Annotated in this window: 45 protein-coding genes and 2 tRNA genes (1 of these 47 running past the window's edge); 27 read left to right on the plus strand and 20 right to left on the minus strand. The window is 62.7% G+C overall.

Annotated elements, in window-relative coordinates; genetic code table 11:
* From AC1DOP_RS16535 to AC1DOP_RS16560, 6 genes are all read left to right on the plus strand, one after another.
* On the plus strand, window positions 1-420 hold a 420-nt coding region (locus tag AC1DOP_RS16535; RefSeq protein ID WP_477252267.1), incomplete at its 5' end, for an IS1595 family transposase.
* Between the two features lie 215 nt (window positions 421-635).
* Window positions 636-1,229 (plus strand): hypothetical protein, encoded by a 594-nt coding sequence (locus AC1DOP_RS16540; RefSeq protein WP_442122886.1) that lies wholly within the window; start codon window positions 636-638, stop codon window positions 1,227-1,229.
* 148 nt (window positions 1,230-1,377) lie between these two features.
* Window positions 1,378-3,648 (plus strand): TonB-dependent receptor plug domain-containing protein, encoded by a 2,271-nt coding sequence (locus tag AC1DOP_RS16545; protein WP_477252270.1) that lies wholly within the window; start codon window positions 1,378-1,380, stop codon window positions 3,646-3,648.
* A 111-nt stretch (window positions 3,649-3,759) separates the two neighbouring features.
* A complete protein-coding gene (locus AC1DOP_RS16550; protein WP_477252272.1) occupies window positions 3,760-5,808 on the plus strand; it encodes a M13 family metallopeptidase in 2,049 nt (682 codons plus the stop codon).
* 91 nt (window positions 5,809-5,899) lie between these two features.
* Complete coding sequence (locus AC1DOP_RS16555; RefSeq protein ID WP_442122889.1) at window positions 5,900-7,972, plus strand: M13 family metallopeptidase; 2,073 nt, start codon at window positions 5,900-5,902, stop codon at window positions 7,970-7,972.
* Window positions 7,973-8,047: 75 nt separating this feature from the next.
* Window positions 8,048-10,108, plus strand: a complete 2,061-nt coding sequence (locus AC1DOP_RS16560; RefSeq protein ID WP_477252275.1) for a M13 family metallopeptidase — start codon at window positions 8,048-8,050, stop codon at window positions 10,106-10,108.
* Between the two features lie 91 nt (window positions 10,109-10,199).
* Here the strand turns inward: AC1DOP_RS16560 and AC1DOP_RS16565 are convergent, their stop codons facing one another.
* Together AC1DOP_RS16565 and AC1DOP_RS16570 are read right to left on the minus strand one after the other, a co-directional pair.
* Complete coding sequence (locus AC1DOP_RS16565; RefSeq protein ID WP_442122891.1) at window positions 10,200-11,384, minus strand: right-handed parallel beta-helix repeat-containing protein; 1,185 nt, start codon at window positions 11,382-11,384, stop codon at window positions 10,200-10,202.
* A gap of 317 nt (window positions 11,385-11,701) precedes the next feature.
* Window positions 11,702-12,613, minus strand: a complete 912-nt coding sequence (locus tag AC1DOP_RS16570; RefSeq protein ID WP_442122892.1) for a c-type cytochrome — start codon at window positions 12,611-12,613, stop codon at window positions 11,702-11,704.
* A 197-nt stretch (window positions 12,614-12,810) separates the two neighbouring features.
* On the opposite strand from AC1DOP_RS16570, the gene AC1DOP_RS16575 reads away from it, so the two are divergent.
* A tRNA-Arg gene (locus AC1DOP_RS16575) sits at window positions 12,811-12,886 on the plus strand.
* 139 nt (window positions 12,887-13,025) lie between these two features.
* Here the strand turns inward: AC1DOP_RS16575 and AC1DOP_RS16580 are convergent.
* Window positions 13,026-13,637 carry a hypothetical protein gene (locus tag AC1DOP_RS16580; RefSeq protein WP_477252278.1) on the minus strand — a complete coding sequence of 204 codons (612 nt, stop codon included), beginning with the start codon at window positions 13,635-13,637 and terminating at the stop codon, window positions 13,026-13,028.
* Between the two features lie 429 nt (window positions 13,638-14,066).
* Between AC1DOP_RS16580 and AC1DOP_RS16585 the strand changes: the two genes are divergently transcribed.
* The 3 genes from AC1DOP_RS16585 (at window position 14,067) to AC1DOP_RS16595 (ending at window position 16,584) form a co-directional block, all read left to right on the plus strand.
* Window positions 14,067-14,981 (plus strand): hypothetical protein, encoded by a 915-nt coding sequence (locus tag AC1DOP_RS16585; protein WP_477252280.1) that lies wholly within the window; start codon window positions 14,067-14,069, stop codon window positions 14,979-14,981.
* A 294-nt stretch (window positions 14,982-15,275) separates the two neighbouring features.
* The gene (locus AC1DOP_RS16590) at window positions 15,276-15,749 is read left to right on the plus strand and encodes a 3'-5' exonuclease family protein (RefSeq protein ID WP_477252282.1); all 474 of its coding nucleotides are present in this window, start codon (window positions 15,276-15,278) and stop codon (window positions 15,747-15,749) included.
* A 541-nt stretch (window positions 15,750-16,290) separates the two neighbouring features.
* On the plus strand, window positions 16,291-16,584 hold the full coding sequence (locus tag AC1DOP_RS16595) for a hypothetical protein (protein WP_477252284.1): 294 nt from the start codon (window positions 16,291-16,293) through the stop codon (window positions 16,582-16,584).
* A gap of 325 nt (window positions 16,585-16,909) precedes the next feature.
* Here the strand turns inward: AC1DOP_RS16595 and AC1DOP_RS16600 are convergent, their stop codons facing one another.
* A complete protein-coding gene (locus AC1DOP_RS16600; protein ID WP_477252286.1) occupies window positions 16,910-17,809 on the minus strand; it encodes a hypothetical protein in 900 nt (299 codons plus the stop codon).
* 119 nt (window positions 17,810-17,928) lie between these two features.
* Window positions 17,929-18,858, minus strand: coding sequence for an IS5 family transposase (locus AC1DOP_RS16605; protein ID WP_477252288.1), 930 nt, complete (start codon window positions 18,856-18,858; stop codon window positions 17,929-17,931).
* An 809-nt stretch (window positions 18,859-19,667) separates the two neighbouring features.
* Between AC1DOP_RS16605 and AC1DOP_RS16610 the strand changes: the two genes are divergently transcribed.
* From AC1DOP_RS16610 to AC1DOP_RS16620, 3 genes are read left to right on the plus strand one after another with little or no spacing between them, the layout of a single operon-like run.
* Window positions 19,668-20,462 (plus strand): TIGR04255 family protein, encoded by a 795-nt coding sequence (locus tag AC1DOP_RS16610; RefSeq protein ID WP_477252290.1) that lies wholly within the window; start codon window positions 19,668-19,670, stop codon window positions 20,460-20,462.
* On the plus strand, window positions 20,463-21,071 hold the full coding sequence (locus AC1DOP_RS16615) for a helix-turn-helix domain-containing protein (RefSeq protein ID WP_477252292.1): 609 nt from the start codon (window positions 20,463-20,465) through the stop codon (window positions 21,069-21,071).
* A gap of 2 nt (window positions 21,072-21,073) precedes the next feature.
* Window positions 21,074-21,922 carry a hypothetical protein gene (locus tag AC1DOP_RS16620; RefSeq protein ID WP_477252294.1) on the plus strand — a complete coding sequence of 283 codons (849 nt, stop codon included), beginning with the start codon at window positions 21,074-21,076 and terminating at the stop codon, window positions 21,920-21,922.
* A 16-nt stretch (window positions 21,923-21,938) separates the two neighbouring features.
* Here AC1DOP_RS16620 and AC1DOP_RS16625 read toward each other — a convergent pair whose 3' ends face one another.
* A complete protein-coding gene (locus AC1DOP_RS16625) occupies window positions 21,939-22,919 on the minus strand; it encodes a site-specific integrase (RefSeq protein WP_477252296.1) in 981 nt (326 codons plus the stop codon).
* Window positions 22,920-22,984: 65 nt separating this feature from the next.
* On the opposite strand from AC1DOP_RS16625, the gene AC1DOP_RS16630 reads away from it, so the two are divergent.
* A tRNA-Arg gene (locus AC1DOP_RS16630) sits at window positions 22,985-23,067 on the plus strand.
* 23 nt (window positions 23,068-23,090) lie between these two features.
* On the opposite strand, the gene AC1DOP_RS16635 is transcribed toward AC1DOP_RS16630, so the two are convergent.
* The 4 genes from AC1DOP_RS16635 to AC1DOP_RS16650 all read right to left on the minus strand — a co-directional run bounded on the left by AC1DOP_RS16635 (window position 23,091) and on the right by AC1DOP_RS16650 (window position 28,021).
* Window positions 23,091-24,158 carry an acyltransferase family protein gene (locus tag AC1DOP_RS16635; protein WP_442122893.1) on the minus strand — a complete coding sequence of 356 codons (1,068 nt, stop codon included), beginning with the start codon at window positions 24,156-24,158 and terminating at the stop codon, window positions 23,091-23,093.
* Window positions 24,155-25,507 carry a putative O-glycosylation ligase, exosortase A system-associated gene (locus AC1DOP_RS16640; RefSeq protein WP_442122894.1) on the minus strand — a complete coding sequence of 451 codons (1,353 nt, stop codon included), beginning with the start codon at window positions 25,505-25,507 and terminating at the stop codon, window positions 24,155-24,157. The genes AC1DOP_RS16635 and AC1DOP_RS16640 overlap by 4 nt, the downstream gene beginning before the upstream one ends.
* A 69-nt stretch (window positions 25,508-25,576) precedes the next feature.
* Window positions 25,577-25,720 carry a hypothetical protein gene (locus tag AC1DOP_RS16645; protein ID WP_442122895.1) on the minus strand — a complete coding sequence of 48 codons (144 nt, stop codon included), beginning with the start codon at window positions 25,718-25,720 and terminating at the stop codon, window positions 25,577-25,579.
* 156 nt (window positions 25,721-25,876) lie between these two features.
* Window positions 25,877-28,021, minus strand: coding sequence for an RIFT barrel domain-containing protein (locus tag AC1DOP_RS16650; protein ID WP_477252299.1), 2,145 nt, complete (start codon window positions 28,019-28,021; stop codon window positions 25,877-25,879).
* A gap of 420 nt (window positions 28,022-28,441) precedes the next feature.
* Here AC1DOP_RS16650 and AC1DOP_RS16655 point away from each other — a divergent pair, with 420 nt between their 5' ends.
* The 3 genes from AC1DOP_RS16655 (at window position 28,442) to AC1DOP_RS16665 (ending at window position 32,167) form a co-directional block, all read left to right on the plus strand.
* On the plus strand, window positions 28,442-29,896 hold the full coding sequence (locus AC1DOP_RS16655) for a right-handed parallel beta-helix repeat-containing protein (RefSeq protein ID WP_442122897.1): 1,455 nt from the start codon (window positions 28,442-28,444) through the stop codon (window positions 29,894-29,896).
* A 173-nt stretch (window positions 29,897-30,069) separates the two neighbouring features.
* Window positions 30,070-31,254 (plus strand): hypothetical protein, encoded by a 1,185-nt coding sequence (locus tag AC1DOP_RS16660; RefSeq protein ID WP_477252301.1) that lies wholly within the window; start codon window positions 30,070-30,072, stop codon window positions 31,252-31,254.
* Window positions 31,247-32,167, plus strand: coding sequence for an AAC(3) family N-acetyltransferase (locus tag AC1DOP_RS16665; protein ID WP_442122899.1), 921 nt, complete (start codon window positions 31,247-31,249; stop codon window positions 32,165-32,167). Before AC1DOP_RS16660 ends, AC1DOP_RS16665 begins: the two co-directional genes overlap by 8 nt.
* 21 nt (window positions 32,168-32,188) lie before the next feature.
* Here the strand turns inward: AC1DOP_RS16665 and AC1DOP_RS16670 are convergent, their stop codons facing one another.
* From AC1DOP_RS16670 to AC1DOP_RS16685, 4 genes are all read right to left on the minus strand, one after another.
* Window positions 32,189-33,511 carry a glycosyltransferase gene (locus AC1DOP_RS16670; RefSeq protein ID WP_442122900.1) on the minus strand — a complete coding sequence of 441 codons (1,323 nt, stop codon included), beginning with the start codon at window positions 33,509-33,511 and terminating at the stop codon, window positions 32,189-32,191.
* Between the two features lie 86 nt (window positions 33,512-33,597).
* Window positions 33,598-34,581 carry a polysaccharide deacetylase family protein gene (locus tag AC1DOP_RS16675; protein ID WP_477252304.1) on the minus strand — a complete coding sequence of 328 codons (984 nt, stop codon included), beginning with the start codon at window positions 34,579-34,581 and terminating at the stop codon, window positions 33,598-33,600.
* 37 nt (window positions 34,582-34,618) lie between these two features.
* Window positions 34,619-35,797 (minus strand): glycosyltransferase family 4 protein, encoded by a 1,179-nt coding sequence (locus AC1DOP_RS16680; protein WP_442122902.1) that lies wholly within the window; start codon window positions 35,795-35,797, stop codon window positions 34,619-34,621.
* Between the two features lie 106 nt (window positions 35,798-35,903).
* Window positions 35,904-36,965, minus strand: coding sequence for a GNAT family N-acetyltransferase (locus AC1DOP_RS16685; protein ID WP_442122903.1), 1,062 nt, complete (start codon window positions 36,963-36,965; stop codon window positions 35,904-35,906).
* 508 nt (window positions 36,966-37,473) lie between these two features.
* Here AC1DOP_RS16685 and AC1DOP_RS16690 point away from each other — a divergent pair.
* The 5 genes from AC1DOP_RS16690 (at window position 37,474) to prsR (ending at window position 44,852) form a co-directional block, all read left to right on the plus strand.
* Window positions 37,474-38,763, plus strand: coding sequence for a nucleotide sugar dehydrogenase (locus AC1DOP_RS16690; protein WP_442122904.1), 1,290 nt, complete (start codon window positions 37,474-37,476; stop codon window positions 38,761-38,763).
* A 63-nt stretch (window positions 38,764-38,826) separates the two neighbouring features.
* Window positions 38,827-39,855: an SDR family oxidoreductase gene (locus tag AC1DOP_RS16695; protein WP_477252307.1), complete on the plus strand. Its 1,029-nt coding sequence runs from the start codon at window positions 38,827-38,829 to the stop codon at window positions 39,853-39,855.
* A gap of 40 nt (window positions 39,856-39,895) precedes the next feature.
* Entirely contained in the window at window positions 39,896-41,308 is a 1,413-nt protein-coding gene (locus AC1DOP_RS16700) for a TIGR03013 family XrtA/PEP-CTERM system glycosyltransferase (RefSeq protein WP_442122906.1), read from the plus strand.
* 54 nt (window positions 41,309-41,362) lie between these two features.
* Window positions 41,363-43,468 carry an XrtA/PEP-CTERM system histidine kinase PrsK gene (gene prsK / locus AC1DOP_RS16705; protein ID WP_442122907.1) on the plus strand — a complete coding sequence of 702 codons (2,106 nt, stop codon included), beginning with the start codon at window positions 41,363-41,365 and terminating at the stop codon, window positions 43,466-43,468.
* 22 nt (window positions 43,469-43,490) lie between these two features.
* On the plus strand, window positions 43,491-44,852 hold the full coding sequence (gene prsR, locus AC1DOP_RS16710) for a PEP-CTERM-box response regulator transcription factor (RefSeq protein WP_442122908.1): 1,362 nt from the start codon (window positions 43,491-43,493) through the stop codon (window positions 44,850-44,852).
* 15 nt (window positions 44,853-44,867) lie between these two features.
* On the opposite strand, the gene AC1DOP_RS16715 is transcribed toward prsR, so the two are convergent.
* Genes AC1DOP_RS16715 through AC1DOP_RS16735 form a run of 5 tightly spaced genes read right to left on the minus strand, consistent with a single transcriptional unit; the run spans window position 44,868 to window position 49,060 of the window.
* Window positions 44,868-45,731: a hydrolase 1, exosortase A system-associated gene (locus AC1DOP_RS16715; protein ID WP_477252310.1), complete on the minus strand. Its 864-nt coding sequence runs from the start codon at window positions 45,729-45,731 to the stop codon at window positions 44,868-44,870.
* Window positions 45,721-46,563: a hydrolase 2, exosortase A system-associated gene (locus AC1DOP_RS16720; RefSeq protein ID WP_477252312.1), complete on the minus strand. Its 843-nt coding sequence runs from the start codon at window positions 46,561-46,563 to the stop codon at window positions 45,721-45,723. The genes AC1DOP_RS16715 and AC1DOP_RS16720 overlap by 11 nt, the downstream gene beginning before the upstream one ends.
* Window positions 46,564-46,566: 3 nt before the next feature.
* Window positions 46,567-46,812, minus strand: a complete 246-nt coding sequence (locus AC1DOP_RS16725; protein ID WP_442122911.1) for an acyl carrier protein — start codon at window positions 46,810-46,812, stop codon at window positions 46,567-46,569.
* Window positions 46,809-47,864 carry a GNAT family N-acetyltransferase gene (locus AC1DOP_RS16730; RefSeq protein ID WP_442122912.1) on the minus strand — a complete coding sequence of 352 codons (1,056 nt, stop codon included), beginning with the start codon at window positions 47,862-47,864 and terminating at the stop codon, window positions 46,809-46,811. Before AC1DOP_RS16730 ends, AC1DOP_RS16725 begins: the two co-directional genes overlap by 4 nt.
* Window positions 47,861-49,060: an aminotransferase class I/II-fold pyridoxal phosphate-dependent enzyme gene (locus AC1DOP_RS16735; RefSeq protein ID WP_477252315.1), complete on the minus strand. Its 1,200-nt coding sequence runs from the start codon at window positions 49,058-49,060 to the stop codon at window positions 47,861-47,863. Before AC1DOP_RS16735 ends, AC1DOP_RS16730 begins: the two co-directional genes overlap by 4 nt.
* An 85-nt stretch (window positions 49,061-49,145) precedes the next feature.
* Here AC1DOP_RS16735 and AC1DOP_RS16740 point away from each other — a divergent pair, with 85 nt between their 5' ends.
* The 5 genes from AC1DOP_RS16740 to AC1DOP_RS16760 all read left to right on the plus strand — a co-directional run bounded on the left by AC1DOP_RS16740 (window position 49,146) and on the right by AC1DOP_RS16760 (window position 56,468).
* The gene (locus tag AC1DOP_RS16740) at window positions 49,146-50,729 is read left to right on the plus strand and encodes an acyl-CoA ligase (AMP-forming), exosortase A system-associated (protein ID WP_477252317.1); all 1,584 of its coding nucleotides are present in this window, start codon (window positions 49,146-49,148) and stop codon (window positions 50,727-50,729) included.
* The gene (locus tag AC1DOP_RS16745; protein ID WP_477252319.1) at window positions 50,726-51,961 is read left to right on the plus strand and encodes a pyridoxal-dependent decarboxylase, exosortase A system-associated; all 1,236 of its coding nucleotides are present in this window, start codon (window positions 50,726-50,728) and stop codon (window positions 51,959-51,961) included. Before AC1DOP_RS16740 ends, AC1DOP_RS16745 begins: the two co-directional genes overlap by 4 nt.
* A 279-nt stretch (window positions 51,962-52,240) precedes the next feature.
* Window positions 52,241-53,731 (plus strand): lipopolysaccharide biosynthesis protein, encoded by a 1,491-nt coding sequence (locus AC1DOP_RS16750; RefSeq protein WP_442122916.1) that lies wholly within the window; start codon window positions 52,241-52,243, stop codon window positions 53,729-53,731.
* Window positions 53,728-55,509 carry a hypothetical protein gene (locus AC1DOP_RS16755; protein WP_477252321.1) on the plus strand — a complete coding sequence of 594 codons (1,782 nt, stop codon included), beginning with the start codon at window positions 53,728-53,730 and terminating at the stop codon, window positions 55,507-55,509. Before AC1DOP_RS16750 ends, AC1DOP_RS16755 begins: the two co-directional genes overlap by 4 nt.
* Entirely contained in the window at window positions 55,506-56,468 is a 963-nt protein-coding gene (locus AC1DOP_RS16760) for a N(5)-(carboxyethyl)ornithine synthase (RefSeq protein WP_442122918.1), read from the plus strand. The genes AC1DOP_RS16755 and AC1DOP_RS16760 overlap by 4 nt, the downstream gene beginning before the upstream one ends.
* Window positions 56,469-56,515: 47 nt before the next feature.
* Here AC1DOP_RS16760 and AC1DOP_RS16765 read toward each other — a convergent pair whose 3' ends face one another.
* On the minus strand, window positions 56,516-57,671 hold the 3' portion of the coding sequence (locus tag AC1DOP_RS16765) for a TIGR04063 family PEP-CTERM/XrtA system glycosyltransferase (RefSeq protein ID WP_477252324.1). 56 nt of this gene lie beyond the right edge of the window; 1,156 of the gene's 1,212 nt are visible here — the last part of the coding sequence; its start codon lies off the right edge, out of view; it ends in the stop codon at window positions 56,516-56,518.

Raw genomic sequence — 57,671 nt, forward strand, 5'->3', positions numbered from 1 at the left:
ATCTCGAATGAACAAGTGTGCATCCTGGTGGCACGCGATCGCAGCGGCCAGACCATCGACGCCGTGACCGGCAAGGGCAGCGTGAGCAAGCGGCAGCTGGTGCAACACCTGGGGCCGCGCCTGGCGCGCGACGTGCTGCTGGTGACCGATAGCCATGCRGCCTACCCGGCATTCGCGCGGGAGGTCGGGATTTCGCATGAGGCCATCAACGCGAGGGCCGGCGAAAGAAAGCGCGGTGCGCTGCACATCCAGAACGTGAACGCCTATCACAGCCGGATGCGCACCTGGCTGCTGCCGTTCCGCGGCATCGCCAGCCGATACCTGGGCCACTACTTCGGCTGGCGCTGGGCGCTGGATGGSCAGCGCATTGCCAGTCCAGACGCCTTTTTGAGAGCGGCGCTCGGCAGATTCAACACTTAATGCAAACAGCGCCTTTTTGTATGTACGACTTCATGGAACTTGTAAATCCTTGTATGCCTAAGCTTCCACCCGGTAAGTAATTGTAAGAGTCCAGGCGAGTGGGAGGGGCCGAGCCTATAGTTCTTATCAGTTTTTCTCTCTCTCTCTCCACTCTTGAAGTGGTCTTTACCCACGGTTTCCCCCGTGGGTTTTTTTATGCCCAGGAGCCTCATCAAATGACGATGCGTACGACCATCCGGATGCCCGCGCGACTTGCCCGCGCCTGCCTGTTTGCGCTTGCCCTCGGATCGGCGGGAGCCAGCCTTGCGGTTCCGCTGATGGACTTGCGCGCTGAAGACCTGGTGCCGATGACCTCCGAGTTCAAGAAGTCGCTGAACCTGAACGCCAACCAGCAGACCCTGTGGCAGCAGGTCGAGAGCCGTTCGCGCGCCGTGCTGCGCGAGCGCCAGCACCGCCGCGAGGCGCTGCAGGAACAGGCCAAGACCCTGCTCGCCAAACCAGACGTCGAACTGCGTCAACTGAACGCCCTGGTGGAAGCGGAGAGCGCGATCGCCGTCCAGGAAGACAGGCAGCTGCGTGAACTGTGGCTGGGCCTGAACGACGCCCTCGACGACGCCCAGCGGCGCCAGGTCGCGACCCTGGTGAACGAACAACTGATGCGGGTGGTGCCGGAAGGCCGCCCGGGTGGAGAACGCGGCGGCGAGCGCGGAGGAGAGCGCGGAGGCGAGCGTGGCGGCCGCGGGATGGGCGGTCATGGCCGCGGAGGCATGGGTGGGCCGGGCGGCGGCAGCATTAACATCGGCGGCTAGGAGCCCGTTGCTTTTTCGAGGGATTTGTGTGTTTGCTATGTATCGTAAAGTAACAACGGCTGCCTGATCGTAATTTTGGCTATGCTTAAAGGCTAGAATTGGTTTAACCGGATGGCAACAGTCCGGGCAACCGATAATAACGATAAGCATGAGCAAACTGATCCCGATGGCCTGCCTGGCCTTGCTGGGCACGGCGGGACACGCATGGGCCCTCCCCCAAAGCAGTGACCAGGCAACGGCCTCCGTCGCCGAACCGACTCCCACCCAGACCGACAAGGCCGTGACCGGCAAGCAGGGCGCCCGCAGCGGCGCCGTGCCGGCCGTACCGAAGATCCAACAAGTTACCGTCAGCGGCGCGCGCGCCGACGACCTTGATGCGCGCCGCATCTCGACCGCCGCCAAGATGGTGTTCGGCCGCGAGGAACTCGAGCGCAACGGCGACACCAGCGTCAGCGAAGTATTGAAACGCCTGCCCGGCGTGACCATCGGCGGCGCGCCGGGACGCGGCGGCGGCGGGGTGCGCATGCGCGGCATGGGCAATGGCTATACCCAGATGCTGGTCAACGGCGAGCGTCCGCCGCCGGGCTTTTCGCTGGAGTCGCTGTCGCCGGACCAGGTCGAACGCATCGAAGTGATCCGCGGCCCGGTGGCGGAGCACAGCACCCAGGCGATCGCCGGCACCATCAACATCATCCTGCGCGAAGGCTACCAGCAGAAGGACGTGCAGCTGCGCCTGGCCGACAATATCGAGCAGGGCCGGCATGGCGCCAACGTCTCGCTGGCGATGCCGGGCAAGTCCGGCGCGCTCACCTGGATGATGAGCGGTTCGCTGATGCAGAACCGTCCGCACAACGAGAGCGACACGCTCAACCTCAGCACCCGCAAGGACGGCACGGTCGAGCGCCGCCAGCAGATCCACGACGAGGGCGGCGGCGTCTTCGACGGCGTCTTCCTGTCGCCGCGCTTCTCGTACAAGTTCGCCAACAGCGACACGCTGACCTTCCAGCCCTTCTTCGTCGCCAACCGCAGCCGCAATGGCGCCGACAGCCTGCTGGACCAGCCGCTGGGCAGCGTCGCGCCCGAGTACGCCCGCCAGCGCTCGGATTCGCAGTCGCATTCGGCCTTCCTGCGCGGCTTCGGCAACTGGCTGCACCGTGGCGAGGCCGGCGCCCGCCTGGAGGTGAAGTTCGGCTTCACCGGCGGCCGCAACGACAGCGATACCGTCCGCAACACTTACGATGCCGGCGGCAGCGCGCTGCGCCGCTACCTCGACAGCGACGCTAGCCGCGACAGCGGCGTCAACACTGGCGGCAAGTTCAGCCGTCCTATGGGCCAGGGCCACCTGTTCGCGGCCGGCTGGGACCTGGAAGCCAGCAAGCGCCGCCAGCAACACGTGGCGGCCGGCGACTCCGCTGCCCTGTTCGACGACGGCGGCGCCTCGCTGTCGGCCGACTCGCGCCGCGTGGCCATGTTCGTGCAGGACGAGTGGGACGTCACGCCGCAGTTCTCGACCTATCTGGGCCTGCGCTGGGAGGGTATCCGCGTTACCAGCGAAGGTGGACAGAACGGCGCCGGCGCGGACGTGAAAAACACCTCGAAGGTCTGGAGCCCGGTGCTGCATGGCGTCTGGCGCATCCCCGGCCATGAGAAGGACCAGCTGCGCGGCAGCGTCACCCGCAGTTACAAGGCGCCGGCGCTGAACGACCTGATCGCGGTGCCGACTATCTCGACCTACAACGACGCCACCCGTCCGGACCGCACCGGCAATCCGAACCTGAAGCCGGAGCTGGCCACCGGCCTGGATCTCGCCTACGAGCACTACCTGGGCAAGAGCGGCCTGCTGTCGGCCAGCGGCTTTGTGCGCAACATCGACGACCTGATGCGCCGCCAGACGGTGCTGGCCACGAATGGGCGCTGGATCTCCACCCCGATCAACATCGGCAAGGCGCGGACCAGCGGTATCGAACTGGAAGCCAAGTTCCCGCTGACGGAACTGTGGCCGGCCGCGCCGCTGGTCGACATACGCTCGAACTACAGCCGCTTCTGGTCGCGCGTGGACGGCATTCCGGGGCCGAACAACCGTCTCGACCAGCAGCCGAAGCAGACCGCCAACCTGGGCCTGGACTATCGCGCGAAGGGCTTGCCGCTGACCCTGGGCGGCAGCCTGAACTGGACTCCGGAGACGCTGGTGCAGACCACGGTCAACGAGACGGCGACCACCGGCACCAAGCGCCAGTTCGACGTCTACGGCCTGTGGAAGCTGCCGGCCAACGCGCAGCTGCGCCTGTCGGCCAACAACCTCGACCCGCGCCTGTACGACACCGCGCGCAGCCTCGACACCGGTTCGCTGGTACAGAGCGCGGCGACGCGAGCACATACATATACCCAATTCGGCATTCGCTATGAAATGAAACTGTAGTAATGAAACTGTAGTAAATGCCAGACAAGCGCCCGGTTTTGGCAAGCCGGGCTGTGTTACATTTGCCGATGGCCACAAGCCGTTCTTTTCCCTGCAACCAAGGACACCTTCGTGAAACGTTACCTTCTGAGCACCCTGACCCTGTCGATGCTGGCCGCCTTCGCCAGCGCCGCCGACAATGTCCACTCCGCTGCCGCGGGCACGACCTCCGGCATCGAGACCCAGTACATCGACCAGGGCGTGCGCGTCCAGGACGATTTCTTCGGCCACCTGAACGGCAAGTGGCTGCAGGCCACCGAGATTCCGTCGGACCGTACGAGCTGGGGCACCTTTATCAAGCTGCGCGACGACACCCAGGGCCAGGTGCGCGGCATCATCGAAGCGGACCAGAAGAAGCCGGGCAAGAAGGCCGGCAGCGACGAGCAGAAGATCGGCGACCTGTACACCAGCTTCATGGACGAGAAGAGGCTCGACGCCCTCGGCACCAAGCCGCTGGCCGGCGAGCTGCAGCGCATCCGCGCGCTGAAGGACAAGAAGGGCATCCCGGCCCTGGTGGCCCACCTGTCGCAGATCGGCGTCGCCAATCCCTACGGCATCGGCGTGGCCCAGGATGCCAAGGAGTCGACCAAGTACGCGACCTATATCCGCCAGGGCGGCCTGGGTCTGCCGGACCGCGACTACTATCTGAAGATGGACGACAAGCGCATGGCCGGCATCAAGGCCAAGTACGAGCAGCACGTCGCCAACATCCTGAGCCTGGCCGGCGACAAGGATGCCGCCGCCAAGGCCAAGGCCATCGTCGCCTTCGAGACCGAACTGGCGAAGGTGCAGTGGACCCGCGTCGAGCTGCGCGATCCGAACAAGAGCTACAACAAGATGAGCGTGGACGAGCTGTCCAAGCTGGCCCCGGACTACGACTGGAAGGCCGCGCTGGGCGCCGCCGGCATCGGCAACAAGGTCGACTACGTGATCGTCGGCCAGCCGAGCTACATCACCGGCTTCAACGAGGTGCTGAACAAGACCGACCTCGCCACCCTGCAAGCCTACTTCCAGTGGCAGGTGCTGCGCGAGTTCTCGCCCTTCCTGTCGAAGGCCTTCGTCGACGAGCGCTTCGACTTCTACGGCAAGACCCTGTCGGGCGTGAAGGAGCAGGAACCGCGCTGGAAGCGTGGCGTCGGCACCGTCGAAGGCGCGCTGGGCGAAGCCGTGGGCCGCGAATACGTCGCCCAGTACTTCCCGCCGGAGCGCAAGGCCCGCATGGAAGAGCTGGTGAAGAACGTGCTGGCCGCCTACAAGGAATCGATCGATAAGCTTGACTGGATGGGCCCGGAAACCAAGAAGGAAGCCCAGGCCAAGCTGGCCAAGTTCAACCCGAAGATCGGCTACCCGAACAAGTGGCGCGACTACTCGAAGCTGACCATCAAGAAGGATGACCTGGTCGGCAACGTGATGCGCACCGCGACCTTCGCCTACAACCGCAACATCAACAAGCTGGGCAAGCCGATCGACCGCGAAGAATGGGGCATGACGCCGCAGACCATCAACGCCTACTACAACTCGCGCCTGAACGAGATCGTGTTCCCGGCCGCGATCCTGCAGCCGCCGTTCTTCAACATGGCGGCCGACGACGCCGTGAACTACGGCGCGATCGGCGCCGTGATCGGCCACGAGATCGGCCACGGCTTCGACGACAAGGGTTCGCAGTCGGACGGCGACGGCAACCTGCGCAACTGGTGGACCGCCGAAGACCAGGCCCGCTTCAAGGCCAAGACCGACATGCTGGTCAAGCAGTACAACGCCTTCGAGCCGGTGCCGGGCTACCACGTGAACGGCGAACTGACCCTGGGCGAGAACATCGGCGACAACTCCGGTCTCGCCATCGCCTACAAGGCCTACAAGATCTCGCTGCACGGCCAGCCGGCCCCGACCATCGACGGCCTGACCGGCGACCAGCGTTTCTTCATGGGCTTCGGCCAGGTGTGGCGCTCGAAGATGCGCGACGAGGCGCAGATCAACCAGGTCAAGACCGACCCGCACTCGCCGGGCCAGTTCCGCGCCAACGGCACCCTGCGCAACCAGGCCGCTTTCTATGAAGCCTTCGGCGTCAAGGAAGGCGACAAGATGTACCTGAAGCCGGAAGACCGCGTCACGATCTGGTAATACCAAGCACCACGCATTTAAGCTGATGTATGGGCCGGCGGCGATCCCGCCGTCCCCCAGTAACCCATAACAATCCAAGGGAGATGCAAGAATGAAGAAGCAGTATCTGTTGAGCGCCCTGACCCTGGCCCTGATCGCCAGCGTCAGCCATGCTGAAGGCAGTGGCGCCGCCGCCGCCGCGAAAGTGACCGCCACCAAGGGCCAGACCCTGAGCGCCGGCATCGCCACCCAATACATCGAATCGTCCGTGCGTCCGCAGGACGATTTCTTCGAATACCTGAACGGCAAGTGGCTGAAGACCGTCGAGATCCCGTCCGACAAGTCGAGCTGGGGCTCGTTCATGGAGCTGCGCGAGAACACCCTGCCGCAGCTGCGCGGCATCATCGAAAACGTCGCCTCCAAGAACGCCGCCAAGGGTACCGACGAACAGCGCATCGGCGACTACTACGCCAGCTTCATGGACGAGGCCAGGCTCGAACAGCTGGGCGCGACCCCGCTGAAGGGTGAGCTGGACAAGATCGCCGCGCTGAAGGACAAGTCCGAGCTGCCGGCCCTGCTGGCCCACCTGGGCAAGATCGGCGTGGGCGTGCCCTTCGACTTCGGCATCCACCAGGACAACAAGGATTCGACCAAGTACGTCGCCGACATCGGCCAGGGCGGCCTGGGCATGCCGGACCGCGACTACTACCTGAAGGCCGACGACAAGAAGCTGGCCGACACCAAGGCCAAATACCAGCAGCACGTCGAGAAGATGCTGGCCATGGCCGGCGACAAGAACGCCGCCGCCAACGCGAAAGCCATCGTCGACTTCGAGACCGAGATCGCCAAGGTACAGTGGACCAAGGTCGAGCTGCGCGACCCGATCAAGGCCTACAACAAGGTCAACCTGGCCGACCTGAACACGGTGGCCCCGGGCTTCGACTGGAAGACCTGGCTGGACGCCACCGGCCTGTCCGGCAAGGCGACTTACGTGATCGTCGGCCAGCCGACCTACCTGAAGGCCTTCATGGACGTGGCCAACAGGACGCCGGTCGACACCTGGAAGGCCTACCTGTCGCTGCACCTGATCGAATCCTACGGCAGCTTCCTGTCGAAGAACTTCGTCGACGAGCGCTTCGACTTCTACGGCAAGACTCTGTCGGGCGTGAAGGAAATGGAACCGCGCTGGAAGCGTGGCGTGGGCGCGGTCGAGCGTGCGCAGGGCGAGTCGCTGGGCAAGCTGTACGTGGCCCAGTACTTCTCGGCCGAGAAGAAAGCACGCATGGAAGCGCTGGTGAAGAACCTGCTGGCCGCCTATAAAGAGTCGATCAACAAGCTCGACTGGATGAGCCCGGCCACCAAGAAGGAAGCGCAAGCCAAGCTGGCCAAGTTCAACCCGAAGATCGGCTACCCGAACAAGTGGAAGGACTACTCGGCGCTGCAGGTCTCGCGTGACGACCTGGTCGGCAACGTGATGCGTTCGCGCGTGTGGGCCGCCGACTACGAGATCAACAAGCTGGGCAAGCCGATCGACCGCGACGAGTGGGGCATGACGCCGCAGACCATCAACGCGTACTACAACCCGGAGATGAACGAGATCGTGTTCCCGGCCGCGATCCTGCAGCCGCCGTTCTTCGACGCCAACGCGGATGACGCCGTCAACTACGGCGGCATCGGCGCCGTGATCGGCCACGAGATCAGCCACGGCTTCGACGACCAGGGCGCCCAGTACGACGGCGACGGCAACCTGCGCGACTGGTGGACCGCCTCGGACCACAAGAACTTCAAGGCCAAGACCACGGCGCTGGTCAAGCAGTACAACGCCTTCGAGCCGCTGCCGGGCTACCACGTGAACGGCGAGCTGACCCTGGGCGAGAACATCGCCGACAACTCGGGCCTGGCGATCGCCTACAAGGCCTACCACATCTCGCTGAAGGGCAAGAAGGCCCCGGTGATCGACGGCATGACCGGCGACCAGCGCCTGTACGCAGGCTGGGCCCAGGTATGGCGCTCGAAGATGCGCGAGCAGCAGCAGATCGTCCAGGTGAAGACCGACCCGCACTCGCCGGGCCAGTACCGCGCCAACGGCACGCTGCGCAACCAGCCGGGCTTCTACGAAGCCTACAAGGTCAAGCAGGGCGACAAGATGTACCTGGCGCCGCAGGATCGCGTGATCATCTGGTAATCGTTTCGTCATCGTGACGATGTAAAGGGCCGCGGCATGCCGCGGCCTTTTTTTCAATCGAAAGGGACTCCTGTCATGAAACGTCTCGCCCTGAGCGCCCTGAGCCTGGCACTGATCGCCGGCTTCGCGCATGCCGCCGAAGGTGCATCCACCAAGTCGGCGCCGGCTTCCCGCCCAACCCTGGCCAGCGGCATCGCCACCCAGTACATCGATCCGTCGGTGCGTCCGCAGAACGATTTCTACCAGTACCTGAACGGCAAGTGGCTGCAGACCGTGCAGATCCCGGCCGACCAGGCCAGTTGGGGTTCCTTCGACCAGCTTTATGAGAATTCGCTGGCCGAGCTGCGCGGCATCATCGAGAAAGTCTCGGCGGATGGCGCGCCCCGGAATGCCGATGCCAAACGTATCGGCGACTTCTACGCCAGCTTCATGGACGAGGCGCGCCTGGAGCAGCTGGGCTTCACGCCGCTGAAGGGTGAGCTCGACCGCATCGCCGCGCTGAAGGACAAGACGGAGCTGCCGGCCCTGCTGGCCCACCTCGGCAAGATCGGCGTCAACGTGCCTTTCGACTTCGGCATCCACCAGGACAACAAGGACTCGACCAAGTACGTCGCCGACATCGGCCAGGGCGGCCTGGCGATGCCGGACCGCGACTATTACCTGAAGGACGACGACGAGAAGCTGGCCGACGCCAAGGCGAAGTACGAGCAGCACGTCGAGCGCACCCTGGCGCTGATCGGCAACCCGCGCGCCGTGTTCGACGCCAAGTCCATCGTCGGCTTCGAGACCGAGATCGCGAAGCTGCAGTGGACCAAGGTCGAGCTGCGCGACCCGATCAAGGCCTATAACAAGGTCGGCCTGGCGGACCTGGACAAGCTCGCCCCCGGCTATGACTGGAAGACCTGGCTCGATGCCGCCGGCCTGTCCGGCAAGACGACCTATGTGATCGTCGGCCAGCCGAGCTATCTGAAATCCTTCGTCGAGCTGTCGAACAAGACCTCGCTGGATACCTGGAAGGCCTATCTGTCGATGCACGTGGCCGATGCCTATGCCGGCTATCTGTCGAAGGCCTTCGTCGACGAGCGCTTCGGCTTCTACGGCAAGACCCTGTCCGGCGTCGAAGAGATCGAGCCGCGCTGGAAGCGCGGGGTCGGTGCCATCGAACGCTCGCAGGGCGAGGCGCTGGGCAAGCTCTATGTGGCCCAGTACTTCCCGCCGGAGCGCAAGGCGCGCATGGAAGCGCTGGTGAAGAACCTGCTGGCCGCCTATAAACAGTCGATCGACACGCTCGACTGGATGAGCCCGAAAACCAGGAAGGAAGCCCAGGCCAAGCTGGCCAAGTTCACGCCGAAGATCGGCTACCCGAACAAGTGGAAGGATTACTCGGCCCTGGTGGTGAAGCGCGACGACCTGGTCGGCAACGTGATGCGCGCCCGCGTGTGGGCCGCCGACTACGAGATCAACAAGCTGGGCAAGCCGATCGACCGCGACGAATGGGGCATGACCCCGCAGACGGTGAACGCCTATTACAACCCGGAGATGAACGAGATCGTGTTCCCGGCCGCGATCCTGCAAGCGCCCTTCTTCGACGCGAATGCGGACGATGCCGTCAACTACGGCGGCATTGGCGCCGTGATCGGGCACGAGATCAGCCACGGCTTCGACGACCAGGGCGCGCAATACGATGGCGACGGCAACCTGCGCGACTGGTGGACCAAGGCCGACCACAAGAACTTCAAGGCCAAGACCGCGATGCTGGTCAAGCAGTACGACGCCTTCGAACCGCTGAAGGGCTACCGCGTAAACGGCGAACTGACCCTGGGCGAGAACATCGCCGACAACTCGGGCCTGGCGATCGCCGCCAAGGCCTACCGGATCTCGCTGAAGGGTAAGAAGGCGCCGGTGATCGACGGCTTGACCGGAGAACAGCGCCTGTACATGGGCTGGACCCAGGTGTGGCGCTCGAAGATGCGCGACCAGCAGACGATCGCGCAGATCAAGGCCGATCCGCACTCGCCGGACCAGTTCCGCGCCAACGGTTCGCTGCGCAACCAGCCGGGCTTTTACGAGGCCTTCAAGGTGAAGCAGGGCGACAGGATGTACCTGGCGCCGAAGGACCGCGTGATCATCTGGTGATGCGCATCCGGTGATGTGCATCCGGTAATGAAAAAAGGGCCGCAGCGATGCGGCCCTTTTCCTTGGCGGCGCTTGAGCGCCGCGGCAGGGATTACTGTGCCTCGTAGGCGCCGATGTCGATCGTGCCCAGCGCCGGACGCGCCACGCCGGAAGCGACGTGCTTGTACTGCGCCACCGGCTTGAGCGACACGCCCGAACTCGAGGTACCCGGCACCGAACCGGCATTGGTCACCAGCGCATTCGCCAGCGGACGCAGGTCGTAGGCGGCGCGGTTCACGAAGCCCGGCGCCGCTGCGCGGTAGTTGGTCTTCTGGACGGCGCTGGTCTGGGTGGACAGGGTGCCGGTGCCCGCGAAGATATTGTTCTGCAGCAGGGCAGGCGTGGTCACGCCGGAGCCGATGAAGAAGAAGGTGCCGTGCGAGCTGTCGTCGTTCAGGAAGGTGTTGTTGACGACGTACAGGTCCTTGCCCGGGTTGGTCGCGCCTTCTTCGCCGTAGGCCAGCAGGACCGAATTGCTGTTGCTTGCCGGCTGCTCGATCACGTTACCGATCACGTAGGACGTGCCGGCGTTCGGAATGTCGATCTCGTAGCTCGGCTTGCCGGACGCGGTGCTGCCGGTCTGGCCCGCCGGGGTGCTCGAGAAGCGGTTGTACACGATCGTGTTGACTTTGGCGCGCGACTTCAGGTTGTGGCCGACGTTGGCGTCGTGCGAGTAGTTGTAGCGGAAGGTCAGGCTGGCGCTGCTGCCGATGTACAGGTTGTGGCTCTGGCCGTCGCCGTAGCCGTTGTGGCCGAACTCGGTGTATTCGATGACGATGTTGCTGGCGGTGTTGGCGTTGCTCAGGATGCCGTCTTCGTTATCGTGGATGAAGGAGTTGCGCAGCGTGAAGTTGGTGCCTTCCAGGCGCAGTGCGGCGCCGTTGCGGTCGGGCACTTTAGCGCCGTACATTTCAACGTTGTCGACGACGATGTTGCTGCCCTCGACCACCCAGATACCCTTGCTCATGGCGTACTTGCCGCCGGCATTGATCTTCGGACGGCCGTTCACGCCGCGGATGGTCAGGTTGCTCGTATAGATGGCGCAGACGTCGCCGGTATAGGTCGTGTTGCCAGTGATTTCGACCACATCGCCGCTCTTGGCGACGGCAAAGGCCTTGCAGGGAGTTGCGTAAGTCTTGCCCGGACCAACCGACAAGGTTGCGGCCGAGGCGGGAACTGCGAAGGCCAGACCAAGCAGGGCGGCCGGAATGGACAAAGTGAATCGAGCGCGTTGCATGTGTTTCCCCGTAGTTTTCAGAATCGTGTGCGTTGCCGAAATAATACTTTTCGGAAACAACGAAACCTCAGCATATCGGGAAAATTGTCACGCGTTAAGTGCCTAAGCGTAACAGAATCGGGGTACAAATGTAGTTTTCTAGCGGCATTCTCCTATGGCAGAGTCCGCTTTTGGCCCTTGGAGATTGTTACAAATAATGTGTGCGTAAACGATACACTTGGTTAAAAAGACGAACGATTTTCGGTCGTCTGTTAATGACCAGAGGATCGGGACGTGCTAGTGGGAGCCGCGAATGCGGCTCCCGGAAGAGAGTCGGATTACTTCGCGGCAGCGACCATGTAGTCGACTGCGCTCTTGACATCGGCGTCCGGCGCGCTCGATCCGCCTTTCGGCGGCATCATGCCGTTCTTTCCCTGGAAGCCCTTGATGGCGTGCTCGTGGAGCACATTGGCGCCCTGGGCGATGCGCGGTGCCCAAGCGGCCTTGTCGCCGAATTTCGGCGCGCCGGCGATGCCCGCACCGTGGCAGGCGACGCAGGCCGCGCTGTACAGGGTCTTGCCGGCGCCGCTGGCGCTGGCCGTCGCTTCGGCTGCCGGGGCGGCCGGGGCCGCGGCAACAGCTGCAGACACCGGTGCGGGAGCAGCAGCGGGAGCGGCTGCGCCGGCTTCGGCCGGTGCGGCAGCCGGCGCCGCGTTTGCCGCAGTGGCCGCCGCCGGGGCGGCAGGCGCCTCCGGCTCCTTGAACTTGGCGCCCGACTGGTTCGCCATATAGACCATGGCGCGCGCGACTTCGACGTCGTCGAGGTCAGGATTGCCGCCCTTGGCCGGCATCGCGCGGATACCCTGGATGGCGTGCTGGAGGAGGGTGTCGTAACCCTGCTTGATGCGTGCGGCCCAGGCGCCGGCATCGCCGGCCTTCGGTGCGCCGGCTGCGCCGGTGCCGTGGCAGGCGGCGCAGGTCGAGGTATAGACGGCCTGGCCGTTCTGCAGGACCTTCGGTGCGTTGGCGTCCTTCAGGGTGAAGCCTTCGGCGGCGACCGGCTGGATGCGGGCGGCGACGGCTTCTGCGTTCTGGGTGGAGCCTGCTCCGGACAGGTGGGTGTTGGTGACGAAGGTTACCAGCAGGATGATGCCGATGACGATGACAAGAAAGAACCCGGCGACGGCCACAATGAGTTGTTTAGGGGTTCGGATAAAAGACTGATGTTCACTCTGATGTGCGTCGCTCATGATTTCCTTACTAACTTATATAGATAAAAAAACCTGCCAGCCTCTAAAGGTTCCTTGCATAACAGAAAGAACCTCAAGTGAGCGATTATAGAACAATCTAAGTTATAGGAAACGCAATTTATGCAGTCTGCTTCTGCTTATCCATAGACGGGACGCGTGGAACGCTGTATCCTTCGCATCACTTCCGATTTTCCAGGGCGGCTGTAGCTCAGTGGATAGAGTATTGGCCTCCGAAGCCAAGGGTCGTGGGTTCGATCCCCGCCAGCCGCGCCACCATTCTTCGTAAAATCAAGCAAGTACGAAGTGCACGAGCTTGCACAACAGTGCAAAGTTCAACATGACTTGGCACACTCACTGTGCCAAATTTGTGCCGTTCCCTACGTGTATTTTTTGAGACACTGGCACACACTTCTTACTGCTGCTTAGCGATCAGTTGAGCTAATTTTTCCCGCTCTGCTTTTCGCAGGTTCTTCCAGTGCTCCACAGACTCTTTGTCAGTAGGGTCGACGGAAGCTGACGACGTGTGGCCCAGTATTACCCACTCCGTGAACATTGGTCGGTCACTGCAGACGAGTGCCACCATCTCGAGCGTAGGCTCGGCTTTCCTTAAAATGACTTTTCGCCAGTCGTCGGCGGTTATTCCGCATCGGTAACGTCCGGCCAGGTACTTGAACAGTTCTTCGCCCCGCGGAGAAGCGAACTCATCGATTACCCAGTTCAGCCTGTCACCGATCGTTTGATTTTTCCGAATGACCGGCGGCTCGACACTGAAAGGAAATTCTTCTTTTCCTGGCAAGTGGACGCCTCGAACCAGCCATGCCTCGTCTTCTGGGTACGTTTCAACCCAGAATTTGACCTGGTCCTTCCCAGCCTCTTGACGTCGATAGAAGAAGTTCTTCCACTTCCACTCAGGGATACTGCTTGCTTCTTCAAGCAGTCGAAAGCGGCCTCTATGGCCAAACCGCCTCTCGACCAGTTCACGTAACCGCTCGCTAAGCTCAACGTCTTTTAGAGTTTTTGTCATCTGTGGGGTTCTGCAAACACAACGTAAACAGTGCGAAAAAATCGCACTATTATGATGTAGTGTGCTAGCATGTGCTCATTAGTGCGAAAAATTTACACGATATGATAACACCTCTTATCCAACCAGAGCTTCTCGACGTTAATCAACTTGCACAAATACTGCATAAATCGCCAGCCAGTATCAGGAGTGATGCGTCAAGAAATCCCGCAGCACTCCCACCTATCTGTCGACTTCCAGGTAACAAGCGACTGTTGTTCCGTTCGGCAGACGTTCACGAATGGATAGCTGGTCACGTCAGCGCTTGCGCAACGGCTTCCGCGCCGGCCGCCGTAGCTCAAAGCGCTGGGGGCAAGCGTGCTCGAGGTCGACCACGAAAGACAGCACTGGGTATGCCACCTATTCGAAACACCGTTTACGGCACGAACTCGAATGAGTGATGCAGTGATTATTCGCCGCAAGGTTGCGTCGAACTTCACGGTCTTGGACAACGCAATCATTCGTGATACGCGGCTGAGCTGGAAGGCTCTTGGCTTATTGGTTCGACTGCTATCTCTGCCGCCGAACTTCAAGCTGCGTCTTGTCACGTTATCGCGAGAGAGACCAAGTGGGCGTGATGCGACACGTTCCGGCCTGAAAGAGCTGGAGCAATCAGGATACCTAACGATCGTACGAGAGCGGGAAGCTTCCGGTAAGTTCACAACGACTACCTGGATCATTCAGGACAAGCCTGAGAGCCAGCCAGAGCCGGGAAATCCGAACGTGGTTAAACCGACGACGGTCAGCACGAAGCTGGAAAACCCGACGCAAGTAAGTACTGATTTAAAGCAAGAATTTTATATAACTACAACTACTACGCAGGAACAAACTGGAAAGCCAGATCAAGCAAGAGACGAGCAACTGACACTAGCGGTTCCTGCGGAGCTTAAAGCAATCCTTCCGGTTATCAGGCTGCTTCCTTTAAACCTCCAACAGGACATCATTGACGAAATCGAGGGGAAGCTTCGTAAGGGCACCCTACGTTCAAGTCCGGTTGGTTTAGCGAAATACTTCGCCGACAATCCTGGCTCATTTGTATTAAGCGACGGGACGGAGGTACGTCGTGCTCGTGCACGTATAGTTGAGGACAAACACAGAGAGCAGCAGGAAGTGGAGCAGCGAAAAGCATATAGCGAAAAGCTTAATGCTGAGCTGGCACAGATGACTGACGAAGAGTTTTCTTCTGTGTGCGCAAAGCTTCCACCGCGGATTAGAAGTCGGGTTGTTCAGCAGCGCCTGGAAGCTTTCGCAGGGCAGTCGACGTCATCTGCTGATCAACAACCGGTTTACGAACACGCGCTTAGGTAAGATCACTATGATCATCAACAAACTTTGGAAATGAGACGGCGGACTATGAGTTACGACACGAGGCCATTATGGGAGGCTGCTCTGAGGCGGGAACCGACAGCTGCGGTGATGCCCTGCAAGTGTGGATCTATGCCAGCGCCAGTCACTAACATATCGGGTGAGCAGCGCCGCCGCTGCTGGCCCTGCTATGAAACAGAGTTCCGAGCAGCCATGGATAACTGGAGTAGCTGACTTCAAAATAGCATGCAGTTGGGTTCACATACTACATGCGAGTGCGGAATAAAAAGGAACTATATGATGAGTGAACAGCTTGTCTTCATAGATACTGAGTTCACATGTTTTTCTGATCCTCAGTTGATCAGTATTGGCCTAGCGGCATCTACTGGAGAAGAGTTTTACGCAGAAGTGCCGTATGTTTTTGGCCGGTGTAGTGAGTTCGTGCGGGAAGTTGTGGTTCCTCTGCTCGGCAAGGATGTCGCATACCCATATGACGAACTACATACCCACCTGCGGAACTGGTTCGCTGTGGTGAAAGCAGCCGACGACATTACGATTTGTCATGATTCGGAGTTTGATCGGACACTTTTTCTTCAGATCTTCGATAACCGCCCGCCGCAATTTGTCCGCTTCAGGGACGTAAGCGAGCGACATATCAACGAGTTGCTCCGCTACGAATTCCACGTCAAGAACAACTTGCCGGAGCATCATGCTCTCCACGATGCGCTAGCATTGCGCTACGCCTTTCGCGAGTGGCCACCATCGAAATAACCTTTACTCTTGCTGGCCTACCGGTTCATTCTATTGAGAGAAGTGGACCTGAGAGCGTCTAACATACCCGTTTGTCTTAAGAGCAACAAGGGCGTACACTGAGCTGTTCCGAAGGTCTGCAATCGGCCTATTGTGTTGAAAAACTCGGCGCCTGTTCCAAGCGGCAAGGAAAAACCGGTAACTCGACTGTGCAAAACGCTCCATACGCTTCGATCGTCGGTCGGTAGGGTGTTGACACTCCTGAAAATTAGCCGAAAGTGTTGCCATCAGACTTTTTCAACACAATAGGCCATGAGCCGACCTTACGGCCGGTAGAAGTCGATGTCGAATTTGCTAAGCTCGCTGCTTACCTAATTTTTGAACAAGGGGCGTTTCCATGAGTAGACCAGTAATTCCAGGAATGAGGCTGTGGCCTAGAAATCTCAGCACTGCCCAAGGAGGAGGCCTATCAACGTCACAATACGGCGGAATGTCAACTTCTCAATATGGTGGAATGTCGACGTCGCAGTACGGTGGAATGTCAACGTCTCAGTATGGGGGGATGTCGACGTCGCAGTATGGAGGCTTATCATCTTCACAGTATGGAGGGCTGTCTACTGCACAGTACGGCGGCTTGTCTACAGCTCAGTATGGAGGCCTCTCAACCGCTCAGTACGGCGGCCTATCAAGTGCGGCTGGAGGTGGGATGTCTACCTCGTCCACGAATGTGTACATGAGCAACATTCCGCCATGGCCTGTGTTCCTGCGGGAGATAGAAGCACGTGGCCTACATGCACAAGCAGCACTGATCCGTCGCCACTTACCTTCGTTTTTATGGCCTGAGAACTTCTTTTAAAGCATGCAAATATGTCCGCTTTGGGTCTATTGTGTTGAAAAACTCGGCGCCTGTTCCAAGCGGCAAGGAAAAACCGGTAACTCGACTGTGCAAAACGCTCCATACGCTTCGATTGTCGGTCGGTAGGGTGTTGACACTCCTGAAAATTAGCCGAAAGTGTTGCCATCAGACTTTTTCAACACAATAGGTCGGTTGCGGGCGTTGCGGTAGGGCCGCAATCGGGCCAGAAGCTGACATTCGAAGACAGTCGGCGGTCCTACCTACAACACATCCGCAGATGAAGGGGATCTCGATGGTGCGCCCACGGAGATATCAACTGCCTAAATCACGGCTTCATTTCTGAAGGGGGGAGACTAGCTGTTTCGGTACTCACTGGCACGGCCTCTCTTGCAGACCTCAACTCACATGTTTTCCGGACACCTTCGAGCAATTTCATTACATCGTACGCTTGGTGCCAGTCTCCGGCCAACTGCAGTTCTAGTGCCCATATACAGAAGAACGGTATCATCTTCTCGTACGCAGCGTTCAAGATTTCGCCGGGCTGTTTCGTCGAGATGGTTTTCCACATAGCCCGAGGTGGCACTTCGTTGGTTTTCCAAGAGTAGTTCTCGACCCGACCGACGGATCGGTAGGCTAGATTGGCCTTTTGGACCAATACATGCCCCTTAACGACAGCGTGGAAATTCGCCCGAAGCGCTTTTCGATCCTTTGAACATTGGTTCATGTCCCACACCATGATCGGCGGTCCGAGATGAACTTCATCGTTTTTTGCATCGACGATGTCTAGACAATCGGGTTCGCCATCAAAGTAAACGAGTAATTTTTTGCGGTCATGGTTCGTGATGAAGGCTTCAGCCATCTGCTGCGCGCAGAACAAACTGATTCTGCAGTTTTCCATATCGAAGGAGGCATAGAAAAGCGGAAGGTCTAACTCGTACAACCACCTTACTTCCTGTTCAGCGTACTCCACACAGGAAACGCTTGCAGATTTTATCTGCACGAACAGCGAGTCCTCTGCAATAAGACGATGCTGATCAAATTCACGATGTAATGTGACTATCGCATCGATGCCAACGTCTTCGGTTCGGGGAACAGGGGCAACCAACGCAACTTGCTGCAGAAGCAACATGGCAGTAGCTTCAGCCAAATCACCTGATCTGAAATTCGTACCGCGGAATGTCGGCATTTCTTCTCCATGTCCAAAACTATCCAGGAACTGTAACATACCGAATTCATCTACTATGGCTAGCCAAACCTGTTGCCAGCAGAGCAATAGGCTCCTTACCTTGGACGGCTTTGTTGCGCAAATAAGGAAAAGGCGAGTTTGCTTTTCTGTCGACGCAGTTATGGCATAGGGACCGTAACGGGCGTGCCGAGGCGCGTGAAGCCGTTCAGCACGGCAGCGCGCACTTGCAGCTCGGCGACTTGACGATCGAAGTCACGCGCCATGATCCGCTCGCCGAGCAGTTTAAAACAGCGCATCTTGGTTTTGACAAGGCTACGTCGGTGGTAACCGCTCCACCTCTTCCATATCGCCCTTCCGAGTCGGCGCGTCGCTCGCAGGATCTCGTTTCGCGCCTCGGCACCGCGACGGTTCGTTTTCCAGGGCTTGGCGTTCTTCCTGGTCGGGATGACAGCCTGAGCCTGGCGTAGCGCGATGGCCTCATGGCAGGCTTTGGTGTCGTAAGCGCCGTCGCCGCTGACGTCGGCGATAGGCTCATCTACAGGAATCTGGCTCAATATATCAGGCAGCACAGGCGCGTCGCCAATACTGTTGTCGGTCACTTCCATAACCCGGATCTCGAGTGTCGTGGCATCGATGCCGGGGTGTACCTTGCGCCATTGGCGTCGACATTCGGCCCCATGCTTCTTCGTCTTCCATTCGCCTTCGCCCAACATCTTGATGCCCGTGCTGTCCACCAGCAGATGCAAGCCTGTCGTGGTCGGTGCGACTTCGATCGTCACCTGCAGCGTCTTTTGCCGCCGGCTTACCGTGCTGTAGTCCGGCACGGGCCAGTCCAGTCCCGCCAGCCGCAGCAGACTCTCGGTCATCCCCATGGCCTGGCGCAACGTCAAACTGAACAAACACTTGATGCTCAGACAGAACTGGATTGCCTGGTCACTGAAGGTTGGACTCCGCCCGCGCTTGCCGCTGGGCTGACCGTGCCAGTTCATCGTCGGGTCGAGCCAGATGAGCAGCGAGGCGTGTGACTTGAGCGCCGCGTTGTACGCCTTCCAGTTCGTTGTTCGGTACTTCTGCTGAGTCGGTTTCATGTACCAAGGCTACCTGAGCCTCCGACCTCATGCCGTCCAGGTGGATTTATGCAACAGAGCCCGTTTGGCAGGCCGTCCACTTCAAAATACACTCAACCCAACTCTTACGCCCACTCTCACACCCCCTCTAATGCCAACTCTAACGCTCACTCTAACGCCCACTCTTAGGGTAGGGAAGTTTAGGACAGGATGAGAAATGTACGGCCACAACAAGTCGCGGCCGTACAACCAGTAAAAACGCTTGGTCACCTACAGCACCCGCCGCTTTTCTTACTTTTTCTTGAACTCAGGGCTTTGCCCCGAGACCCCGTAGTTATCGCTAGCGGTAAGCCATGTGTCTGGTATCTCAATGAGCTCCAGCGTTGACTTACCCAACAATGCGACATTTCATGTAGGCAATGAGCCCCGCTGTGTCTGCTGTCGTTGAACATACTTTTACAGACAGTCAGCACGTTCCACTGCGTATGGATTGCGTCAGCACGCACAACTGGGCATGAGCCAAGACATGCTCACGCTGGGTGCGATGACCGCACCACAGCAGGGGGGAGGCTGGTATTGTGGGGCAGACACAGCGTGAGCTACGGAGCTCGGTGGCGTAACTAGGCGTATTAGGGGGGCAGGAGCGCGGTATGTGTTGTAACTTACTAAGGAGCGACAAGAACGATGGTGCTTGCCTCAGACCGGTCGAGTACGTGCTAAGGTTGAGGGGGAGCAGCGCACGTTTAACTGGCGTTTGCAAACAATTTGAGTGTATAGTAGAGTGTTTAGCAGGTGCTAAAATGACATCTCGTCGCTGCAAGGACAAATAAATGGCAAATTGGAAGCACGCTCCTCTGGTCTATACGCTAGGGATGTTTCAGTTTCCTCGGATTCCGGACATAGGCAGGTTTGCTGACAAGTTCCTTGACCAGATTAGATCGGGATATCCGCTTTCAGACTGCGTATCGATGCCAATCATAAGTGCTGAGATTGGTCCGCAGGGTCTTGTCTTTAACCAGCAAGAATCCAAGATGTGGCAGTACCTTTCGATTGATAGAAACTGGGGCTTCATATTAAATGAGCAGTCTCTCTGTCTTCATACCACCGTCTATCATGATTTCCCTGATTTCGTAGAGCGGTTTAAATTCGGCATCTCGGCTCTGCTGAGTGTTCCGGATATTGGTATCCAATGGGTCACTGCATTGGGTATTAGGTATGTGGATATGATTGTTCCAAAAGAAAAAACCCTTTCAGATTTCCTGGAACCATGGATCTTGCCAAGTGTCCCACATGACACAGGTATGTCAATACTTGATGGTACGTACGTTGCTCGTTATCGAACCGATCAGGGCGAAATGCGAGTTCAGGCGATGCGTAACCCACCGTTTACTCTTCCCCCGGAGTTGCAGAGTCCGGTGATCGCAAAAAATAATTGGGCAAAGTCACGCCCTGTGGATACAGAATTTGCACTTGTTGATACAGATCACGGCATAACATACAGCGAGCCAAAAGAAATTAATGTCGAGGAAATTGTTTCGACACTAGATGTTTTGCATTTGGCTTCCAAGAAAGTATTTGAAAGTATGGGAACGCCATTGGCTGTTAAGACGTGGAGAGGTGAATAAATGATGACTAATACTTCTATTTCATCTAAAAGCTATATTGCGGTGGCTTTCGGTATGGGGTTTGCTGGAATCTCTGCGGTACATGCCAACGAATCGTTCCTTGCGCAATCGTATGGATGGCTGTCGCCAATTACTTCTTATTCTAAAGGGAGCGTTTTACCGCCTAAGAGTACTCGCGCATCGCCTTCTTTGACGGCAAAGGAAATGGTCGTTCAACTAAAGGACGAAGGATTGCCTGTGGCGGCAATCGCAGAGATAACTGGGGTTGAGCGTAAGACAGTTTATGCTTGGCTTTCTGGCGGTGCGGTAAGACCCCACAACCATGATCGTATCGAAAGCGTCTTCAAGCTTCTACAGAGCGATAGGCAGGCTGATTTGCGTAGTCTATATCGATTCTGGAATAGAAAATTTGAGGATGGTAGTTCGCTGTCGACAGCATTTCAAGAGGCTCTACTAGATAAGGACGATATTCGCAGTAAATTGGCTGAGCTATGGCCTTTGGCAAAAAAGCAACAACTATCTGCCAGCAATTTCTCTATTGGTGACGGTCTTAAGAACAACCCCTTCCTTCGCGACTCTCGAGAAGTGGGACTGTCTTTGGATACTTGATTTTGCAGCTCAAAGAACAAGAAGCTGCAGACGCAGCCAAGATTTGTGACGCTGGATGGCGACAAGGAGCGGTCCTTGATCCAAGGACGGCAGGCATTGCTGTGCCTGAGCGAATCAAACTGAGCGAAGAAGAATATTTAATCATCTGCACCCAGTCGTGCTCTGTGGTTTCGTCTCGATTTTCTGTTGATCCAGAAATCGAGCTAATGGTTGTTAAGCCTCTCAAAAAGTTCAAAGATCGCGCTCCCGAGGCTACAGGGAAGAATGTTAGAAAATTACATGTGTCCCTGTTGCGACCAGAGACAATGGTTGCGCTTGAATGCGATTTAAACCGCAGATTTCAATATAAACGCACGGCTCTGCTTGAGTGTAAACCGTTGGAGCAGTTCGATGTCGGCGAAGAAGGTGCCGCTAAATTGGCAGCTTGGCTCGGACGTTCGTATACTCGGATAGCTTTACCGAACAAACTGGTCGACTGTATGCGTGTTGCTCTGCTAAAGCAGCTTGAGCATGCATTGGCAACCCCCTACGGAGAAGAGGCAGACCCAGTTCATTACCAAGTTCCTTACATTTATTTGAAGTGGGATCCTGCTACAGAGGACGCGGAATTCTATACGCTTAATTTTCTTTTTATTTGCAATGAATATGGGGCAGCGGGTGTTCTGGAGGAGGCGTTACAAATCGCTTTCAAAGATTTCACCGGCGACGTGACGAAGGACAGCATAGTTTTAGAGAACTTTGCATGCCAAGTTGCGAGTGAAACATTCCTGACGGATTTGGACGGATTTGATAGGTTCTCTGAATGGGATTATTTGAGTAATCTTGCTGATGCGGGCGATGCCCGTGAGTAAGCACGCAGAGCTTATCCTATCCAAGTTTTTTGGCTAAATCCTCAGCTTTAAGATGAGTGTAGCGTTTCAGCATATCGAGAGTTTTATGTCCTGTAATGGCAGCCACTTCCATTACGTTAAGGCCCTTTTCAAACAGACGACTAGTTGCCTCATGCCGCAGATCATGGAAACGAACATCGACAACGTTCGCCCTGTGCGGTTCACATGCCCGCTCAAAAGCCTGGCTCATTGATTCGCCCTGTAGTGCGAACACGCGCCCTTCATTCTTCGTTCCCAAACTCTTCAACGCTGCGACAGCCGATCTTGAGAGTGGGATATTGCGAGGTACATCGGTTTTCGTTTTCGGCAAATGCGCAGTCTGTTTGTTAAGGTCGATGTCTTCCCAGCGAAGTGACGCCAGCTCATTTCGGCGCATTCCGGTCTCGACGGCCAGTATGACAATGCTTCGCAGCTCAGCAGACTCCGTAGCTTCTAAGATCTTTGCGATCTCTTCTGCAGACACTCGACGATCACGGCCCCGTGGCTTAGGAGGCTTGCGCACTTGAGCGGTTGGCAAACCGGCAGGTAACGCGATTCCCCAGTCCAAAGTCGCGGCCTTGAGCACCCTGTTCAGAAGATTGATTTCGTGGATGACCGTTTGTGGGCCAACGACTTTCAAACGCTCGTCGCGGTACTTTGCTAACTGCGTGGACGTCAAGCTTGCCAACCGGTACTCACCAAATACCTCCTTCAGCATTTTGAGGCGTGACCTGTCTGGCATGCGGCCGCGTTTGGTTGGCAGCACTTCTACGTCGTATCGTTCTAACACCTCCTTAACAAGCGTCGCTTCGGCTTCGGTGCGTGACACGAATACTCCCCGCTCCATCTCCGACTCGATGATAGTAGCCCATCGTCGAGCGTCAGCCTCCTTGGTAAAAGTCTTCGTCTGTGATGGGAACCCACGTTTGCGAATTTGGACGTGCCACTGGCCCTCGCCCTTCTTACGGATGGTTGGCATGCTTGTCGATTGAAGGTCTAACTGAGCTTTAAGTGTGCCAAAATTGTGCCAATAAAGATAGAATCGCGAGGAGATAAAGTATCTATCGCTGGCTATTTTTGGCCTCCGAAGCCAAGGGTCGTGGGTTCGATCCCCGCCAGCCGCGCCACAGAATTCCTCTCTTCTTTTCCCTCACGCGGCCTTGTTCGCCGGACGGCGACGGCGGAAATATTTCTGCACCGGATCGTCGACCACGTGGTGCAGCAGCGCCGACAGCAGCAGGACCAGCGCGAACGACAGCCACACGTACAGAGGCTTGATCTCATTCGCGTTCGACATGAAGCCCGCCTTCAGCAGGTCGTAGACCAGGTAGTGCACCATATAGGTCGAATACGAGATCTCGCCGAGGTACACCAGCACCGGATTCGACAGCGCAGCGGTGATCGGCGACGTCGTCACGCTCAGGTAGGCGATCAGGAAGGCGAACGCCATCGGGATGGTGGCGTAATCCGGCAGCGGCGCACTGGCATACAGCACGCACAGGCCGGCGAAGCCGAGCAGCGCGGCGTTGCGGTATTTTTCCAGGAATTCGCGGTGATTGATGTACAGGGAACCGATGAACACGCCCATCAGGAATTCCAGCAGCGTACGGACCAGGGCCATGCGCGGAACGCCCGCGCCCAGCGACTCGATGCCGTTGAATGCATACACCAGGTGCAGCAGCAGGGCAACCAGCACCAGCACCGCCAGGTGGGCGGCAACACCGCCGCGCAGCTTGCGCAGGCTGTAGGCCATCAGCGGGAAGAACAGGTAGACGAACCATTCCGAGCTGATCGACCAGGACGGCACGTTCCAGGTGAGGTCGCTGCCGACCCACATATGGATCAGGAACATGCTCTGGAAGAAGGTGCTCCAGGTATAGGATTCCGGCGCGGCGTGGCTGCTCGAGAAGAAATAAAAGGCCGCGAACAGCATCAGATAGCCGCCCAGCATCACGGCATGCAGGGGATAGATGCGCGACAGGCGGTTCCAGTAGAAGCGGCCCACGCTATGCGGGAAGTTCTTTGCGAGCGAGGCGTGATAGCTCAGGAAGATCACGAAACCGCTCAGCAGGAAGAACAGGTCGACCGCCAGGTAGCCATGGGCGATCAGGTGCGCGAGCGGCAGCGGAATCGAGTTGCCCAGCAGGGCCAGCGAATGGAAGAACACGACCCACCATGCGCAGATCCCCCGTAGCCCGGCGAGTTGGTTGAGCTTCACGTCGTCACACCTTCTTTTGCTTTTGCCGCCTGTGCCTGTGCCTTGGCCTTGATCTGGTTTTCGCGTTCCACGCGGGCCGAATACTGGTCGATGGCGACCGTGAGCCCGAGCATGTAGAAAATGAAGGGCTGGTAGGCGATGCCGACGAAGGCGCCGCCGGCCAGGAAAATCAGGATGGCGCTGATCAGCGCATCGGCCAGCGAGACCAGCCAGGCCATGCCCGGATGCTTCGCCCATTTTTTCTTCAGCTTGCGCAGCTTGACCAGCGCGATCAGGATCATCGAGAAATACATGGCGAAGCCAGGGAAGCCCTGTTCCCCCAGCACTTCGAAATACACGCTATGGAAGGCCTTGCCCACCAGCCGCCCCTCGGGGTAGTACTGGATGGTGCCGTCCTCCGTCACGTTGGCGATCCTGTTGTGCAGGAAGGAGTCGAAGCCGCCGCCCAGGGGGTTCTCGACGGTGTACTTGACCGTCCATTCCCACACCTTGAGCCTGCCGAGCGCGGACGAATCCTTGTTATAGGTCTCGATGGTCGACATGCGGGCGCCCCAGCGCGTATGCGACAGGTCGATATTCAAATAGATGACGCCTGCCAAAGCCGCGCCGGCGAGCCACCACAGCTTCTTTTTCGACTGCAGCGCGGACAGTCCGCACAGGACGGCCACGGCAATGACGCCGGTACGGGCACCCGTACCGACCACGGTGGCGAGGGCGGTGACGATGATGCCGATGAACAGCCCGTAGGTCTTCCAGTTCCTGGGAAAGACGATCGTATGGCGCATCAGGAACACGATCAATGGCACCAGCATGATGCAGACCACCGCCAGGGTGCTGCCCTCCGCCAAGCCGGTGTTGCCGCCGCCCATGATGGCGAGCACGCCGTAGCCGCCGCTGCCGAGCAGGGTCTTTACGCCGGCCGAGAAGAAGATCGTCGCGGCCGAGAAGACGAAGACCAGGATGAAGGATTCGATCTGCACCCGCGAGCGGAAGACGAAGGGAATGAATATTGCGAACAGCAATACCTTGTAGACCCAGTCCCATTTGGCCCAGGGCCGGTCCGGAATGGTCGACATCATCGTCGTGAGTGTCACCCATACGGTGAACACGGCGAACAGGAGCAGGATCGAGCCGAACTTGGGCGGGAATTTCTTGTCCTTGAGCGCATACTGCGCAACCATCGCCAGCGCCGCGATCATGGACAGCGGCCAGCCGGTGATGATGGACCAGGCAAGCTGCTGGGGCTTGACCACGTCGACCCAGACGAAGCCTAGAGCCGCGGCAAAGGCGGCGGAGAACCCTGTGAAGATCAGGGTGAAAAAGACGGCCGACAAAAAGAGAGATTGCATAGTGCTTTCATTGCCTGCGCGAAGCCATCTCGCCAAGCGCCGGGGCAGGCGGAATTCGGAAGCTGCTGCTTATTTGCGCTTCTTCTTCGGTTGTTCCTGGGGCGGCTCGCTGTCGGCCGAAAACCATGGCAACAGCTTGTCGAGTTTGATTGCGCGAAAGACCGTATAGAGAATCAGCGATCCGAACAATAGCAAGGCTAGGTTATCGATCATATCCGTGATTGCCTGGATGAGAATGGTCGATAGAATAACACGTGAGTATGGGCAACACGGTTGGAAACCGTGTGTGTTGTGCTACAGGTCTTAAATAAAAAACACCCTGCAAGCCAGGCTTGCAGGGTGTCGGGCAGAACCGGTTACCGGGTCGGATTAGCGCGGAACGATCGCGTATTCCGGCTCAGCGGCATAGTCCGGCTGGTAAGGACGCTTGGCGTACAGGTCCCATGCCTTCTTGCCGTTCGCGTTCGCGCCGGCGGCATAGGCCAGTGCCGGACGCATGATCGACTGCGGGCTCTGGGCGGTCAGGTAGCTCACCATTTCGCCGGTACGCAGCTTCAGGTTGGCGGCCATTTCCGGGCTGGCGCAAGCCAGGCTCGTAAACGTCGACGGGAAGGTGTTCTTATAGACCTGGCCGATCGAGGTGTAGAGCGGCGACGTGGCGCTGTCGCGTACCTTCAGGGTGTAGGCCGACGACTGGATCCAGCAGTAGCCGTCGCCAACCATGCGGTCCACCACGAACTTCGACTTCCAGGTCAGCAGCGGCTGGGCGCGGGTGAAGCCCAGTTCCACCATGTGGCCGATGGCCGAGGTGAAGAAGTCATCCTGCCACGGTCCCAGACCGGTGTTGGTGTCGTACACGATCGCATAACCGTTTTCGATCACGCCCAGCTTGTTGGCCAAGGCGTTGTTGGTGTATTTCGCGTCGAAATAGTCGATGTTGCTGTTGACGATGGCCGTGAAGTTCGCCTTCTGCGGATCGTTGTCCGGCGTGATGTAGGCGGCTTCCGCCAGGGTACGCAGCGACCATGCCTGGCCACGCACCTGGTCCGAACCCACCAGGCCCTTGCCGTACGAGCGATAGGCGGGGTTGCTGGCGAAGCTGCTGAAGTTGGCCCAGAACTGCAGCTCTTCCAGGTGATAGTAGTCACCGGTCACCAGATACGGCAGATAGGAGAACGCTGCCTGGTGCGAGGTGTCGGCGACCATCGGGCTCGTGCACGAGGTAGTGCAGACCGGGAAGATTTCACGCTGGCCGGTTGCCGGGTTGAGCGAGTCGTACTTCGCGTTGAAGGTCGTCGAATACGGATACTCCGCCAGGGTCACCGGACGGCCGGTGGTCTTGTTGCGGTAGTGCGACGGCCAGGCGCCTGCCTGATCCGACATGCCGAGCGAGATGTTCTTCATGCGCTGGTCCATGCTCAGCAGGTACAGCGCGTTCCAGGCCGGCATCAGGCCGATATCGCTGCGGGCGCCGGTGGTCGGCATGTAGGGCTGGCCCACGCCCGGGTTCATCGGACCGGTCTTGCTGTTGGTCCACTGGCTGTTCCACGAAGCGATCGTTGCTTCCTTGATCACCAGCGACTGGTCATAGTTCGGCACCGCCTTGGTGGCGAGCAGGTAAGCAAGGTTGTGGCGTACGTCCAGCTTCGGCTCGGTGCCCCACCAGAACACCTTGCGCCAGCGCGCGTGGTGGTAATGGGTCAGCGCGGCCTGGGTGTAGACGGCCTGGCCGCCGACCAGGACCTGGGCGTCGTAGGTCAGGTTTTGCGGCGACGCATCGTAGGCCCAGTCGTTCTCGACGGTAACGTCGACACGTGCGGCCTTGCTGCCGGTGTAGGAGCGGATGGCGAACTGGGCCATCAGGTGCGGATGTTCGTTGCCGGCCGAATCCTTCAGCGGCGTGGACACGATCCATTCATTGACCAGCGGGCCGGCCAGCCAGCTCGTGACCTTGCCGGACTTCAGCAGGGTATCGGCCGATGCCGTGTATTTCACGCCGGCGATGGTCAGGTTCACGCTGGCGGTAAAGCCGTTGTTCAGCAGGGTTGCGGGGCTTGCCGGGGCGGCGGCGGCGGCGGCGGTGGCGCGGTACAGGGTCACGGTGTCGGACTGCTTCGCCGCCGTGCTCGGCAGTTGTACGGTCAGGACGGCATGGCGCACCGAGCCGTCTGCGTGACGTGCCTTGACGTCCATCTGCAGGGGAACCGTGGCGCCGCTGGCGGTTTTGGCGACCACAGTCTGGCCGCTCGGCACGTCGCCTTGAGCAAATACCTGGCCGAAGGTGGCCGCAGCGTTGGTCTGCGAAGCGGTCGCCACGCTGGTCAGCTGGACGGTGGTGATGCCGCCGGTGGTGGTCGAGCCGGTGCCGCTGCCGCTGCCGCTGCCGGTCGAGGTCGTGGGCGGCGTGACGGTGGTCGTGATCGGACCGTTGAGTACGTTGGTAACCAGCGAGCCGGCGGTCGTGGCCGGGTTGGCGGTGGAGGCCGAAGCGGAAGCGTTCGACGCGCTATCCACGCTGCTGCCAGCGCCGCATGCGGACAAGGCAGCGCAAATAACCAGAAGAAGAGGACGAGAAGTGTAAGAGTTACGCATATCTGAACTTATCCAAAAAAAGTCGCCGCACAGAAATAGTGCTGCTCGGAATAAGTTCAGATTACCGTAGGAAATTAATTTACTGTGGGAAAAATATCAAACGCACAATCAAAAAGTTCCAAAATAATTCCTCGATACAACACTTAACTGTATTGTCTAACGATTTTGTTGTCAATAAATATTCAGGTATAGGCGCCGAATCAATATTTTTATTTTAAGAAATGTGGTGAGAATGACGCAAATCACTAGATTGTTGACACGCAAAACCGTGTAGTAGTATCTCTAAGGCAATTTTCAACGTTCTTGGGTGAAATGTCGATGCAAAAAGCCAGAAAAAAGCGTGTGGCGCAACACCGGAGCCGCCGCTGGGCGTGGGCAGCGGGATCGGCATTGCTGCTGGCGGCGGCCGCCGCCAGCACGGGACTGTATACGCTGTCCAGCATGGGCATCACGCCGCGTTCGCTGGGACCTTATCTCGAGCGCCGCAGTGCCGGCCATAATGCCGTCATCGAAGGCGTCGGCCGCACGGCCCGGGAATGGCTGGTGCGGGCCGACCGTGGCGAACAGCTGCCGGGAGGCGCTGCCTGGTCCGGCACGGTTGGCATGCAGCGCGGCGGCACGACAACCGGTTCCGGCAAACCCGCGCCGGGCGCCGACGAAGTACTGGTATCGGACAGCACCGGCCTGCTGCGCGCCGTCGCAGCGGCAGCGCCGGGGCAGGTGATCACCCTGCTGCCCGGCCGCTATCAGGCCAGCCGGACGATCGAGGCCTTCCATCCCGGCCGCGCCGATGCGCCCATCGTGGTGCGTGCTGTCGAGCCCGGCAGCGTCCAGTTGGAGATCGGCGCCGGCGAAGGTTTTCGGATATCGGCGCCGTACTGGCGCTTCGAAAACCTTTCGCTGCGAGGCAGCTGCCCCAAAGCCTATTATTGTGAGCATGCTTTCCACGTCGTCGGTGATGCCCACCACTTCGCGGCCGTCAACAACCTCATCGTCGACTTCGATGCCCACTTCAAGATCAATGCGGAAAAAGGCCGCTACCCGGACCACGGCCTGATCGAATCGAATACGCTGCGCAACGACAGCGTGCGCCTCACCACCAGGCCGGTCACGCCGATCGACCTGGTGACGGCCAGCGACTGGGTCGTCCGCCGCAACCTGATCAGCGACTTCATCAAGGGCGACGGCGACCGCATCAGCTACGGCGCATTCGCCAAGGGCGGTGGCGCCAACAACCTGTTCGAGCAGAACATCGTGATTTGCGAAGACAGGCTGCGCGGCGCCCCCGGCCAGCGGATCGGCCTGTCGCTGGGCGGCGGCGGCACGGGAAAGGAATACTGCAGGGACGGCAAGTGCATCACCGAGCAGACCGGCAGTACGCTGCGCGCCAACCTGGTCGCCTCGTGCTCCGACGACGGCATCTATCTGAATGCGGCCGCGCGCAGCCGGCTGCAGCACAATACGCTGGTCGATACCGGTGGCATCACCGTGCGTTTCCCCGAGAGCAGCGCCGACCTCGCAGGCAATCTGGTGGACGGCATGATCCGCAGTCGCGACGACGGCATCGTGCGTCTCGACGACAATCTGTATACCTCGGCGGCGCGCCTCTACCTCGGCAGCCATCCCTACCGCGCGCTGTTCCGCGACCCGCTCGCCCTCGATTTCCAATGGCGCGAACCGGCTGCACGCCGTTCGAACGCCGGCGATATCGGGCCTGACCTGTGCGGCGGACCCCGTCCCGCACAAGCGCGCTATGGCGCCTTCGAGGACTTCGGTGCCTGCCTGAGCCGGCCGTAAATACCTCGCACATATCGAAAATGGCAACAAAGCTGCCTGGAGTAAAATAATTCTTAAACAATAATAGCCATGCCTGCGGCGCTCGCCTGATGGGCATATCGCGAAATTGACATTGAGTGGTATCAATGCCATCATTATTTACAATTTAATAATTTTTTTACTCAGGGCTGCCCGTGTTCCAACTGCTACGAAAAATCAAGCACCAGCTTTCCCAGCCGCCGCTGTCCGACATGGCCAAGGCCGAGCTGGAGGTCGACAAGCGCGGCCTGCCGGCCCGCGATCCCGGCCCCGAAGCCGTCATCGCCGCCTGCACCGAATGGCTGTGCACGGCGCAGGACAACTCGGCCTCGAAGGACGGCGGCGTGGCGCGCGACTTCAGCCTGCAGAAGGGCTGGGCCACCTCCTATCCGGAGACCACCGGCTACATCATTCCGACCATGATCACGATGGCGAACCGCAACGGCGACGCCGGCCTGCATGCGCGCGCGCGCCGGATGCTGGACTGGTGCGTGGAGATCCAGTTCCCGGAAGGCGGCTTCATGGGCGGCAAGATCGACGCCACCCCGCGCGTGCCGGTGACCTTCAATACCGGCCAGATCCTGATCGGCCTGGCCGCCGGCGCCGCCGAATACAAGGACGAGCGCTACCTGGACTCGATGCGCCGCGCCGCCGCCTGGCTGCGCGACAGCCTCGACGAAGACGGCTGCTGGCGCAAGTTCCCGACCCCGTTCGCCAAGCCGGGCGAGAAGGCCTACGAGACCCATGTGTCGTGGGGCCTGTTCGAAGCCGAGCGCGTGGCGCCAGGCAATGGCTACGGCGAGGCCGGCCTGCGCCAGGTCGACTGGGCGATCGGCAAGCAGCAGCCGAACGGCTGGTTCGCCTCCAACTGCCTGACCGACGCCGACAACCCGCTGACCCACACCATCGGCTACGTGCTGCGCGGCGTGCTGGAAGGCCACCTGCTGTCCGGCCGCGCCGACCTGCTGCAGGCGGCCGAGCGTACCGGCAAGAGCCTGGTCGAAGCGATCGGCGCCGACGGCTACCTGGCCGGCCGCCTGGACCGCAACTTCCGCGGCGCCGTGAACTACGTCTGCCTGACCGGCTCGGTGCAGATCGCGCACTGCCTGTTCCTGCTGCACCGCCTGACCGGCGAGCGCCGCTACCTGGAGGCCGGCCGCAAGCTGACCGCCTTCGTGCGCCGCACCGTGCGCTTCGAAGGCCATGAAGGCATGGTCGGCGGCATCAAGGGTTCCTTCCCGGTGAACGGCGACTACGGCCAGTGGGAATACCTGAACTGGGCCGCCAAGTTCTGCATCGACGCCAACCTGCTGGAAATCGAGCTCGCCGGCAATGCTTAAACCCCTCAAGCGCACCGTCAAGGCGGCCCTGGAAGCGCTGCGCCGCCGCCGCAGCGAGCGCCAGCTCCGCCAGTCCGGCAGCCACGTGACGCGCGCCGACCTGGCCCGCGACCTGGCGCGCCTCGGCATCCGGCCGGGCGACACAGTGTTCCTGCATTCGTCCCTGAAAAGCCTCGGCTATGTGGAAGGCGGCGCCTCGAGCGTGGTCAAGGCGCTGCAGGACGCGGTCGGCGCGGAAGGCACGCTGCTGGTGCCGACCTATTATCTGCCGGCCGGCACCGTCAAGGCGACCTGCGAGATGGAAGGCTATGTGTTCGATCCGCGCAGCCACGGCACCAATATGGGCCGGCTGCCGGAAACCTTCCTGCGCGAGGCGGCCACCCACCGCAGCGTGCACCCGACTCATTCGGTGTCGGCCTGGGGCAGGCACGCGCAGTACCTGACCGAAGCCCATCACCGCGCTCCCTCGATCTTCGGCGAAGGCTCGCCGTGGCAGCGCTTCGTCGGCCTCGACGGCGCCAAGGTGCTGGGGCTGGGCATTTCGATGGGGCCGGTGACCTTCTACCACGTGGTGGAAGACGCCATGGGCGAACGCTTCCCGGAACCGATCTGGGAGGAGCGCACCTACCAGTTGCCGTGCCTGGACAAGGAGGGCAAGCACTGGGACGTGCCGGTGCGTCCGTTCGCGCCGGCGGTGGCGGCGCGCCGCATCGACTACGCCGCGCGCGAAGACCTGCGCGCGTATTTCCGCGAGGAGTTCGAGCGCGCCGGCCTGCGCGTGAACGGCAAGGTGGGCGAGGGCGATTCCTGGTTCATCCCGGCCCGCGCCTTCTTCGACCATCTGGAAAAGATGGCGGGGCAGGGCATCACCATTTATTCAACTGCCGAACAGCTGGCCGCCCGGCCTCGGTAACGCTGAACAAAACCGCGCGCGTCAGTCCTGGCGCGCGTGTTCCTTCACCACTTCATCCAGCAAGGTCGCGAACTGGCTGCTGCGCGAACGGCGCGAATAGAATTCGCTGGCGTTTTCCGGCGGCAGCGGCGCCTCGCCGCTGCGCACCAGGCCGACGAAGCGCATCACGCCGGCCTTGATGTCGTCCTTGTCGTCCAGCCGCACGATGGTGTCCAGCCCGGCGCCGCGCATGGTGGCGGCGGTGTCGCCGGCCGGATCGGTCAGCGCCAGGATCGGACGGCGCGCGCGCATGTATTCGTACAGCTTGGCCGGGATCTGCGAATTGCAGTGCGCCGCCTGCATCACCAGCAGGCCGTCGGCGTCCAGCATCTCGGCCAGCGCCGCGCGATACGGAATCGGCGGTTCCAGCACCACCAGGCCGTGCAGGCCGTGCTGGTCGATCAGGTCGCCCAGCAGGTCTTCATGGATCGAGGCGCGCAGCACTACGCGCAGGGTGTCGGGGCCGATCAGGCCCTCGCGGCGCAGTTCGCCCAGCGCCGCCAGCATCGCGCTCGGATCGCGTTCGGTCGGATAGATGATGCCGCTGTGGAGCAGCACCAGCGGACCGTCGCCCTTCGGCTTCGGTACGTAGCTGGCGGTGGCGCGCACGAAGTCGTCTTCGTCGTAGCCGTTCTCGATCAGGCCGAAGCGCGAAGGCGGCACCTCCGGATAGCGCGCGCGGTACATCGCCAGCGCCCCCGGCGTGGTGAACACCATGCGCGTGCAGTTGTGCACCGTGAGCTTTTCCACCCAGCGGTAGGCGCGCCACACCAGGCGGTTGGGGGGCGTGTGCTCCTCGGTCATCGGATCGCGCATGTCGGCGATCCACGGCAGGCCGGTGAAGCGCTTCAGCGTGTAGCCGATCAGGTGCGCGGTCGGGATCGGATAGGTCGACCAGATCAGGCGCGGGCGGTGTTCGCGGATCAGTTTGAGGCCGGCCGGCACGGCGCCGAACAACCAGGTGATCCAGCGGTCCGGCAGCGCCATGCCGCGCAGGTAGCGGCCGCGGATCGCCAGGTGACGTCCGGAATCGAGCGCGAAGGCGCGCCGCACGACCAGGTCGCCCGGCACGTCGTTCATCTGGTCGTCGCTCGAGGCCACATACGCACGCGGGTGAGCGGACAGCACCAGCGGCTTCCATCCCAGCTGGGGCAGGTGCTGGGCGAACTTCAGCGTGCGCTGGATGCCGCTGCTGCCGCGCTGCGGCGGGAAGTGGAAAGCCACCAGCAGCACGCCCGGCCTGGCGGCAAGCGGCGCCGCCGGTGCTTCATCGAAGGCCGCGCTCTGCGGCACATCGGTCTGCACGGGCGGCTCGTGGATTTCCGTCAAAGTGGAATTGCTCCTGTTTTGCATCTGGGGCTTTCTTGTACGGCAGTGAAGACAAATGAAACCTAGCTGGCCAGCCAGCGCAGCAGGCGCAACATATAAAAGAAGGTACTCGTGTCCCACGGCCGTGAACGCGGCAGAGTGAACACATTATCCGCTTCCGTGACCGGACCCGGCGCCGTCGAGAACGCGGCCGCGAAACCGGCATCGCGCACCATCGCCACGTGCCGTTCGTCGAAGTCGAGGCTGGGCTTGCCGTTCGGGTAGGCGAAATGGCGCACCGGCCGGCCCAGGATGGCTTCCAGGGCCGCCTTGCTGCCGGCGATTTCGGCCATCGCGTCGGCGTCCGGCAGGCTGGTCAGGATCGGGTGCGACACCGTGTGCGCGCCGATCTCGACGTTCGATGCCTGCAGCGTGCGCACCATCTCCGCGCTCAGCATCAGCGGACGGCCGGCGGGACGGGCGAGCGCTTCCAGTTCCTCGACCAGCGCCATGCGCTCGGCGGGCGGCAGATACTTGGCGCGCGTGGTCAGCTGGCGCACCGCGCTGCAGCGCGCCTCCATGCTGTCGAGCGGATGCCGGCCGGCGCCGATGGCGCGCAGGTCCAGCTCCTGGCCGACAGCGGCGCGGACGGCGTCGACGATGCGGTCGTTCCACATGTTCTCGTCGCTGTCCACGTAGCCGCTGCTGACGAACACGGTGGCCGGCAGGTTGAACTCGCGCAGCACCGGCAGCGCCAGGTCGTGCACCGAGCGGTAGCCGTCGTCGAAGGTGATGCAGACCGCGCGCGCCGGCAGGCGGCCCTGCTGCAGCGCGGTTAGCGCCTCGTCCAGCGGCAGCACCTTGAAGCAGTCCGCCAGCATCTTCATGTGCTTGCGGAAGGTCCGGACGTCGGGCTCGTTCTCGAGCAGCGGGTCGGAGACTTCCAGGATCCGGTGGTAGTTCACGATGCACAGGCGCGCCTTGCGTGCTGGCCACAGGGCGTAACTGTCGCCGATGGCGCGCATCAGCACCGGGATCGGCGCAGCGGAACGCTGGTAGGTGCTCATGCCCGGCTCCCTGGCCGGAAGATCGCTAAAGAAAGTCTCACGCGGCGTAATCTACAATGATTTTCTGGAAGAGGTCGATCTGGCCGCGGGTGGTGAAGTCCCAGCTGAATCCCTCGGCATAGCGGCGGGTGGCCGCCCGGTCCGGATTGCGTGCGCGCAGCTGCTGCACCGCTTCCAGCACGCCCTCGCTGCTGTAGTGCGGCATCAGCATGCCGGCGGCCGGCGCCGCCACCACTTCCGGCGATCCGCCGACGGCGCTCGCCACCACCGGCGTGCCGCAGGCCATCGACTCGAGCAGCACATTGGCCCAGCCTTCACGGCTGGACGCCAGCACCATCAGGTCGGCCGCATTGAAATACTGTTTCAGTTCGGGCTGCGGCACCGCGCCCAGGAAGCGCACGCGGTCGGCCACGCCAAGCCTTTGCGCCAGCGCTTCCAGCTTGCCGCGGTCCGGGCCGTGTCCGGCAATCAACAGAACCACGTCGGGCAAGCCCGGCAGCGCTCCGATGATCAGGTGGTGCCCCTTCAGCTCGATCAGGTGGCCGACCGAGATCAGGGTGTACTGCGTCAGGCCGAGCGTGGCGCGGATCGCCTCGCGGTCGAGCGGGCGGAAGGTGTCCAGGTTGACGCCGTTGCGCAGCGGCGTGATCGCGGCCGGACGCACGCCCAGCTGCACCAGGCTGTCCTTCAGCGCCTGGCTGACGGTGATGATGCCCCTGGCCTGGCTGGCGGCCCACTGGATCATGCGCCGCGGCAGCGGAAACTGCGGAAACAGGTTGACGTCCGAGCCGCGCGCCGTGATCACCACCGGCTTGTTGAAGTAGCGGCCCAGCATGGCGGCGGCCACGCCGTCCGGATAAAAATAATGGGCGTCAATGGCGTCGAAGTCGTAGCCCTCGTCGATGATGCGGCCGATCTCGCCCTTCGCGCCCTGCATCAGCAGCATCGGTGCGACATTCATGCCCACCTTCGGCAGGGTGACGTAGCGCGGGTGGCGGATGTCCAGGCCGTGGCGCTCCTCGCGCGCGGGCACCGCCGGATACCTGGCGTACTGGCCGAAACGCGGATGACGCGAGGGGAACCAGGGCACCGGCGCCACCACCCGCGACGCGACCTGGCCGCTGGCCACCAGGTTGCGCAGCCGGGTCTCCACGAAGATGCCGTGGTTGGGCTGCTGCTGGTTCGGGAACAGGGTGCTGAAGGTCAGTAGCTTCATGGAGCGGTACGGGGAACGGTGCCGCCGGTGCGGACGAAATGTCTTACGATAATAAAATTGAAATTAGCATTAAGCAAGGTCGCACGAAACATTAAATGCGGCCTGACTACAATGTGATGTAACGGCGCAGCCGCGGTCCCAGCTGGTTGGCCACGCTCAGCGGCAGCTTGCTCCAGGCTTTTTCGATCAGCGGCCGCAGGCTGCCGGCGCGGGACAGGCCCGATTCGGCGACTGGCAACTCGGCGCCGGCCTTCCACTCCTGCCAGGCGAGCGGATGCGGCAGCGCGCCCCACTGCTCCTTGAATTTATAGGTGCCTTCGCCGAAGGTCGAGCGGCCGAAGTCGAATTCGCGGATACCCAGCGTGCACAGGTGGGACTGGATCGCCCAGTACAGCAGCATATTGGGCGCCAGGCGGTTGTAGTCGGCCAGGGTCGAGGCCCAGGGAATCACCGCCTTGCCTGCGCACAGCAGGACCCAGCCGGCGCCGACCACCTTGCCTTCATGGCGCACCAGCATGACGAACATGCCGTCGGCGCCGTAGTGCCGATGGATGGCCTTGAACCAGTCCAGGCTGTGAGCCGGGCTGCCGAGCCGGCGCATGTTCTGCGCATACACGTCGTAAAAAGCCTGCACGGCCGCGGCCGAGGTCGACATTTCGGCGCCCAGGCCGTTCTTTTCCGCCTTGCGGATCTGGCTGCGCAGCTTGGGCGGATAGGATTTCATCAGCGCTTCCGCACTGTCCGGCAGCTGCAGCACCATGCGCACCTTGCGTCCCTCCAGGCCGCTGCCATCGCCGGGGCCGGCGGAGCAGCGCAGCTCGAGCGAGTTCAGTTGACGGACGCCGAGTTCGCGCCGCGCATGCGCCGCCAGCGCCGCCGTCACCTGCGCATCCTCGCCCAGCGGACCGCCGAGGTCGCAGAAGGGCTGCGATACCCAGCGCGGCTTGCCGAAGGGACGGGCAATCGTGCACAGCGGCAGCACGCCCGCCAGGCGGCCGCCGCGGCGCGCCGCCAATACCTGGCTGCGGTAGCCGTAAGCCTCGCTGACCGCGCGGCACCAGGCGGACAGCTGGTAGGCGCTGGCCGCCGGATGGCTGCGCACCCAGGCGTCCAGCACCGTCGTCTCGGCCGCGCTTGCATCTATATAAGTGAATTCCAGTTCGTTCAAAGCCAGGCTCCGCATCTGCATCGGGGTACAGAAGGTCTGTTAACTAAAATGCATGAATGCCTCCGCATTGTAAGTGATGCGCAGCCGGGCTCGCCAACAATCGTGCGCAATCGAACGCGCCTGGCTCGTCGCCAGCCAGCCGCTGTAGAAATATTGATATCAATAAATAAACTGTTGTCTTAGCATTCCGTATCGATGCAGAGCCCTGCTTTTTGCGTGTCTTGTATTGACGCTCGCGCAAACTCTGTTCCAAGATTTGGAACCCATCATAAATATCCTGACCCGCAACCGCCTTGCTCAACAGTACGCGCACGATAGCGCGACATTAAATCTTGTTTTTTTTTGAAGATGCTAAAATTGCATTTAGGCTATGGATGAGTTGGCAACCGGCAACCCCATCCTGTTGTTTTTTAAGAGTAATGTAAGTCGTTTGTTGAGTGCCATATATTTCCGTGCTATATTAAAAGTTAATATAATGGCAAAAATCAATACTTGATCGGGACGTGATATGAAAGCGGATGAAGTCGTCGCAGTAGTAGGCTTGGGCTATGTTGGTTTGCCGTTGGCTGTCGAATTCGGCAAGAAAGCGAAAACCATCGGTTTCGACTTGTCGGCAAGTAAGGTTGAAAACTACAAGAAGTTCGTCGATCCCACCGGAGAGGTCTCGACCGAGCAGCTGAAAGCAGCGCAATATCTGGAAGTCACCACCGACCCATCGCTGCTGTCCCAGGCCGACTACATCGTGGTCGCCGTCCCGACCCCCGTCGACATCGCCCATAACCCCGACTTCACCCCGCTGGCGGGCGCCAGCAAGACCGTCGGCAAGCACATGAAGCGCGGCGCGATCGTCGTGTTCGAGTCCACCGTCTACCCCGGCGCCACCGAGGAAGTCTGCATCCCGATCATGGAAAAAGAGTCGGGCATGAAGTGGCAGCAGGACTTCCACGTCGGCTTCTCGCCGGAGCGCATCAACCCGGGCGACAAGGAACATACCCTCACCACCATCCTGAAAGTCGTGTCCGGCGACGACGACGAGACCCTGGACCGCGTCGCCAGGCTGTATGAATCGGTGGTGACGGCCGGCGTGTACCGCGCCTCCAGCATCAAGGTGGCCGAAGCCGCCAAGGTCATCGAGAACACCCAGCGCGACCTGAACATCGCCCTGATGAACGAACTGGCGATCATCTTCGACAAGGTCGGCATCGACACCCTCGAAGTCCTGAAAGCCGCCGGTACCAAGTGGAACTTCCTGCCCTTCCGTCCGGGCCTGGTGGGCGGCCACTGCATCGGCGTCGATCCGTATTACCTGACCCACAAGGCCGAGATGGTCGGCTACCACCCGCAGGTGATCCTGGCCGGCCGCCGCATCAACGACGGCATGGCGAAATTCGTGGCCGAAAAGACCGTCAAGTCGATGATCTCGTCCGGCTTCCACGTGAAGGGTTCGAAGGTCAACGTGATCGGCCTGACCTTCAAGGAGAACTGCCCGGACCTGCGCAACTCGAAGGTCGCCGACATCGTCCACGAACTCGAATCCTACGGCTGCGACGTGCACGTCTACGATCCTGTCGCCGAAGCCGAGGAAGCCCGGCACGAATACGGCATCAAGCTGGAACGCTGGGAAGACCTGCCGAAGGCGGACGCCCTGGTGGTGGCCGTCCCGCACAAGGAAGTGCTGGCCCGCTCGCTGCTCGACTTCCAGTCCAAGCTGAACGACAACGGCTGCTTCATCGACGTCAAATCGCAGTTCGACCCGAAAGCGATCAGTGAAGCCGGCTACTGCGTCTGGCGCCTGTAATACTGCCCAATACGGCCGTCCGCCTGCGCGGGCGGCCGCGCAATCCCTAAAGTGTCTGCAAACGTGAACAAGATTCAAGATGTCCAACAGCAGTTGCGCCAGCACAGCTACCACTGGCTGGTCACCGGCGCTGCTGGCTTCATCGGCTCGAACCTGGTCGAAGCCCTGCTCAAGTTGAACCAGCGCGTCACCGCTCTCGACAACTTCGCCACCGGCCACCAGCGCAACCTCGACCAGGTCCGCGAGCTGGTGGGGGAGGCCGCCTGGGCCAACTTCCGCTTCCTGCAGGCCGATATCCGCTCGCCCGAGGATTGCGTACGTGCCTGCGAGGGCGTCGATTTCGTCCTGCACCAGGCCGCACTCGGATCGGTGCCGCGGTCGATCGCGAATCCGCAGCTGACCAACGAGACCAATATCACCGGTTTCCTGAACATGCTGGTGGCGGCGCGCGACGCGAAAGTCAAACGCTTCGTCTACGCCGCGTCCAGCTCGACCTACGGCGACCATCCGGGCCTGCCGAAGATCGAGGACCGGATCGGCAAGCCGCTGTCGCCGTATGCCGTGACCAAGTACGTCAACGAGCTGTACGCCGACGTGTTCGGCCGCACCTACGGCATGGAATCGATCGGCCTGCGTTATTTCAACGTGTTCGGCCCGCGCCAGGATCCGAACGGCGCCTATGCCGCCGTGATCCCGAAGTGGGTGGCGGCCCTGATCCGCAACGAGGAACTGCGCATCAACGGCGACGGCGAGACCAGCCGCGACTTCTGCTACATCGACAACGTGGTGCAGGCCAACCTGCTGGCGGCAACGTCCGGTAGCGAGGCCGCCAACCAGGTGTACAACGTGGCGCTGAACGACCGTACCTCGCTGAACCAGCTGCACGCGATGATGTGCGAGCTGCTGGCGCCGCGTTTCCCGCATGTGGCCGCGCACCGGCCGGCGTATGTTGATTTCCGCGCGGGCGACGTGCGCCACTCCCAGGCCGACATCGGCAAGGCCGGCGCGATGCTGGGCTATGCGCCCACCCACCGCATCGGCGAAGGGCTGAAGGAAGCCATGGACTGGTACGTGCACAACCTGTCTCAATAAGCACTGCAGTATGTAATCAAGAAGAATACCGGAGGGTAGCGTGCTTAAGATTTCGAATCACTACGTATCGAAGATCGTCTTCGTCTTGCTGTTCGTCGAGGTGCTGGTGCTCCTCGGCGCGGCCTATGTCGGTGCGGCGGTGCGCTTCATTGAACTGGGCCAGCCGGTCAGTCTTCCCAACATCCAGAACCTCGATCATTTCTTCACCTCGGCCATCGCCTTCACCGCCGCCATCATCTTCAGCATGAGCGCGATGGGCATGTACCAGCTCGACTTCAACGAAGGCCTGCGCAATCCCTTCTTCATGAAGCTGATGCCGTCCTTCCTGATGGGCTTCCTGATCCTGACCCTGGTGTTCTACGTCGCTCCCGACCTGTATTTCGGACGCGGCATCCTGGCGCTGGTGTTCGCGATCGCCGCCGCCGGCATCTTCATTGCGCGGATGATCTTCTTCAAGAGCTCGGAGCTGCGCTTCCTCGAGACCCGCATCCTGTTCCTGGGCAGCGGCCCGCTGGCCAAGGAATGCAGCGACCTGGCCCTGCAGAGCACCAGCTACCACCGCTACAACATCACCGGCTTCATCCCCTCGCCCAACGAGGAATTGTGCGTGCCCTCGGCCAGCCTGCTGAACGGACGCGAAGGCGATACCCTGGTGTCGTTGGCGCGCCAGTACAACGTCGAGGAGGTCGTGGTGTCGGTGCAGAACCGCCGTGGCGGCTTTCCGATCAAGGAACTGCTCGAGTGCAAACTGGCCGGCCTGAAGGTCACCGACGCCGCCACCTTCTTCGAACGCGAGACCTGCCAGATCCGGGTCGACTCGCTGCAGCCTTCGTGGCTGGTGTTCGGCGGCGGCTTCGACCAGAGCTTCGTGCGCACCTTCATGAAGCGCAGCTTCGACATCGTGTGCAGCGTGATCATCCTGGTGCTGACCCTGCCGCTGATGCTGCTGGCCGCGCTGGCCGTCAAGCTCGAAGACCGCGGTCCGGTGTTCTACTCGCAGGAGCGGGTCGGCAAGGACGGCAACACCTTCTTCGTGCATAAATTCCGCAGCATGCGCACCGACGCCGAAAAAAGCGGCAAGCCGCAGTGGGCGCAGCAGAATGATCCGCGCATCACCCGCATCGGCAACTTCATGCGCAAGACCCGCATCGACGAGCTGCCGCAGATCCTCAACGTGTTCAAGGGCGAGATGTCGTTCGTCGGCCCGCGCCCGGAGCGTCCCTATTTCGTCGAACAGCTGATCGAGGTGGTCCCGTATTACAATGTGCGCCACAGCGTCAAGCCGGGCATCACGGGCTGGGCCCAGGTGCGCTACGGCTACGGTTCTTCCGCCGAGGACGCGCTGCAGAAACTGCAGTACGACCTGTACTACGTGAAGAACAACAGCCTGTTCCTCGACGTCCTGATCCTGATCGATACCCTGAAGGTCGTTCTGTTCCGCAGCGGACGCTGACCCGGTTCTGCGGTCAGCGCTGCGGTTTCCATTCCACTGTTGCGACGGTGTACCGTGACCAATATTGCCGCCTATAGTTATGCACTGGCCGCAGCAGGCTACCTGCTGCTGTGCCTGCCGGTGCTGTCGGGATGGCGCGGACGCGCGCAGCGCGGCACCCTGTCCGCCGCCTGCCTGCTGACCGCGCTGTGGGCCGCCGTGCTGGCCCTCGACGCCACCCATGACCGGCTCTGGACCGCGCTCACCGCCTCGCTCGAGGTGCTGCGCGACGGCGCCTGGTCGGTGTTCCTGGTGGCCCTGCTGGGCCACTGGCGCAGCGGGGGCGAACCGCCGTCATGGCTGCCGATCAGGCTGCCCTTCGATGTACGGCCCTCGCTGTTCGTGGCCGCCTGCGCCTATGTCCTGCTGCTGGGGGCGCTACTGGCCGGGCACTTCAGCTTCGAACTGCTGAGCGCACTCGGCGCGATGCCGGTGGTGACCGCCTTCGCCTGCCTGGCCGTGTACGGCATGCTGCTGGTCGAACAGGTGTACCGCAACAAGACCATCGAGGAACGCTGGGCGATCAAGTTCGCCTGCCTGGGCATCGGCGGCATGTTCGCCTACGACTTCTACCTGTACACCAACATGATGCTGTTCCGCGAACTGAATCCGGAACTGTGGAACGCGCGCGGCGTGATCAATGCGCTGACGGTGCCGCTGGTGGCGGCGTCAATGGCGCGCAGCAAATCCTGGAGCACCTCCTTCGTGGTCTCGCGCCGCGTGATGTTCCATTCGGCCGCGCTGTTCGGCTCCGCGGTCTACCTGCTGGCGATGGGATCGGCCGGCTATTACCTGCGCTTCTTCGGCGGCCGCTGGGGCACGGTGATGCAGGCCGGCTTCCTGTTCGGCGCGGTCAGCCTGCTGCTGGTGATCCTGTTCTCCGGCACCTTCCGCTCCTGGCTGAAGGTCTCGATCAGCAAGCACTTCTTCAGCTATAACTACGACTACCGCGAGGAGTGGATGCGCTTCACGCGCACCCTGTCCGAACGCGGCCCGAACCTGGGCGACCGCGCGATCCAGGCGATGGCGGCGCTGGTCGAGAGCCCGGGCGGCACCCTGTGGCAGCGCAACGAAGCCGGCCGCTACGAGCCGCGCGCCAGCTGGCACGGCCCGGAAGGCGGCGTGACGGAGCCGGGCAATTCGCCGTTCTGCCGCTTCCTGGAGAGCTCGCAGTGGGTGGTCGACCTCGACGAATTCGTGGCCCGTCCCGACAAGTACGAAGGCCTGGCGGTGCCCGACTGGCTGCTGGAGTATCCGCGCCGCTGGCTGGTGGTGCCACTGATCCTGCACGAGAAGCTGTTCGGCTTCGTGGTGCTGCAGCGCGCCCGCAGTCCGCTCAAGCTGAACTGGGAAATCACCGACCTGCTGGAGATCGCCGGCAGCCAGGCCGCCGGCCACCTGGCCCAGGAAGACGCCGCCAACGCGCTGATGGTGGCGCGCCAGTTCGAATCCTTCAACCGCATGTCGACCTTCGTCGTGCACGACCTGAAGAACCTGGTGGCCCAGCTGTCGCTGATGAACGCGAACGCGGAAAAGCACAAGGACAACCCGGAATTCCAGCGCGACATGCTGGAAACCCTGAACCACTCGGTGCAGAAGATGAAGCTGCTGCTGCAGAAGCTTTCCCGCACCGAGAACGCCGACAAGAAGCTGCCGCTGGCGGTCGAGCAGGTGGTGCGCCAGGCGGTGGCGCTGAAGAGCGCCTTCGAGCCGCGCCCGCAGCTGGTGGTCGAGGTGCCGGGCCTGCAGGTGGTGGCGGACCGCGAACGCCTCGAGCGCGTGGTCGGCCACCTGATCCAGAACGCGATCGAGGCCACGCCGCGCGACGGCCATGTGATGATCCGCCTGGGCCGCCGCGATACGGACGGGCAGCTCGATGCAGTCGAGATCGAGATCACCGACACCGGCGAAGGCATGAGCGAAGAGTTCATCCGCGAGCGCCTGTTCAAGCCCTTCGACTCGACCAAGTCGGCCGGCATGGGCATCGGCGTGTTCGAAAGCCGCGAATACATCACCGAGCTGGGAGGGCAGCTGGAAGTCAGCAGCCAGCCCACGCTCGGCACCACGTTCAAGGTCGTGCTGCCGCTGTACCGCGAGACGGCCGCAGCCATGCCCGCCTGAGCGATTCCCGAGAGAGGATACCGTGACCCAAACCAAACCCAAACTCCTGATCATCGAAGACGATCCCGGCCTGCAGAAGCAGCTGCGCTGGAGCCTGGACGCCTATGAGGTCGTGGTCGCCGGCGACCGCGAGGCGGCGCTGGCCCAGATCCGCCGCCACGAACCGGCGGTCGTCACCATGGACCTGGGCCTGCCGCCCGATCCGGACGGTTCCACCGAAGGCCTGGCCACGCTCCAGCAGATCCTGGCGCTGGCGCCGGACACCCGCGTGATCGTCCTGACCGGCAACCAGGACCACAACAACGCCGTCAAGGCGATCGGCATGGGCGCCTACGACTTCCACCAGAAGCCGGTCGACCCGGAAGTGCTGAACCTGGTCATCCAGCGCGCCTTCTTCCTGCACAACCTGCAGCAGGAAAACCACCGCATGCAGCAGTCGCAGGCCGATTCGCCGCTGGCCGGCGTGATCTCGCGCGACCCCGGCATGCTGAAGGTCTGCCGCACCATCGAGAAGGTGGCGCCGACCTCGGCATCGGTGATGCTGCTGGGCGAATCCGGCACCGGCAAGGAAGTGCTGGCGCGCGCCATCCACGCGCTGTCGCCGCGCTCGAAAGAGCGCTTCATGGCGATCAACTGCGCGGCGATTCCGGAAAACCTGCTCGAGAGCGAGCTGTTCGGCTACGAGAAGGGCGCCTTCACCGGCGCCGCCAAGCAGACCAAGGGCAAGGTCGAACTGGCCCATGGCGGCACCTTCTTCCTCGACGAGGTCGGCGACCTGCCGATGCCGCTGCAGGCCAAGCTGCTGCGCTTCCTGCAGGAGCGCGTGATCGAGCGCATCGGCGGCCACGAGGAGATCCCGGTCGACGTGCGCATCGTCTGCGCGACCCACCAGAAGCTGAAAGACCTGTGCGTGCAGGGGCGCTTCCGCGAAGACCTGTATTACCGCCTCTCCGAGATCGTGGTGAACATCCCGCCGATGCGCCAGCGCGAAGGCGACGCCGCCCTGCTGGCCCACCATTTCAAGAACAAGTTCTGCGCCCAGGAATCGCGCGCCTCGCTGCACTTCGCGCCCGACGCCATCGCCGCGATCGAGGGCTATGCCTGGCCGGGCAATGTGCGCGAGATGGAAAACTGCATCAAGCGCGCGGTCATCATGGCCGACGGGAATACCATCGTCGCCGACGACCTCGGCCTGCCCGACCTGGAAGCCGAGGAAGCGCCGCTGAACCTGCGCCAGGTGCGCGACGAGGCCGAGTACAAGGCCATCGTCAGGGCGCTGGCGCGGGTCGACGGGAATATCGTGAAGGCGTCGGAGATGCTGGGCGTCAGCCGCCCGACCCTGTACGACCTGATGGGCCGGCACGGCATCAAGACCACCGCCTGACCGGTCGCGGGATCTCTACCAGGACCGCAGCCAGCCGGCGGTCCAGCCGACCACCTGGTCGTGCCATTCGCGCCGCGAGCAGGTGTGGTCGGCGCCGTCCAGCGTGTGCCGGGTGACGGCGGGACCGTCCAGCAGGCGCTGCCAGTCGCGCGAGCCGGATGCCAGTCCGGCGAATTCCTGGGCGGTCAGGTCGGCGCCGCTCAGCATCACCAGCGTCTTTCCTTCGAAGCCCTGCAGGGCCGCGTACATGCGCTCGGGAAGGGCGGCATCCTGCGCGTCATCCTGCGCCGCGGTCTTGCCGCCGCCGAAGGCCGAGCGCACCGAGGCCGCGAACGAGCGCGCCGCCTGGCCGGCCTCGAAATTGCCGCTGGCGATCTTCTTCCACAGCCCCGGATCCAGCAGCCTGGCGCGGTAATAATGCTTCAGCGTGGCCTTGGCCGCGCCCTGTTCGGTGCGCACCCAGGGGTTCAGCAGGGCCAGCCCGGCCACCCGCGGGTCGCCGGGCGCATACATCGCGGCGGCCGAGGCGCCGTCGCACAGGCCCCACAGCACCACGTCGCGCATGCCCGGCACCTGGGCGAAAAAGCAGTCGAGGGCCGCGCGCAGGTCGTCCCGGACCCGTTCGAAATCGCGGGCTTCTCCCTCGCTGTCGCCCATGCCGCGGTAGTCGAAGCGCAGCACCGGGAAGCCGGCCTGCGCCAGGCTGCGCGCCAGCAGCGTGAACTGGCGGTGGCTGCCGGTGCGCACCTGCGGACCGCCGACCACGATCAGCACGCCGCGCGGCGCCTTCGCCTGCGTCATGTGCGCCGGCAGCGACAGCACGCCGTACAGCCAGGCGCCGGCGCAGGGAAAGGACAGGGTGCGTTCTTCAGCCTGCATGCGCGGCCTCCGGGTACAGCCGGCTCGTGGCGTCGAGCAGGGTGGGACATTCGGCGATCTCCGGCGTGGCCCAGAATTGCTCGCCATGCACCAGGTGCACGCCGAAGTCGATGCGCTGGGCCTGCCAGATGGCGGTGACGCGGCTGGAAGCCGGCGGCAGCGGACGCCCGGCCGCCGGACTTACCTCGAACCAGTCGATGCGGCAGCCGCGCGGCGCCAGCACCGAAGCGTCGAGGGGATCGATGGCGGCGGCCAGTTGCGGCGCCAGCTCGTAGCCGGCGATCTCGACCGGCCGGCCCTGTTCGAGCGCCACACGCAGCGCCTTGGTGCCGCCATTGGCGGCGCCCTCCTGCACCATGTCGGCGGCAATCCGCAGGCGCAGGAACTGGTTCATGACCGCGGCGCCATTCGCCATCGGCTGCCACAGCAGCAGGCGGTGCGGCACCTCGCGGGCGCCGGCGGCATAGTCGAGCGCGAGCAGGGCGCCCAGGCGCAGGCCCCATAGCCCGGCCGGACGGCCCAGGCGCTGCTGCAGCCAGGCGCGCGCCGCCTCGGCGTCGGCCTTCCAGCCTTCCCAGCGGGCTTCGCCGAATTCGCCGCTGCTGTCGCCGCAGCCGTGCAGGTCGATCTGCAGCACGCCGACGCCGCGCGCGGCCAGGGCGCGCGCCTGCAGCGCCGCCATGCGGCGGCTCTTGTTCATTTCTTCGGCAAAGGGGTGCAGGTAGACCAGCGCGTCGCGGCACTCGCCCTGCGGCGGATGGAACAGGCAATAGCGGGTCCCGTCCCGCACGGGCAGGAAAAAGCTTTCCGCGGGCGCGTGTGCCGGCGTCATGCCTCAGGCGGCCTTCTGTTCCACGAAGGCGGCCAGGCTGCCCAGCGTCGCGAAGGTGCTGGCGCTGATGTCGTCGTCGTCGACGGCGATGCCGAAATGGTCCTCGAGCGCGCCGATCAGCGAGACCACGGCCATCGAGTCGAGCTCGGGCAGGCTGCCCAGCAGCGGGGTGTCGGCCGACAGCGGAGTAGCCGGGTCGAGGCCGAGCACGTCGGTGAGGATGGTTTTGACTTCGTCGAGATACTTCATGATCCTTGTTCGTCCGTTGGTGCGCCGGCGGCGCGGCGTTGCCGCGCTTCGCGCAGCGCGTGCAGGTGGCGCAGCGCAGGCCAGCGATAATGGTTGACATGGTACATAGTGCGTACCTCTTCCGTCCAGCGCGTATGCCATTCCATCACGCGGCCGTAGAACTCGAGGCGGGCGAAGCGGCCGCCCGCGAACAGCGAGCGCATCGCTTCCTCGCGCATCAGCAGCGCCGGCGACAGGCTGGCCGGCACGGTTTCGTCGTAGGCGGTCTTCAGCACGACGATGCTGTCGCGGTCCTCGACGCACAGGTCCATCGCCACCAGGTTCTCGCCGAAATGATAGCGGTAGACGCTGGCGGCGTCCTGCCGCGCCATCGCTTCGAGCATGGCGCGGTAGTAGCGGCCCTGGGCGTCGCCGGCGCGCACCGCGGTGCCGGCGCCGGCCTTCCAGCCGCTGCCTTCCAGGCGGGCGTAATCCTCGACCGCCTGCGCCATCGCGGCGGGATCGCGGGCGATCTCGAGCCGGGTCGCGATGCCGTCGCGTTCGAGCCGGTTGCGTTGCTTCTTGAGGTTGGCGCGCAGGTTCTTGCCGCGCGCCTCCCAGTAGGCGTCGAAGCCGCCCGCCAGCGTCACCCGCGCGGTGTCGATGTAGTCGAGGGTGCGGACGGCCGGTCCTTCGGGCGGGCGCGGCATAATCATCGGGTCCATCTGGGTCAGCGCGCACACCAGCGGAAAGCCGGGCAGGGCGCCGAACAGGCTGCGCACCAGTGCGCCGGCGTCGAGGCCGGGCAGCTGCAGCCACAGGCCGACCGGGGCCTGGGCCGGTTGGAAAGTGGCCCAGGCACCGCGTCGGGTCGGGGCTAGCACCGCCATCGCGACCGTGCGTCCGTTCTCGCGGCCTTGCGCCAGCAGCTCGGCGCCGCTCGCGAAGGCGTCCAGCAGGGGCGCCACGAAAGCCGGCGCCAGCAGGGCCGGGGCGCCGGCGGCGGCGTGCAGGGAAGTCCAGTCCGCGGCGGCTTCCCGGAAGCGGGCGGCGGGAACGATGGTCCATTTCATGTGCATACCTCGCGCCTGACGGTGGCGATCAGCCAGCTGAATTCGTCCTCGCGCAGCTCCTGGTGGCAGGGCAGGCCCAGCACCTGGCGCGACAGCCGGGCGGAGTTCGGGCAGGTGGCGTCGTCGACGCCGTCCCACAGCGGATAGCCGAAGCGGGTCAGCGGCACGCCGGCGGCGAGCAGGCGCTGCGCCAGGCCGTCCGCATCGTCGGCCAGCAGCGGGAACAGCCAGGGGCAGACGCCGTCCGGCAGGCGCGGATGCAGGGGCCGCACGCCGGGCAGGCCGAACAGGGCTTCGAGCAGCCGCAGGTAGTTGCGCCGCCGCCGCGCCGCCACCCGGCTGCTGGAGGACAGCGCCAGCACCAGGCGCGAGGCGAGCGAAGCGCGCTTGTCGATCCAGTCCGGGTCGAAGCCGTAGCCGCTGTCGGAGGAGGCGGGCGCCAGCGCGGCCGGCGGGCTGCCCGCATGCCTGCCGCGCTTGAGCGCATTCCACGCCAGGTCCTTGGCGCGCAGCGGCAGCCACAGCGCGGCGTGCAGGGGGCGCAGGCGGCCGAAGGCGAAGCCGCGCTCGATGGTGTTGAAGGCGGCCTTCAGTTCGAAGCCGGCGCCGGCCGGGCGCAGCCTGGCGCCGGCCAGCGGGTGGCGTGCCGAGACCAGCGCGCCGCCCTCGTACAGGGGCAGGAATTTCATGATGCTGGCGGCCGCGTAATCGCCCCAGGCGCCCAGCGGGCGTCCTTCGTGCTCGCCGATGAAGGCGTGCGCGCAATCCTCCAGCAGCGCCACCCCGTGTTCGTCGCACAGCGCGCGCAGGGCCGCCAGCGGCTGCGGAAAGCCGAAGAAGTGGGTCGCCACCACCACCCGCGCGCGCGGCGCCGCGCGCAGCAGGGCGGCGATGTGTTCGAGGTCGGCGCCGGCGTCGGGCCCGATGCGGTAGAAGGCCGGCGCCGCGCCGCGCCACAGCACCGGCGGCACCATCGAGGCGCTGTGGTAGGCCGGCAGCAGTACGGTGTCGCCGGCGCCCACGCCGAGCTCGCGCAGCGCCAGCGCGATCGCCACCCGTCCGCTGGTCACCAGGCGCGCCTCGCCGGCGTCGAGCACGGTGGCGGCGCGTCCGCCGGCACTCCGGTAGAACGAGGCCAGCGACAGTACCGGTGCGAGCGGAATGGCGGGACGGGAAGGAGGCGGGGCGACGAGCATGACCCAGTATAAACTGCCGCGTAAAAATTGGGCGAACTGGTAAGATGGCGGGCTGCGGCGGACCGCCGCGTTTCTCCTGTTTGCCATGGCCGATCTGATCCACGACTTTATCTTCGATGCCGCCCGCCGCACGCCCGCCGCCGAGGCGCTGGTCGACGGCAGCCGCCGCCTCGACTACGCCGCCCTGGCCGAGGCCGTCGAACAGGCCGCCGGCGCGCTGCTGGAAGCGGGCGTGGCGCGCCGCGAGCGGGTCGCGGTCTACCTCGACAAGCGCGTCGAGAACGTGGCCGCGATGTTCGGCGCGGCGCTGGCCGGTGCGGTGTTCGTGCCGGTCAATCCCCAGCTCAAGGCCGCGCAGGTGGCGCACATCCTGGCCGACTGCAACGTGCGCGTGCTGCTGACGTCGCCGGAGCGCCTGGCCCAGCTGAAGGATGTGCTGGCCGATTGCCCCGACCTGCGCACCGTGTTCGTCACCGGCGCGCCGGGCGCACTTTCCACAGGCGCGGCGGCGCTGCGCGAATGGAGCGCGGCGCAGACCCGTCCGGAGCCGCGGCAGCTGGCGGCGCGGCGCGCGATCGACGCCGACATGGCGGCCATCCTCTATACCTCGGGCAGCACCGGCAAGCCGAAGGGCGTGGTGCTGTCGCACCGGAACATGGTGGCCGGCGCGCGCAGCGTCACCGCCTACCTGGAGATCACGCCGCGCGACCGCATCCTGTCGGTGCTGCCGCTCAGCTTCGACTATGGCCTGAGCCAGCTGACCTGCGCCTTCCTGGCCGGCGCCACCGCGGTGCTGATGAACTACCTGTTCCCGAAGGATATCGTGAAGGCGGTCGTCGACGAGCGCATCACCGGCCTGGCGGCGGTGCCGCCGCTGTGGCTGCAGCTCGGCGCGCTGGACTGGCCGGCCGGCTGCACGCTGCGCTATCTGACCAATTCGGGCGGCGCGATGCCGCAGCGCGCGGTGCAGGCCCTGCGCCGGGCGCTGCCGGACGCCGAGCTGTTCCTGATGTACGGCCTGACCGAAGCCTTCCGTTCGACCTACCTGCCGCCGGCCGAACTGGAACGCCGCCCCGATTCGATCGGGCGCGCGATCCCGAACGCCGAGGTGATGGTGGTGCGCCCCGACGGCACGCCGTGCGAAGCGGACGAGCCGGGCGAGCTGGTGCACCGCGGTGCGCTGGTGGCGCTGGGCTACTGGAACGATCCGGTCAAGACCGCCGAACGCTTCCGCCCGGCCCCGGGCCAGCCCGCCGGCCTGCCGCTGGCCGAGATGGCGGTGTGGTCCGGCGACACCGTGCGCATGGATCGCGACGGCTACCTGTACTTCATCGGCCGCAGCGACGACATGATCAAGGTCTCCGGCTACCGGGTCAGCCCGACCGAGGTCGAGGAAGTCGTCTACGCGACCGGCCTGGTGCGCGAGGCGGTGGCTTTCGGCGTGCCGCATCCGGTGCTGGGCCAGGGCATCGTGCTGCTGGCGCTGCCCCAGCAGGACGGCCTGGAGCCGGCCGAACTGCTGCGCCAGTGCCAGCGCCGCCTGCCGGCCTGGATGATGCCGGCCCATGTGGTGCTGAGCGGGCAGGCCTTCCCGCGCAACCCGAACGGCAAGATCGACCGCCCGGGCCTGCGCACCCCTTACCTGAACCTGTTCGAGAATCCCGCATGAGCGCCGCCCGTCCCGTCCACGCCCCCCAAACCCTGTTCCCGGTTGCCGACGGCTGCCTGCTGGTCGGCGGCATTCCGCTGCCGCGCCTGGCCCAGCGTGTCGGCGCGACCCCGTTCTACGCCTACGACCGCGCCCTGCTGGATGCGCGCGTGGCCCATGTGCGCGCCCACCTGCCGCCGGAGATTGCCCTGCATTTCTCGATGAAGGCGAACCCGATGCCGGCCCTGGTCCAGCACATGGCGGGCCTGGTCGACGGCATCGACGTGGCGTCCGCCGGCGAGTTGAAGGTGGCGCTCGACACCGGCATGGCGCCGGAACACCTCAGCTTCGCCGGTCCCGGCAAGCGCGACGGCGAGCTGCTGCAGGCGGTGGCCGCCGGCGCCTGCGTGCACGCCGAGTCGGAGCGCGAAGTGCGGGCCCTGGCCCGCATCCAGGCGCAGACCGGCATCGCGTCGCGTCTGGTCCTGCGTATCAATCCGGACTTCGAGCTGAAGGGCTCGGGCATGCGCATGGGCGGCGGCGCCAAGCAGTTCGGCATCGATGCCGAGGACGCGCCGCGGGTGCTGGCGCTGGCCGCGGAACTGGGACTCGAGGTGCTCGGTTTCCACATCTTCAGCGGTTCGCAGAGCCTGAAGGCCGAGGCGATCGTCCAGGCCCAGGCCCAGACCATCGAGCTGGCGCTGCGCCTGGCCGAGGGCAGTCCGCATCCGGTGCGGATCCTGAACCTGGGCGGCGGCTTCGGCATCCCGTATTTTCCGGGCGAGCAGGCGCTCGACCTGGCGCCGATCGGCGAGGCGCTGGCGGCCGCGCTGCCGCGCTTGCGCGCCGCCCTGCCGCAGGCGCAGCTGTCGATCGAGCTGGGACGCTACCTGGTCGGCGAGGCCGGGGTCTACGTGACCCGGGTGATCGACCGCAAGGTCTCGCGCGGCCAGGTCTTCCTGGTCACCGACGGCGGCCTGCACCACCACCTGGCGGCCTCCGGCAACTTCGGCCAGGTGATCCGCAAGAACTACCCGGTCGCGATCGGCAACCGCATGGCGGACGGCGAACGCGAAACGCTGTCGGTGGTGGGGCCGCTGTGCACCCCGCTCGACTTGCTAGCCGACCAGATGGAGCTGCCGGCCGCGGACGTCGGCGACCTGGTGGTCGTGTTCCAGTCCGGCGCCTACGGCCGTTCGGCCAGCCCGCAGGGCTTCCTCAGCCACCCGGAAGTGGTGGAAGTTCTCGTCTGAACAGGCGTTCCGGCCGGCGCCGGAACGCCGTATGCAGTTAGGGCGAGAAAGCAACAGTTCTGCCCTGTATTGACCCGCGCACGATTGTTGCAATTCTTGACACGTCTTATTGCTTGCTCTACTCTGCTTTGACACATTTCTTCCGTGTAAAAGCTCGCATACCACTTCGGCCTGATGGCAGTAACCGGATGCTGCGAATCCTGTGTGCGACGACAACGTCTTGGACCTTCGCCAATACGCGCTGCTCGTCGACAGTGTTGTCTTACATAGCAGTAAATAATGGTTCACAGAAAAGGTAATAGTCTTGCCAGCGGCGCCGTCATCATGGTGGTCATGCGCTGGGTCGATCGTCTGATCGGCATCGTCAGCACTTTCATCCTTGCCCGCCTGTTAGTCCCCGATGATTTCGGTATCGTCGCGATGGCTTCGGTCGTGGTCGCTTTCGCCGACGTGTTGTTCGACCTCGGCATCAACGTCGCCGTCATCCAGCGGACCAATCCTTCCCAGTCTTTCTACAACACCGCCTGGACGCTGCGCATCCTGCAGAGCAGCTGCGTGGCGCTGGTGCTGACGGCCATTGCCCCATTCGCCGCCGAATACTACAAGGACCCGCGGGTGACGGCCGTGGTGCAGATCATGGCGCTGTCGATGGTCGTGAGCGCGTTCGAGAACGTTGGCGTCATCAATTTCCAGAAAGAGCTGCGCTTCACCGACGACGCCAAGTACGTGATGTTCAAGCGCCTGGTCGGCTTCATTACCACCATCGTGCTGACCCTGGTCCTGCACAGCTATTGGGGCATGATCATCGGCGCGCTGGTCGGCCGCCTGGCAAGCACGCTGCGCAGCTACATGGTGCATCCGATGCGCCCGTGGTTTTCGTTCAGCGACATCCGCGAGATCTTTTCGGTATCCCAGTGGGTGCTGGTCAAGAACGTCAGCCAGTACCTGGACAGCAAGCTGCCCGTGTTCCTGGTGGGCGGCATGGGCAACACCAGCGTCACCGGCGGCTACACGCTGGCCAGCGAGATCGCGGACGTGCCCGGCACCGACCTGCTGGCGCCGATCAACCGCGTGCTGTTTCCCGCGTTTGCGCGGGCCCGCGAAAACCTCGGCGAACTCTCCCGCCTGCTGCTCTCGGCCCAGGCCGTGCAGGTCATGGTCACCTTTCCCGCCTGCGTCGGCTTCGTCATGACGGCGCGCGACTTCGTCCCGGTCGCGCTGGGCGACAAGTGGGTGTTCATCGTGCCCTTCATCCAGATTCTCGCGCTGTCGAACATCATCCAGTCGATCAACAGCAGCGCCAACTACGTGCTGACCGTGGTCGGCCAGATCCGCCTGCTGGCATTGACCAGCTGGATCCAGATCGGCCTGTTCTCGCTGGGCGCCTTCCTCATGCGCGGGCACCTCACGCCGGAATTCGTCACCCAGCTGCGCCTCGGGTCCATCGTCCTGACCTTCAGCATCTCGTACATGCTCCTGATGCGCTACGTGCCTGGCCTGTCGGTGCTGATGCTGGTGCGCAGCGCCGGCCGCCCCGTGCTGGGCTGCCTGGCGATGGTGCTGGCGCTGTCCCTGCTCGACGCCGAACTGCAGGCCGCGCACTGGGTCATGCTGATCACCAAAGTTGTCGTCGGCGCCGCCGTGTATTGCGGGGTCGTGCTGGCTTGCTGGCGCCTGGCCGGCTATCCGGACGGTGCCGAGTCGTATTTCCTCAACAAGTTCAAACGGACGACGCCAGCGGTTCTTGGCGCACCTAGCGAGGCCCCATGAAAATCGATCTGGATCGTATTGCGAAGACCTTCAACGATGTCGAGTTCTTCGTCGCCGGCGTGTTCGCCGATACGCCCCCCGCATTCACCGGTACCGGCAGCGGCCTGGCGACCCGGGTCAGCCCGCAGTTCTGGGCGGTGACTTCGCTCAGCACGGCGCACGGCCGCGGCCTGGCGCACGAGGTCGACGGCAGCGATATCGTGTTCCGCGGTTACGAAGGCGGGCTGTCCGTCCATTCGTACTCGGAAGGCGATGTGCTGAAGTGCCTGGCCATCGAGGACGGCCTGCAGAACGGCGTGTTCGCCTACATCAAGTTCGACCGCCAGCGCCAGCAGGCGGTCGTCCGCAGCGATGCTTTCGGTTTCGGTCCGCTCTATTACCGCCGGCTGGGTTCCGCCTGGCTGTTCGCGTCCCATCCGGCCCTGCTGCACGTCGATGACGACGAGCCGGACATGATCGGGTGGGCCGGCCTGATGCAGAACAGCAGCCCGGTGGGCGACCGCAGCTTCTACCGCGATATCGCGCGGGTGCCGGCCGGCACCCAGATGACGCTGTGGCCCGAGCGGATGGAGAAGCGGCGCTGGTTCGATTTCGCGGCCCTGCCTGCCGGCATGCGCCGCATCGACGACGAGGCCTTCCGGGTCGTCGAGGATGCCTACCAGGCCGGCTTCGAGCGCTGCCTGAAGCTGAACGTCGGCGAGGTGGCGCTGCCGTTTTCCAGCGGCTTCGATTCGCGCCGCTTCTTCGCCACGCTGCTGCGCAGGAAGGTGCCGTTCAAGGCGGTCACCTGCCAGACCTTCCACCGCAAGAAAACCGGCGACTTCGAGCTCGACTCGCACTACGCGCCGAAGATCGCGGCCGCCTTCGGGGTCGACTGCGAGGTCGTGCCGGCGACAAAACCGGCCCTGATGGGGGAGGACGCCGCACGCCGCCAGGCATTGATCGGCACCGAGACCTTCATGCATGCATGGTCGCTGCCGCTGATGCGCTGGCTGGCCAAGCGTCCGCCGTCGCTGGTGTTCGACGGCCTTGCCGGCGACACCTTCGGCAACTCCGGCTTCGAGATCGATGGCCTGCACGAGACGGCGGAACGGGACGTCGGCCTGGTCCTCGGCGAGACCAGCAAGCCCTATATGCTCAAGCAGCTGTCGCAGCGTTTCCCGAGCCTGGAGCAGTTCCAGCAGCAGTACCGCGCCTATCTCGACCAGTTCGCCAGCAATATCAATCAGGCCGAGATGGCCTTCATCGAATCGCGTACGCGCCGCTGCATCAGTCCCTGGATCACCATGATGCACCCGCCCGGACACGTGCCCGTCTTCCCTTACTGCGACGTCGAGTTCGCGCGCGCGACCTTCGAATACCACCCGGCCGACAAGTACAAGTGGTTCTTCCAGAAAGAGTGCCTGCGCCGCTTCTATCCAGAGTTCTACGACTTCCATGGCTCGCGCAACATGCCGCCCGACCTGGCCCCGCTCGATCCCGCGATCTGCGGCGCCCGCGACGAGGCGGAAGAGCGTTTCGCCTACAGCGATTTCGGCGTGGTGCGCGAAGCGCTCACTTATCTGACCCTGCCGAACAAGATCCTGCTGCTGCTCTCGAGCGTGCTGCCCTCGCTGCGGCGGCGGCGCGACTGGGTCTTCCATCCGCTGCTCCTGCTGGCCCGCACCAAGAAGCATGCGGAGACCTTCATCGAGCCGAGTCCCGCCTCGTCCGCGATATCCAGCAGCAAACAGACGCGCCTACAAGAAGTCACATCTCTAGAAAGGGGAGCCACATGAAAACAGTCGGCCTGATGATCAGTACCAAGGAAAACGAGAAACGACGCGCACTCCTGCCCAAGCACGTGGCGCAGATCCGCCACCGTGACCACCTGTATTTCGAAGAAGGCTATGGCGCCGGCTTCGGCCACCCGGACGAGGAATACCGCGCGGCCGGCGCCCATGTGGTGCCACGCGAGGAAGCGCTGTCGAAGGATGTGATCTGCGATCCCAAGATCGGCGACGCCACCTACCTCGAAGAGCTGAAACCCAGGCAGACCATTTTCGGCTGGGTGCACGCGGTGCAGAACCGCTCCATCACCGACAAGATCCTCTCCAAGGAGATCACGGCGATCGCCTGGGAAGACATGTTCGAGGGTAACCGCCACGTCTTCTGGCGCAGCAACGAGCTCGCCGGCGAAGCCGCGATCATGCATGCCTTCACCCTGTACGGCAAATGCGTCTACGAATGCAAGGTGGCCCTGATCGGGCGCGGCAACATCGCACGCGGCGCCTACCGCATCCTGTCCTGCATGGGCGCGACGATCAATGTGTTCGAGCGCAAGACCGAGAAACTGCTGCGCCAGGAACTGGGCAAATACGACGTGGTCGTCAACGGCATCCTGTGGGACGTCTACCGCAAGGACCACATCATCTACCGGGAAGACCTGGCGCTGCTGCGCAAACCGGCCATGATCGTCGACATCAGCTGCGACCGCGCAGGGGCGATCGAAACCAGCCGGCCGACCACCATCGAAGATCCGGTGTACAGCGTCGACGGCGTGCTGCACTACGTGGTCGACCACACGCCCGCGCTGGTCGGCTATTCGGTGAGTAACTGCCTGGGCGAGCAGATGGTCAAGTACCTGGACGTCATCATCGAGGGCAGGGTCGACCAGGACGAGGTGCTGGCGCCGGCCGTCTGCATCCGCGACGGCAGCATCGTCGACCGCCGCATCATCGACTTCCAGAACCGCTGACACACGATGCGACCGCCGGCCATCGAGGCCGGCGGCCGCGACCGCCATCAGGCCGCGAGGGTTCCCGTCAGGCGGCCGTAGATGTTCTTGTAGCGCGCCACGCTGACCGGCCAGTTGCGCTCCGTTTCCACATAATTGCGGCCGGCCCGGCGCAGTTCGGGCCACTTCTGCTGCGATTCCAGCAGCGTCGCCACCTTCTCGACCAGGGAATCCGTATCGTTGGCGCGGAACAGCACGCCGGTCTTGCCATCGGCGATCAGCTCGAGATGGCCGCCGACGTCGGAGGCCGCCAGGATCCGGCCCTGGGCCATCGCTTCCAGCGGTTTCAGCGGCGTGACCAGGTCGGTCAGGCGCATCGGCAGGCGCGGGTAGACCAGCACGTCCAGCAGGTCGTAGTACCTGGTCACCTGGTCGTGCGGCACGCGGCCGGTGAACACCACCCTGTCCTCGATCTTCAGGTCTTTCGCCAGCTGGCGCAGCTGGGCATCCTGCGGACCGCCGCCAACCAGCAGCACGCGCAGGTCCGGCATGCGCGCCGACAGCTTCGGCACCGCGCGCAGCAGCACGTCCAGGCCTTCGTAGGCGTAGAACGAGCCGATGAAGCCGATCAGGCGCGAGCCGGACAGGCCCAGCTTGTCCTTCAGCTGCAGGTCGGCGCTGCCGCCCAGCGCGAACTTGTCGATGTCCACCGCGTTCGGGATAACGGTCACCTTGTCGGCCGGGATGCCGCGCGCGACGATGTCCTTGCGCAGGCCTTCGCAGATGGTGGTGACGGCGTCGGCGCGCTTCAGCGCATAGGTCTCGAGCGCGCGCGTGAGCTTGTAGCGCAGGCCGTTCTCGGTGCTGGTGCCATGGTCGACCGCGGCGTCTTCCCAGAAGGCGCGCACTTCGTACACCACCGGGATGCCGAACTTCTTGCCGGCGCGCAGGGCGGCGATCGCGTTCAGCACCGGCGAGTGGGCGTGCAGCACGTCCGGCTTGACGACCGGGATGATCTCGGCCAGGCGCCTGGCCAGGCCGTCGATCACGTCGACCTGGTTCAGCACCGGCAGCTTCGACAAGGTCGAGCCGGACGGCGTGCGGTAGAAGTGCAGGCCGTCGCTGGTTTCTTCCAGCATGTCGCCGGAACCCTGCTTGGCGCCGGTGACGTGGAAGGTTTCCCAGCCGAGCGCGCGCTGTTCGCGCAGGATCGAGCGGGTACGG

This window comes from Massilia sp. 01N410 (assembly GCF_056399665.1).

What these genes read in the sequence shown, in the direction of transcription:
- AC1DOP_RS16640 (WP_442122894.1), bottom strand. Translation starts at nt 25,507, where the DNA reads ATGCAATCTCTCTTTTTGTCGGCCGTCTTTTTCACCCTGATCTTCACA.
- AC1DOP_RS16600 (WP_477252286.1), bottom strand. Translation starts at nt 17,809, where the DNA reads ATGTTACAGTTCCTGGATAGTTTTGGACATGGAGAAGAAATGCCGACA.
- AC1DOP_RS16565 (WP_442122891.1), bottom strand. Translation starts at nt 11,384, where the DNA reads ATGCAACGCGCTCGATTCACTTTGTCCATTCCGGCCGCCCTGCTTGGT.
- AC1DOP_RS16715 (WP_477252310.1), bottom strand. Translation starts at nt 45,731, where the DNA reads ATGCAGGCTGAAGAACGCACCCTGTCCTTTCCCTGCGCCGGCGCCTGG.
- AC1DOP_RS16545 (WP_477252270.1), top strand. Translation starts at nt 1,378, where the DNA reads ATGAGCAAACTGATCCCGATGGCCTGCCTGGCCTTGCTGGGCACGGCG.
- AC1DOP_RS16645 (WP_442122895.1), bottom strand. Translation starts at nt 25,720, where the DNA reads ATGATCGATAACCTAGCCTTGCTATTGTTCGGATCGCTGATTCTCTAT.
- AC1DOP_RS16610 (WP_477252290.1), top strand. Translation starts at nt 19,668, where the DNA reads ATGGCAAATTGGAAGCACGCTCCTCTGGTCTATACGCTAGGGATGTTT.
- AC1DOP_RS16665 (WP_442122899.1), top strand. Translation starts at nt 31,247, where the DNA reads ATGCTTAAACCCCTCAAGCGCACCGTCAAGGCGGCCCTGGAAGCGCTG.
- AC1DOP_RS16590 (WP_477252282.1), top strand. Translation starts at nt 15,276, where the DNA reads ATGATGAGTGAACAGCTTGTCTTCATAGATACTGAGTTCACATGTTTT.
- AC1DOP_RS16585 (WP_477252280.1), top strand. Translation starts at nt 14,067, where the DNA reads ATGAGTGATGCAGTGATTATTCGCCGCAAGGTTGCGTCGAACTTCACG.
- AC1DOP_RS16595 (WP_477252284.1), top strand. Translation starts at nt 16,291, where the DNA reads ATGTCGACGTCGCAGTATGGAGGCTTATCATCTTCACAGTATGGAGGG.
- AC1DOP_RS16735 (WP_477252315.1), bottom strand. Translation starts at nt 49,060, where the DNA reads ATGCTCGTCGCCCCGCCTCCTTCCCGTCCCGCCATTCCGCTCGCACCG.
- AC1DOP_RS16555 (WP_442122889.1), top strand. Translation starts at nt 5,900, where the DNA reads ATGAAGAAGCAGTATCTGTTGAGCGCCCTGACCCTGGCCCTGATCGCC.
- AC1DOP_RS16615 (WP_477252292.1), top strand. Translation starts at nt 20,463, where the DNA reads ATGATGACTAATACTTCTATTTCATCTAAAAGCTATATTGCGGTGGCT.
- AC1DOP_RS16560 (WP_477252275.1), top strand. Translation starts at nt 8,048, where the DNA reads ATGAAACGTCTCGCCCTGAGCGCCCTGAGCCTGGCACTGATCGCCGGC.
- AC1DOP_RS16745 (WP_477252319.1), top strand. Translation starts at nt 50,726, where the DNA reads ATGAGCGCCGCCCGTCCCGTCCACGCCCCCCAAACCCTGTTCCCGGTT.
- AC1DOP_RS16755 (WP_477252321.1), top strand. Translation starts at nt 53,728, where the DNA reads ATGAAAATCGATCTGGATCGTATTGCGAAGACCTTCAACGATGTCGAG.
- AC1DOP_RS16720 (WP_477252312.1), bottom strand. Translation starts at nt 46,563, where the DNA reads ATGACGCCGGCACACGCGCCCGCGGAAAGCTTTTTCCTGCCCGTGCGG.
- AC1DOP_RS16690 (WP_442122904.1), top strand. Translation starts at nt 37,474, where the DNA reads ATGAAAGCGGATGAAGTCGTCGCAGTAGTAGGCTTGGGCTATGTTGGT.
- AC1DOP_RS16680 (WP_442122902.1), bottom strand. Translation starts at nt 35,797, where the DNA reads ATGAAGCTACTGACCTTCAGCACCCTGTTCCCGAACCAGCAGCAGCCC.
- AC1DOP_RS16730 (WP_442122912.1), bottom strand. Translation starts at nt 47,864, where the DNA reads ATGAAATGGACCATCGTTCCCGCCGCCCGCTTCCGGGAAGCCGCCGCG.
- AC1DOP_RS16570 (WP_442122892.1), bottom strand. Translation starts at nt 12,613, where the DNA reads ATGAGCGACGCACATCAGAGTGAACATCAGTCTTTTATCCGAACCCCT.
- AC1DOP_RS16740 (WP_477252317.1), top strand. Translation starts at nt 49,146, where the DNA reads ATGGCCGATCTGATCCACGACTTTATCTTCGATGCCGCCCGCCGCACG.
- AC1DOP_RS16760 (WP_442122918.1), top strand. Translation starts at nt 55,506, where the DNA reads ATGAAAACAGTCGGCCTGATGATCAGTACCAAGGAAAACGAGAAACGA.
- AC1DOP_RS16750 (WP_442122916.1), top strand. Translation starts at nt 52,241, where the DNA reads ATGGTTCACAGAAAAGGTAATAGTCTTGCCAGCGGCGCCGTCATCATG.
- AC1DOP_RS16540 (WP_442122886.1), top strand. Translation starts at nt 636, where the DNA reads ATGACGATGCGTACGACCATCCGGATGCCCGCGCGACTTGCCCGCGCC.
- AC1DOP_RS16725 (WP_442122911.1), bottom strand. Translation starts at nt 46,812, where the DNA reads ATGAAGTATCTCGACGAAGTCAAAACCATCCTCACCGACGTGCTCGGC.
- AC1DOP_RS16675 (WP_477252304.1), bottom strand. Translation starts at nt 34,581, where the DNA reads ATGAGCACCTACCAGCGTTCCGCTGCGCCGATCCCGGTGCTGATGCGC.
- AC1DOP_RS16605 (WP_477252288.1), bottom strand. Translation starts at nt 18,858, where the DNA reads ATGAAACCGACTCAGCAGAAGTACCGAACAACGAACTGGAAGGCGTAC.
- AC1DOP_RS16625 (WP_477252296.1), bottom strand. Translation starts at nt 22,919, where the DNA reads ATGCCAACCATCCGTAAGAAGGGCGAGGGCCAGTGGCACGTCCAAATT.
- AC1DOP_RS16580 (WP_477252278.1), bottom strand. Translation starts at nt 13,637, where the DNA reads ATGACAAAAACTCTAAAAGACGTTGAGCTTAGCGAGCGGTTACGTGAA.